Annotated in this window: 61 protein-coding genes, 1 other RNA gene, 1 pseudogene and 1 riboswitch (1 of these 64 only partly in view); of the genes and pseudogenes, 21 read left to right on the top strand and 42 right to left on the bottom strand. The window is 44.3% G+C overall.

Annotation, left to right across the window (positions count from 1 at the left end; all coding sequences use genetic code 11):
* The 15 genes from B2248_RS05060 to rsmI all read right to left on the bottom strand — a co-directional run.
* Positions 1-249, bottom strand: partial view of a D-alanine--D-alanine ligase gene (locus B2248_RS05060; RefSeq protein ID WP_273182682.1) — the 5' portion only. Its footprint begins 690 nt before the window's first position; only the first 249 of its 939 coding nucleotides appear in the window; it begins with the start codon at positions 247-249; its stop codon lies beyond the left edge, outside the window.
* The gene (gene murB / locus B2248_RS05055) at positions 246-1,136 is read right to left on the bottom strand and encodes a UDP-N-acetylmuramate dehydrogenase (RefSeq protein ID WP_273182684.1); all 891 of its coding nucleotides are present in this window, start codon (positions 1,134-1,136) and stop codon (positions 246-248) included. Before murB ends, B2248_RS05060 begins: the two co-directional genes overlap by 4 nt.
* Positions 1,133-2,557, bottom strand: coding sequence for a UDP-N-acetylmuramate--L-alanine ligase (murC, locus tag B2248_RS05050; RefSeq protein ID WP_007146004.1), 1,425 nt, complete (start codon positions 2,555-2,557; stop codon positions 1,133-1,135). The genes murB and murC overlap by 4 nt, the downstream gene beginning before the upstream one ends.
* Positions 2,550-3,626, bottom strand: coding sequence for an undecaprenyldiphospho-muramoylpentapeptide beta-N-acetylglucosaminyltransferase (murG, locus tag B2248_RS05045; RefSeq protein ID WP_273182685.1), 1,077 nt, complete (start codon positions 3,624-3,626; stop codon positions 2,550-2,552). Before murG ends, murC begins: the two co-directional genes overlap by 8 nt.
* The gene (gene ftsW / locus B2248_RS05040) at positions 3,623-4,762 is read right to left on the bottom strand and encodes a putative lipid II flippase FtsW (protein WP_273182686.1); all 1,140 of its coding nucleotides are present in this window, start codon (positions 4,760-4,762) and stop codon (positions 3,623-3,625) included. Before ftsW ends, murG begins: the two co-directional genes overlap by 4 nt.
* Positions 4,759-6,102 carry a UDP-N-acetylmuramoyl-L-alanine--D-glutamate ligase gene (gene murD, locus B2248_RS05035; protein ID WP_273182688.1) on the bottom strand — a complete coding sequence of 448 codons (1,344 nt, stop codon included), beginning with the start codon at positions 6,100-6,102 and terminating at the stop codon, positions 4,759-4,761. Before murD ends, ftsW begins: the two co-directional genes overlap by 4 nt.
* Before the next feature lie 8 nt (positions 6,103-6,110).
* On the bottom strand, positions 6,111-7,193 hold the full coding sequence (gene mraY / locus B2248_RS05030; protein ID WP_273182690.1) for a phospho-N-acetylmuramoyl-pentapeptide-transferase: 1,083 nt from the start codon (positions 7,191-7,193) through the stop codon (positions 6,111-6,113).
* The gene (locus B2248_RS05025) at positions 7,193-8,545 is read right to left on the bottom strand and encodes a UDP-N-acetylmuramoyl-tripeptide--D-alanyl-D-alanine ligase (RefSeq protein ID WP_273182692.1); all 1,353 of its coding nucleotides are present in this window, start codon (positions 8,543-8,545) and stop codon (positions 7,193-7,195) included. Before B2248_RS05025 ends, mraY begins: the two co-directional genes overlap by 1 nt.
* On the bottom strand, positions 8,545-10,089 hold the full coding sequence (locus tag B2248_RS05020) for a UDP-N-acetylmuramoyl-L-alanyl-D-glutamate--2,6-diaminopimelate ligase (RefSeq protein ID WP_273182694.1): 1,545 nt from the start codon (positions 10,087-10,089) through the stop codon (positions 8,545-8,547). The genes B2248_RS05025 and B2248_RS05020 overlap by 1 nt, the downstream gene beginning before the upstream one ends.
* On the bottom strand, positions 10,086-11,789 hold the full coding sequence (locus B2248_RS05015; protein WP_273182695.1) for a peptidoglycan D,D-transpeptidase FtsI family protein: 1,704 nt from the start codon (positions 11,787-11,789) through the stop codon (positions 10,086-10,088). The genes B2248_RS05020 and B2248_RS05015 overlap by 4 nt, the downstream gene beginning before the upstream one ends.
* On the bottom strand, positions 11,786-12,079 hold the full coding sequence (gene ftsL / locus B2248_RS05010; RefSeq protein ID WP_273182696.1) for a cell division protein FtsL: 294 nt from the start codon (positions 12,077-12,079) through the stop codon (positions 11,786-11,788). Before ftsL ends, B2248_RS05015 begins: the two co-directional genes overlap by 4 nt.
* Positions 12,076-13,014, bottom strand: a complete 939-nt coding sequence (gene rsmH, locus B2248_RS05005) for a 16S rRNA (cytosine(1402)-N(4))-methyltransferase RsmH (protein WP_007146013.1) — start codon at positions 13,012-13,014, stop codon at positions 12,076-12,078. Before rsmH ends, ftsL begins: the two co-directional genes overlap by 4 nt.
* A gap of 10 nt (positions 13,015-13,024) precedes the next feature.
* Positions 13,025-13,477, bottom strand: a complete 453-nt coding sequence (mraZ, locus tag B2248_RS05000) for a division/cell wall cluster transcriptional repressor MraZ (RefSeq protein ID WP_040576282.1) — start codon at positions 13,475-13,477, stop codon at positions 13,025-13,027.
* A gap of 310 nt (positions 13,478-13,787) precedes the next feature.
* Positions 13,788-14,141, bottom strand: an RNA gene (rnpB, locus tag B2248_RS04995) — RNase P RNA component class A.
* Between the two features lie 21 nt (positions 14,142-14,162).
* A complete protein-coding gene (gene rsmI, locus B2248_RS04990) occupies positions 14,163-15,014 on the bottom strand; it encodes a 16S rRNA (cytidine(1402)-2'-O)-methyltransferase (RefSeq protein ID WP_273182698.1) in 852 nt (283 codons plus the stop codon).
* A gap of 91 nt (positions 15,015-15,105) precedes the next feature.
* On the opposite strand from rsmI, the gene B2248_RS04985 reads away from it, so the two are divergent.
* From B2248_RS04985 to B2248_RS04975, 3 genes are read left to right on the top strand one after another with little or no spacing between them, the layout of a single operon-like run.
* On the top strand, positions 15,106-16,959 hold the full coding sequence (locus tag B2248_RS04985; RefSeq protein ID WP_273182699.1) for a penicillin-binding protein activator: 1,854 nt from the start codon (positions 15,106-15,108) through the stop codon (positions 16,957-16,959).
* A gap of 2 nt (positions 16,960-16,961) precedes the next feature.
* Positions 16,962-17,321: a YraN family protein gene (locus B2248_RS04980; protein WP_273182701.1), complete on the top strand. Its 360-nt coding sequence runs from the start codon at positions 16,962-16,964 to the stop codon at positions 17,319-17,321.
* Between the two features lie 44 nt (positions 17,322-17,365).
* Positions 17,366-17,953 (top strand): BON domain-containing protein, encoded by a 588-nt coding sequence (locus B2248_RS04975; RefSeq protein ID WP_007146018.1) that lies wholly within the window; start codon positions 17,366-17,368, stop codon positions 17,951-17,953.
* A gap of 55 nt (positions 17,954-18,008) precedes the next feature.
* Here B2248_RS04975 and hemJ read toward each other — a convergent pair whose 3' ends face one another.
* Positions 18,009-18,434, bottom strand: a complete 426-nt coding sequence (gene hemJ / locus B2248_RS04970) for a protoporphyrinogen oxidase HemJ (RefSeq protein WP_273182702.1) — start codon at positions 18,432-18,434, stop codon at positions 18,009-18,011.
* A 57-nt stretch (positions 18,435-18,491) separates the two neighbouring features.
* Between hemJ and B2248_RS04965 the strand changes: the two genes are divergently transcribed.
* Entirely contained in the window at positions 18,492-18,875 is a 384-nt protein-coding gene (locus B2248_RS04965) for a PilZ domain-containing protein (protein ID WP_007146020.1), read from the top strand.
* Here the strand turns inward: B2248_RS04965 and radA are convergent.
* The 9 genes and pseudogenes from radA to B2248_RS04920 all read right to left on the bottom strand — a co-directional run bounded on the left by radA (position 18,872) and on the right by B2248_RS04920 (position 26,572).
* A complete protein-coding gene (gene radA / locus B2248_RS04960) occupies positions 18,872-20,266 on the bottom strand; it encodes a DNA repair protein RadA (protein WP_273182703.1) in 1,395 nt (464 codons plus the stop codon). The two genes, B2248_RS04965 and radA, sit on opposite strands and share 4 nt — an antisense overlap.
* Positions 20,259-21,344: an alanine racemase gene (gene alr, locus B2248_RS04955; protein WP_273182705.1), complete on the bottom strand. Its 1,086-nt coding sequence runs from the start codon at positions 21,342-21,344 to the stop codon at positions 20,259-20,261. The genes radA and alr overlap by 8 nt, the downstream gene beginning before the upstream one ends.
* 2 nt (positions 21,345-21,346) lie before the next feature.
* Positions 21,347-22,768: a replicative DNA helicase gene (gene dnaB / locus B2248_RS04950; protein WP_007146023.1), complete on the bottom strand. Its 1,422-nt coding sequence runs from the start codon at positions 22,766-22,768 to the stop codon at positions 21,347-21,349.
* 213 nt (positions 22,769-22,981) lie between these two features.
* A pseudogene (rplI, locus tag B2248_RS04945) lies at positions 22,982-23,419 on the bottom strand (50S ribosomal protein L9); the annotation flags it as partial.
* Positions 23,420-23,456: 37 nt separating this feature from the next.
* The gene (locus B2248_RS04940; RefSeq protein ID WP_273182707.1) at positions 23,457-24,383 is read right to left on the bottom strand and encodes a DUF2232 domain-containing protein; all 927 of its coding nucleotides are present in this window, start codon (positions 24,381-24,383) and stop codon (positions 23,457-23,459) included.
* Between the two features lie 34 nt (positions 24,384-24,417).
* Positions 24,418-24,645: a 30S ribosomal protein S18 gene (rpsR, locus tag B2248_RS04935; RefSeq protein ID WP_007146026.1), complete on the bottom strand. Its 228-nt coding sequence runs from the start codon at positions 24,643-24,645 to the stop codon at positions 24,418-24,420.
* Positions 24,646-24,675: 30 nt separating this feature from the next.
* Positions 24,676-25,014 carry a 30S ribosomal protein S6 gene (gene rpsF / locus B2248_RS04930; protein WP_007146027.1) on the bottom strand — a complete coding sequence of 113 codons (339 nt, stop codon included), beginning with the start codon at positions 25,012-25,014 and terminating at the stop codon, positions 24,676-24,678.
* A gap of 117 nt (positions 25,015-25,131) precedes the next feature.
* Positions 25,132-25,935 carry a 23S rRNA (guanosine(2251)-2'-O)-methyltransferase RlmB gene (gene rlmB / locus B2248_RS04925; RefSeq protein ID WP_284722055.1) on the bottom strand — a complete coding sequence of 268 codons (804 nt, stop codon included), beginning with the start codon at positions 25,933-25,935 and terminating at the stop codon, positions 25,132-25,134.
* The gene (locus B2248_RS04920; RefSeq protein ID WP_273182710.1) at positions 25,898-26,572 is read right to left on the bottom strand and encodes an OmpA family protein; all 675 of its coding nucleotides are present in this window, start codon (positions 26,570-26,572) and stop codon (positions 25,898-25,900) included. The genes rlmB and B2248_RS04920 overlap by 38 nt, the downstream gene beginning before the upstream one ends.
* A gap of 93 nt (positions 26,573-26,665) precedes the next feature.
* Between B2248_RS04920 and moaB the strand changes: the two genes are divergently transcribed.
* From moaB to B2248_RS04895, 5 genes are read left to right on the top strand one after another with little or no spacing between them, the layout of a single operon-like run.
* Positions 26,666-27,181, top strand: a complete 516-nt coding sequence (moaB, locus tag B2248_RS04915; RefSeq protein ID WP_007146030.1) for a molybdenum cofactor biosynthesis protein B — start codon at positions 26,666-26,668, stop codon at positions 27,179-27,181.
* Complete coding sequence (locus B2248_RS04910; RefSeq protein WP_273182712.1) at positions 27,181-27,432, top strand: glutaredoxin family protein; 252 nt, start codon at positions 27,181-27,183, stop codon at positions 27,430-27,432. The genes moaB and B2248_RS04910 overlap by 1 nt, the downstream gene beginning before the upstream one ends.
* A 51-nt stretch (positions 27,433-27,483) precedes the next feature.
* Entirely contained in the window at positions 27,484-28,374 is an 891-nt protein-coding gene (locus B2248_RS04905) for an alpha/beta fold hydrolase (protein ID WP_273182714.1), read from the top strand.
* Between the two features lie 43 nt (positions 28,375-28,417).
* Positions 28,418-29,563, top strand: coding sequence for a ribonuclease D (gene rnd / locus B2248_RS04900; protein ID WP_007146033.1), 1,146 nt, complete (start codon positions 28,418-28,420; stop codon positions 29,561-29,563).
* A 3-nt stretch (positions 29,564-29,566) separates the two neighbouring features.
* On the top strand, positions 29,567-30,466 hold the full coding sequence (locus tag B2248_RS04895; RefSeq protein WP_273182716.1) for a carbohydrate kinase family protein: 900 nt from the start codon (positions 29,567-29,569) through the stop codon (positions 30,464-30,466).
* A gap of 28 nt (positions 30,467-30,494) precedes the next feature.
* On the opposite strand, the gene B2248_RS04890 is transcribed toward B2248_RS04895, so the two are convergent.
* The 7 genes from B2248_RS04890 to B2248_RS04860 all read right to left on the bottom strand — a co-directional run bounded on the left by B2248_RS04890 (position 30,495) and on the right by B2248_RS04860 (position 35,673).
* Positions 30,495-30,980 carry a phosphatidylglycerophosphatase A family protein gene (locus B2248_RS04890; protein ID WP_273182717.1) on the bottom strand — a complete coding sequence of 162 codons (486 nt, stop codon included), beginning with the start codon at positions 30,978-30,980 and terminating at the stop codon, positions 30,495-30,497.
* Positions 30,964-31,932: a thiamine-phosphate kinase gene (gene thiL / locus B2248_RS04885; protein WP_273182718.1), complete on the bottom strand. Its 969-nt coding sequence runs from the start codon at positions 31,930-31,932 to the stop codon at positions 30,964-30,966. The genes B2248_RS04890 and thiL overlap by 17 nt, the downstream gene beginning before the upstream one ends.
* A gap of 58 nt (positions 31,933-31,990) precedes the next feature.
* Positions 31,991-32,443: a transcription antitermination factor NusB gene (gene nusB / locus B2248_RS04880; RefSeq protein ID WP_007146037.1), complete on the bottom strand. Its 453-nt coding sequence runs from the start codon at positions 32,441-32,443 to the stop codon at positions 31,991-31,993.
* Positions 32,444-32,590 (bottom strand): hypothetical protein, encoded by a 147-nt coding sequence (locus B2248_RS04875; RefSeq protein ID WP_007146038.1) that lies wholly within the window; start codon positions 32,588-32,590, stop codon positions 32,444-32,446.
* A gap of 73 nt (positions 32,591-32,663) precedes the next feature.
* Positions 32,664-33,536, bottom strand: a complete 873-nt coding sequence (locus tag B2248_RS04870) for a symmetrical bis(5'-nucleosyl)-tetraphosphatase (RefSeq protein ID WP_007146039.1) — start codon at positions 33,534-33,536, stop codon at positions 32,664-32,666.
* An 18-nt stretch (positions 33,537-33,554) separates the two neighbouring features.
* On the bottom strand, positions 33,555-34,034 hold the full coding sequence (locus B2248_RS04865; protein WP_007146040.1) for a DUF934 domain-containing protein: 480 nt from the start codon (positions 34,032-34,034) through the stop codon (positions 33,555-33,557).
* A complete protein-coding gene (locus B2248_RS04860; RefSeq protein ID WP_040576285.1) occupies positions 34,021-35,673 on the bottom strand; it encodes a nitrite/sulfite reductase in 1,653 nt (550 codons plus the stop codon). The genes B2248_RS04865 and B2248_RS04860 overlap by 14 nt, the downstream gene beginning before the upstream one ends.
* Positions 35,674-35,982: 309 nt before the next feature.
* Between B2248_RS04860 and B2248_RS04855 the strand changes: the two genes are divergently transcribed.
* Positions 35,983-36,426, top strand: a complete 444-nt coding sequence (locus B2248_RS04855; protein WP_273182721.1) for a DUF3465 domain-containing protein — start codon at positions 35,983-35,985, stop codon at positions 36,424-36,426.
* Positions 36,426-36,962: a DNA-deoxyinosine glycosylase gene (locus B2248_RS04850; protein WP_007146044.1), complete on the top strand. Its 537-nt coding sequence runs from the start codon at positions 36,426-36,428 to the stop codon at positions 36,960-36,962. Before B2248_RS04855 ends, B2248_RS04850 begins: the two co-directional genes overlap by 1 nt.
* Positions 36,963-37,002: 40 nt before the next feature.
* Here the strand turns inward: B2248_RS04850 and B2248_RS04845 are convergent, their stop codons facing one another.
* The 6 genes from B2248_RS04845 to B2248_RS04820 form a co-directional block, all read right to left on the bottom strand.
* Entirely contained in the window at positions 37,003-38,451 is a 1,449-nt protein-coding gene (locus B2248_RS04845) for a catalase (RefSeq protein ID WP_273182724.1), read from the bottom strand.
* A gap of 194 nt (positions 38,452-38,645) precedes the next feature.
* Positions 38,646-40,091: a sulfate adenylyltransferase subunit CysN gene (gene cysN, locus B2248_RS04840; RefSeq protein WP_273182725.1), complete on the bottom strand. Its 1,446-nt coding sequence runs from the start codon at positions 40,089-40,091 to the stop codon at positions 38,646-38,648.
* The gene (gene cysD / locus B2248_RS04835; RefSeq protein WP_007146048.1) at positions 40,092-40,994 is read right to left on the bottom strand and encodes a sulfate adenylyltransferase subunit CysD; all 903 of its coding nucleotides are present in this window, start codon (positions 40,992-40,994) and stop codon (positions 40,092-40,094) included. It abuts the gene before it with no gap.
* Between the two features lie 11 nt (positions 40,995-41,005).
* On the bottom strand, positions 41,006-41,704 hold the full coding sequence (locus tag B2248_RS04830; RefSeq protein ID WP_273182727.1) for a phosphoadenylyl-sulfate reductase: 699 nt from the start codon (positions 41,702-41,704) through the stop codon (positions 41,006-41,008).
* Entirely contained in the window at positions 41,701-41,931 is a 231-nt protein-coding gene (locus tag B2248_RS04825; protein WP_273182728.1) for a sulfurtransferase TusA family protein, read from the bottom strand. The genes B2248_RS04830 and B2248_RS04825 overlap by 4 nt, the downstream gene beginning before the upstream one ends.
* Positions 41,919-42,719, bottom strand: a complete 801-nt coding sequence (locus B2248_RS04820; RefSeq protein WP_273182729.1) for a sulfite exporter TauE/SafE family protein — start codon at positions 42,717-42,719, stop codon at positions 41,919-41,921. The genes B2248_RS04825 and B2248_RS04820 overlap by 13 nt, the downstream gene beginning before the upstream one ends.
* 104 nt (positions 42,720-42,823) lie before the next feature.
* On the opposite strand from B2248_RS04820, the gene cysB reads away from it, so the two are divergent.
* The 6 genes from cysB (at position 42,824) to B2248_RS04790 (ending at position 48,136) form a co-directional block, all read left to right on the top strand.
* Positions 42,824-43,744, top strand: coding sequence for an HTH-type transcriptional regulator CysB (gene cysB / locus B2248_RS04815; RefSeq protein WP_273182731.1), 921 nt, complete (start codon positions 42,824-42,826; stop codon positions 43,742-43,744).
* A 45-nt stretch (positions 43,745-43,789) separates the two neighbouring features.
* Positions 43,790-44,119, top strand: a complete 330-nt coding sequence (locus B2248_RS04810; protein ID WP_273182733.1) for a hypothetical protein — start codon at positions 43,790-43,792, stop codon at positions 44,117-44,119.
* A gap of 88 nt (positions 44,120-44,207) precedes the next feature.
* A riboswitch (TPP riboswitch) is annotated at positions 44,208-44,312 on the top strand.
* 66 nt (positions 44,313-44,378) lie between these two features.
* Positions 44,379-46,538, top strand: a complete 2,160-nt coding sequence (locus B2248_RS04805) for a TonB-dependent receptor (RefSeq protein ID WP_273182736.1) — start codon at positions 44,379-44,381, stop codon at positions 46,536-46,538.
* Between the two features lie 53 nt (positions 46,539-46,591).
* On the top strand, positions 46,592-46,849 hold the full coding sequence (locus tag B2248_RS04800) for a YkoF family thiamine/hydroxymethylpyrimidine-binding protein (RefSeq protein WP_091713279.1): 258 nt from the start codon (positions 46,592-46,594) through the stop codon (positions 46,847-46,849).
* Positions 46,850-46,861: 12 nt separating this feature from the next.
* A complete protein-coding gene (pnuC, locus tag B2248_RS04795; RefSeq protein ID WP_273182738.1) occupies positions 46,862-47,473 on the top strand; it encodes a nicotinamide riboside transporter PnuC in 612 nt (203 codons plus the stop codon).
* Complete coding sequence (locus tag B2248_RS04790; protein ID WP_273182739.1) at positions 47,474-48,136, top strand: HAD family hydrolase; 663 nt, start codon at positions 47,474-47,476, stop codon at positions 48,134-48,136.
* Here the strand turns inward: B2248_RS04790 and B2248_RS04785 are convergent.
* The 3 genes from B2248_RS04785 to mtnA are packed head-to-tail and all read right to left on the bottom strand — an operon-like array spanning position 48,125 to position 50,756.
* On the bottom strand, positions 48,125-49,012 hold the full coding sequence (locus tag B2248_RS04785) for a hypothetical protein (RefSeq protein ID WP_273182741.1): 888 nt from the start codon (positions 49,010-49,012) through the stop codon (positions 48,125-48,127). The two genes, B2248_RS04790 and B2248_RS04785, sit on opposite strands and share 12 nt — an antisense overlap.
* A gap of 14 nt (positions 49,013-49,026) precedes the next feature.
* Positions 49,027-49,701, bottom strand: coding sequence for an SDR family oxidoreductase (locus B2248_RS04780; protein ID WP_273182743.1), 675 nt, complete (start codon positions 49,699-49,701; stop codon positions 49,027-49,029).
* A complete protein-coding gene (mtnA, locus tag B2248_RS04775) occupies positions 49,698-50,756 on the bottom strand; it encodes an S-methyl-5-thioribose-1-phosphate isomerase (protein ID WP_273182745.1) in 1,059 nt (352 codons plus the stop codon). Before mtnA ends, B2248_RS04780 begins: the two co-directional genes overlap by 4 nt.
* 102 nt (positions 50,757-50,858) lie before the next feature.
* Between mtnA and B2248_RS04770 the strand changes: the two genes are divergently transcribed.
* The 4 genes from B2248_RS04770 to hpnC are packed head-to-tail and all read left to right on the top strand — an operon-like array spanning position 50,859 to position 54,429.
* A complete protein-coding gene (locus B2248_RS04770) occupies positions 50,859-52,181 on the top strand; it encodes a TRZ/ATZ family hydrolase (protein WP_273182747.1) in 1,323 nt (440 codons plus the stop codon).
* A complete protein-coding gene (gene ubiG, locus B2248_RS04765; protein ID WP_273182749.1) occupies positions 52,178-52,885 on the top strand; it encodes a bifunctional 2-polyprenyl-6-hydroxyphenol methylase/3-demethylubiquinol 3-O-methyltransferase UbiG in 708 nt (235 codons plus the stop codon). The genes B2248_RS04770 and ubiG overlap by 4 nt, the downstream gene beginning before the upstream one ends.
* Position 52,886: 1 nt before the next feature.
* The gene (locus tag B2248_RS04760; protein WP_007146064.1) at positions 52,887-53,540 is read left to right on the top strand and encodes an HAD family hydrolase; all 654 of its coding nucleotides are present in this window, start codon (positions 52,887-52,889) and stop codon (positions 53,538-53,540) included.
* A 10-nt stretch (positions 53,541-53,550) separates the two neighbouring features.
* Positions 53,551-54,429, top strand: a complete 879-nt coding sequence (gene hpnC / locus B2248_RS04755) for a squalene synthase HpnC (RefSeq protein ID WP_273182752.1) — start codon at positions 53,551-53,553, stop codon at positions 54,427-54,429.
* 8 nt (positions 54,430-54,437) lie between these two features.
* Here the strand turns inward: hpnC and B2248_RS04750 are convergent, their stop codons facing one another.
* A complete protein-coding gene (locus tag B2248_RS04750) occupies positions 54,438-56,780 on the bottom strand; it encodes a fatty acid cis/trans isomerase (protein ID WP_273182754.1) in 2,343 nt (780 codons plus the stop codon).
* Positions 56,781-57,378: the final 598 nt, after the last annotated feature.

The following is a 57,378-nucleotide window of genomic DNA, read 5'->3' as shown; positions in this document are numbered from 1 at the left end:
GCCTTGAATCTCGCCATCTTCACCGCCTCTTCCATGCAATACGATAAAGGCCCGATCAAACTCGCCGCTGGCTATCTTCTGACAAATATCAAAACTGACATCAATACCATAAGCATCAATACCCTTACGCTGTAAGCCGGCTAATACGGCATTACCGCTTATCAGTGAAATCTCACGTTCAGCTGAACGTCCGCCCATCAGCACAGCAACTCGACCAAAATCAGCAGCAGAACTTATGCGTTTTGTCATAGTTGCTCTCCGATAATATGTACTTCTGGAATTAACTTGACGCCGTGCTCGAGTTCCACTCGTTGTTGCACATCAGCAATCAGTGTTTCAATGTCTGCCGCAGTCGCCTCACCGTTGTTGACGATAAAGTTGGCATGTTTATCTGAAACACTGGCGCCACCAACTGTCAGCCCTTTCAGACCGCTAGCTTCAATTAAACGTCCAGAAAAATCACCTGGCGGGTTACGGAATACCGAACCAGCACAAGGCTGATTTGTTGGTTGGCTGGTATTTCGTTTTTTCAATAACTCACGAATCAGTTCAAGTTCAGCATCACTGTCACCATGTTCGAACTGCATTTTTGCCGCCACAAACCATTGGTTCTCAGGCAAACTAACATGACGATAACGCACATCAAACGCTTCTGCCGGGTACTGATGCAGCTCACCCTGTTTATCTATGGTGGTCACTTCGACTACCGAGTCCCATGTTTCCGTACCATGAGCACCTGCATTCATTGCTAAAGCACCACCCAGCGTACCAGGAATGCCTGCCCAGAAAGCCGCGCCTTTCAAGCCCGCCTTAGCCGCTTGTTTAGCCAGCTTGCTGCAATAGAGTCCCACTTCAGCCGTAATTTCATTATCACGGATATCAATTGTTTGTAACGTCCCTGCGGTCACAATAACGGTACCGGCAAAACCACCGTCACGAATCAGTAAGTTACTGCCTAGCCCCACCCATAAAACAGGCTCGTTTTCCGGCAGTTGTTGTAAAAACAGGACAAGATCATGTCTATCTGTAGGGCGATATAGTTGTTTTGCCGGCCCACCTACTCGCCATGAGTTATAACGAGACAAGGGTTCGTTTATTTTCAATTCACCTTTCAGTGTTTGTGGCAGCGCCATCATTCAGCACCCCCATCATTTAATATCTCGGGCAAGGCCTGCGCCATACGACCAATATCACCGGCACCTAAGGTCAACAACACATCACCGTCTTCCAATAAGCCTGGTAATAAGCTGTATAAAGCCTCTTTATCTTCTGCAAAGACCGGCTCAACCTGACCACGTAAACGAATCGCACGGCATAAACTACGAGAGTCCGCACCAGCAATTTTTGCTTCACCAGCGGGATACACTTCTAATACCACCAGGACATCCACACTGGATAATACGTGGGCAAAATCTTCAAACAGATCGCGTGTACGTGTGTAACGGTGGGGTTGGAATACCAACACCAAACGATTATTTGGCCAACCACCACGAGTAGCTGCCAACGTAGCGGCAATCTCCGTTGGATGATGCCCATAATCATCAATAAGCATGGCCTGACCTTGTCCGGCTTTGACCTGACCTAATAAATTGAAGCGACGGCCAACACCATCAAATTTCAATAAGGCTCTTTGGCAATCGTTGACGCTGACATCGAGGTTACGCGCCACAGCCATAGCTGCCGTTGCGTTCAGCGCATTATGTAAACCAGGCATATTCAGCGTGACAGGGAAACTCTGTCCTGAGCGTTTCTCAACAACGGTGAAAAAGCTTTGGCCCTGATGCTGAGTGAGTTCAACTAACTGATAATCAGCCTCTTCATTCTGGCCGTAGGTAATGAACGGTCTGGTGACATCGGCTAATAAAGATTGAATGACGGGATCATCCAGACACAAAACAGCCAAACCGTAGAATGGTAAGTGATGCAGAAACTCAATAAAGGTGGCTTTTAACTTGCCAAAGTCGCCGTCATATGTCGCCATATGATCTTCATCAATATTAGTAACAACAGCAATCATTGGCTGCAGATAAAGGAATGACGCATCACTTTCATCTGCCTCAGCCACCAGATAACGCCCAGTGCCTAATCGGGCATTACTGCCTGCACTGTTTAAACGTCCGCCAATAACAAATGTGGGATCCAGTTCGCCTTCACTTAACAAAGCAGCGATCAAACTGGTTGTTGTCGTTTTACCATGCGTGCCGGCCACCGCGATGCCATAACTGAACCGCATCAGCTCAGCCAGCATTTCAGCTCTTGGCACGACAGGAATTAACTGCTCTCTCGCCGCAATCAGCTCAACATTGTCTGAATTGACGGCGGTAGTCACCACCACCACATCAGCGCCTTCAAGATAGGATGCATCATGACCAATCATAATGGTCGCGCCCAGACTACGAAGGTGTTTGATCAGGCTGTTTTCAGCTAAATCACTACCACTCACCTGATAGCCAAGGTTTAACAAGACTTCGGCAATACCACCCATGCCTACCCCACCGATACCGATGAAGTGGATATGCTTCACGCGACTTTGCATAGCTGAGGTCAGTCTATCCATTTGCGGCCTCCATACATAAATCTGCGATATAAGCCGCTGTACCCATTTTTGCGACTTGTCTTGCCGCGTTTGCCATGTTCAACAATCCTTCTCTATCGCCATCCAGTCGGCGGATGGTGTTGGCAATCACATCAGCATCTAAGCTGTGATCAGCCATTAAAATGGCCGCATTAGCATCAACCAGAACAGCGGCATTGTGCGTTTGGTGATCATCTACGGCGTGCGGATAAGGCACTAAAATTGATGCAATACCTGCTGCAGCGACTTCAGCAACAGTCAGTGCGCCAGCACGACATATCACTAAATCAGCCCAGGCATAGGCTTCGGCCATATCTTCAATAAATTCTTTAACGTCCGCCTCGACACCCGCATCTTTATATGACTGACGGCAATCATCGCTGTGTTTGCTACCACATTGATGAATCACTTCTGGACGATGTTCAGCCGATATTTTGGCTAAGGCTTCCGGCACATAAGTATTCAATGAGCGTGCGCCCAGGCTTCCGCCTAATACTAAGAGTTTTAAGCGGCCTGTTTTTTCTGTCTGACGAAGATGAGGCATTGGCAAATCTTCAATCGTTTTTCTCACCGGATTGCCTACCCATTCAGCATCGATTTTTTTATCAAAACTATCAGGGAAACCCGTCAGAACTTTGTCTGCCAGTTTTGCTAATAAACGATTTGTCAGGCCCGGGATCGCATTTTGTTCATGGATAATTAACGGTTTACCCATCAGCCATGCAGCCAAACCACCTGGACCAGAGGCAAAACCACCCAAGCCCATTACCACATCCGGTTTTAACTGACGGATAAGCGAACGGGCTTCCAGAACAGCTTTGACAACTTTAAATGGTGCCATCAACCAACCCAACGCACCGTTTCCACGTAAGCCTTTGACTTTAATTTCAGATAATAAATAACCGGCAGCGGGCACTAATTTCGCCTCAATACCATGAGCAGTGCCAATCCATGACACTTCAACATCTCTTTGACGCAATTCATCTGCCACCGCGAGCGCCGGGAAAACATGCCCACCTGTACCGCCTGCCATGATCATGACTCTTTTCATCGTCTGATCCTCGCTGAGGCTTTTTCAGGTACTCGTGTTTCCATATCTACACGGAATAACAATGCAATCGCTGCACAGACAATCACTAAACTACTACCGCCATAACTCATCAAAGGCAGTGTTAGTCCTTTTGTCGGTAAAGCTCCCATATTGACGCCAATATTGACGCAAGCCTGTAAACCTAACCAAATACCGATTCCATAAGCGATCTGTGCACCAAAAACTTGTCCAGCCTGCTCTGCTGCACGACCAATCGCTAAAGCTCGCCAGATAAAGACAAAAAACAGCACGATCACTGTTAATGCCCCTACTAAGCCCAATTCTTCAGCAATGATCGAATAGAGAAAGTCGGTATGCGCTTCTGGTAAATAAAATAATTTCTGCATACTGCTGCCAAGACCAACGCCGAACCAATCGCCACGGCCGAATGCGATCAACGCCTGTGTTAACTGAAAACCGCTGCCGAAGGGATCAGCCCATGGGTCCATAAAACTCTGTAAACGTTCAAGACGATAAGGTGCAATCCACACCAGCATCGCAAACAGCATGCCCATCACACCAATCAAGGTGGCGAATACATCCAGTCGTGCACCACCCAAAAACAACATAGCCAAAACGGTAGACATAATGACCACCATTGAGCCCATATCTGGCTGTAATAAAAGTAACAATGCAGCAACGCCCAAAAGTGTAAGTGGCGCTAAGACTTTTAAGAATGACACATGCAACTGACCATGGTGACGCTGTAAATAGTCAGCGATATAGATAATCGCAAACAATTTAATCAATTCTGCTACCTGTAAATTCACAGGTCCCAACGGTAACCAACGAGAGCTACCATTCACTTCACGACCAATGCCAGGGATTAATACCATGATCAGCATCGCTACCCCGGCCATCAACAGTTGTGGTGCAATACGCTGCCACACGGCTAAACGCACAGAAATAAACGCCCAGGCCACAGCCAGTCCCACCATCGCAAATGCAAACTGACGAATAAAAAAGTAAAGCGGTTGTTCGAGGCGACTATCAGCAACTGTGATAGAGGCTGAACACACCATCACCAGACCGATAAACAGCAAAGCGCCTGTGGTAAACAGTAAGCTTTTATCGAATTGCAGTGATGAATCACTCATGCTGCAATCTCCCTGACGGCTTGTTCAAATGAATTACCACGGTCGGCATAACTGCTGAACATATCAAAGCTGGCACAAGCCGGTGAAAGCAGAACATTGTCACCTTCTCTGGCCATCGATTGTGCGATTTTTACTGCATCAGCCATGTCGCTTGCCTGAATTTGCTCAACACCAGGCGGAATCACTTTTGCAATCTTATCAGCATCAACACCCATCAAAACAACTGCCTTAACCGACTGTTTTAACGCTGACGTTAACTCTGAAAAGTCTTGATCTTTACCTACGCCACCAGCAATCAAAATAATATTGCCTGATCCGGCAAGACCATTAATGGCTGCCACGCAGGCACCTACATTGGTTGCTTTAGAATCATTAAACCAACGAACGCCATTGAGCTGCCTGACTAATCGGCAACGGTGAGGCAGGCCTTTATATTCACGTAAAGCCGATAACATGGACGACATGGGTAAGGCCATGGCTGAGCCAAGCGCTAAGGCCGCCAACGCATTAGCGATATTATGTGAGCCGACAATTTTCATTTGCTCAACCGGAAGTAACGGATATTCACCTTCCGCCAGCCAGGTTTGTCCATCGGCTTCCATCAGACCAAAATCCACCCCATGGGATTGTTTCAAACTGAATCCGATAGTATTTCGGCCAGATTGACGCATGTCATTAACAATGGGGTCATCCTGATTAATGACCATGACGCCATCACCATTAAAGATGGTTTGTTTCGCCCGCTGATATGCTTCCAGCGAATCATAACGATCCATATGATCAGGACTGACATTAAGTACCACAGCCGCAAACGCATTTAAGGAACGTACCGTTTCTAATTGGAAACTTGATAGCTCCAGAATATAAAAATCAGGTGCAGACTCTTCCAGCAGATCTAATGCTGGCGTACCTAAATTACCACCGGCACGTACTATTTTTCCCGACACCTGAGCCATCAAAGCAAGTAATGTGGTGACGGTGCTTTTACCATTGGAACCCGTTATGGCTACAACAGGCGCATCAGCATAACGGGCAAACAGCTCTATATCACCGACAATCTCAATCCCCGCCTGACGTGCTATTTCAATTTCAGGTAAACGTGGGTCAATCCCTGGACTCAGAACAATAAGATCCGCTTTTAATAACCAGTCCTGATCCAACCCACCCGTTTTAATTAATACTTGTGGATACTCATTTTTCACCTCCTGCACAGAGGGTGGATTCTCACGCGTATCCATGATGGCAATACCCAAAGCTCTGTTGGCTAAAAATCGCGCGCACGAAAGTCCTGTCTGACCCAGACCGATAATCAGGCAGTTTTTATGTGAAAGACTATTCATGCCGTATGTCATCGTATTTTCAACGTCGCTAAACCAATCAACACCAGGAACACAGTGACAATCCAAAACCGCACAATAATGCGAGGTTCCGGCCAGCCTTTCAGTTCATAGTGATGATGAATCGGTGCCATAAGAAACACGCGTTTACCACGTAATTTGTATGAGCCCACTTGAATCATTACTGACAGTGTTTCAATAACAAACACACCGCCCATGATGAGTAAAACCAACTCCTGTCTGACCAATACAGCAACCGTGCCTAATGCCGCGCCAAGTGCTAAAGCACCGACATCGCCCATAAAAACTTGTGCTGGATAAGTGTTAAACCAGAGGAAACCAAGCCCGGCGCCCACCATTGCCGCACAAAAGACAACCAGTTCGCCCGCACTTGGGATAAAAGGAATTTGCAGGTAGGTGGCAAACTCAAAATGGCCCCCGACATAACTAAACAGGCCCAGTGCAGCTGCTACCATCACTGTCGGCATAATCGCCAGACCATCTAAACCATCCGTTAAATTGACCGCATTACTACTGCCAACGATCACTAAATACGTCAGCAGCATGTACCAGCCACCCAGAGGAATAACAATCTCTTTCACAAACGGTACGATGAGTTGCGTTTCAGCCGGCACGGTGGTCGTCATATATAAAAATACGGCAGCACCGCCACCAAACACAGACTGCCAGAAGTATTTGTAGCGACTGATTAAACCACGTGGGTCCTGACGGACTAATTTGATGTAATCGTCAACAAAACCAATCAAACCAAAAGCCAGAGTGATAATCAGTACGACCCAGATGTAGCGATTGGATAAATCAGCCCACAGTAATGTACTCACGGCAATAGCCACCAGAATCAGTGCACCACCCATCGTAGGTGTGCCCTTCTTGCTGAAGTGTGATTCAGGACCATCTTGTCTAACCACCTGACCAATCTGTCTGAAACTCAAATGGCGAATCATGGTTGGGCCAATAATCAAGGCAATCCCAAGTGCTGTCATCACCCCGAGAATGGCTCTTAAGGTCAGGTATTGGAAAACACTAAACCCACTGTAGAACTGGCTTAGGTAATCACTTAATAACAACAGCATTACTGTGCCTCCGCTACCAGCGCATCGGCCAGTTTGTCGAGTTGCATAAAGCGTGATCCTTTAATTAAACAAGTCACATCTGCAGTTAGTGTGTTTTGCAAAAGCTGTTGCAATGTTTGTACATCCTCAAAATGAATAGCGTTATCACCAAACGCGGCTGCCGCCAGTTGGCTTTTTTCTCCGACCGTAAATAATGTCGTCACACCAGCAGATTTCGCTTGTAATCCCATGGTTTGATGGATGGCATCAGCCTCTTCACCCAACTCACCAAAGTCACCGAGTACCAGCCAACGCGGTTCTTGAAATCCAGCTAAGGTTTCTAAGGCCCGAAGATATGAGCCGGGATTAGCATTGTAGGTATCATCAATTAAACGGCTGTCTGACAGGCCTTTACGCATCTGTAGTCGATGGGGCACTGCTTGTATTTTGTTCAGTCCACGCACCACGGCATCAACCGGAATATCTAGGGCAACGCTCACAGCGATGGCTGCCAATGCATTGCTGACGTTATGCAATCCCGGCAGAGGTAAAGTCATGTGATGGTTAACACCGTCGATATGCACCAAAAAATGACTAGAAGCGGGTTCTGGCTGAATATATTCAGCATAAATATCAGCATTATTTTGCAAAGCAAACCGAATAGTTTTTCTATCAGCAATTAGAGGTTGCCAGATGGAGTCATAAGGCATATCGGCATTCACTACTGCTACACCGTTTTGCTTCAAGCCTTCATAGATACTGCCTTTTTCTCTGGCAATACCTTCTTCACTGCCTAATCCTTCCAAATGTGCTGCAGCAATATTATTGATAACTGACACATCAGGTGACACGATGCTCATCAGATAAGCTATTTCACCAGGATGATTGGTGCCCATCTCGATCACAGCATAATCATCATTTTTGTCGATTCGACAAACGGTTAACGGTACACCCAGATCATTATTCAAATTGCCCTGCGTTGCCGATACAGTGCCCACTTCTGCCAAGATAGCTTTAACCATTTCTTTCAAACTGGTTTTGCCATTACTGCCTGTGATAGCAACCACTTTTGCTTTGCATTCAGCTAGCCAGGCTCGAGCTATCTGCCCAAATGCGACACGCACATCATCGACCTTGATCTGTGGTAATTCATCATCCTGATATTCACTGACTAATGCAGCAACAGCGCCGCTTTCTCTGGCTTTAGCAACATATTCGTGACCATCAACATGTTCACCTTTAAAGGCAATAAACAAATCACCCGGCGTTACCTTGCGAGAATCAATCACCGCACCGGTGACGGTAACATCAACGATAGGCATATCGGCTGAGACGATTTCAGCAATCTGTTTAAGTGGCAGTTGCAGTCCCATTAATGTCCTCCCACCACGTTTTTAATGCCATTTGCCTGAGCGTCAAATACAGCTGTCACTACCGCCGTATCACTGAATGGATAACGCACATGATTGATTTCCTGATAGGACTCATGGCCTTTACCCGCCACTAAGACAATATCTTTTGCCTCGGCATGACTAATCGCATAGGTAATCGCTAACTTACGATCAAGTTCGACACGAATTTTTTGAGGCTCATCACAGCCAGCCAGAATGTCTTCGATAATGAGCAAATGATCTTCTGTACGGGGATTATCATCTGTGACGATGACCTGATCAGCCTCACGTTCAGCGACTTTACCCATAAGTGGGCGCTTACCTCTATCGCGGTCACCACCACAGCCAAACACACACCAAAGCTGACCCGCATCAGGTAAATGTACCTGCAATGTTCTTAATGCCTGATGTAAAGCATCAGGCGTGTGGGCATAGTCAATGACAACGGTGGGCTGACCTGCCTGAGTATAGGTTTGCATACGACCACTTACCGCCCGACACTGATTAATCGCATCACGACATTGTTCTGTATTCAGTCCCAGTGCAGTTAATACCCCGATTGCCGCCAGAATATTATCGACATTAAACTCACCTAAAACGGGTAAGTCGACTGCTACAGACTTGTCATTGACCCGGGCATCAAACGCCACACCGTCACGTTTGTATGAAATGTGTTCAGCACGAATATTGACCTGGCTTTCAGCATCACCGTAAGTTAACAACGTGACGTTTTTTCTGAGTTTTGAGATGACATCGGTACCAAAAGCATCATCCGCATTAATAACGGCATACTGCACACTATCCATGTCGAATAAGCGTTTTTTTGCCGCGGCATAATTAGCCATAGTCTTATGGTAATCAAGATGATCACGACTGAGGTTGGTCAGTACAGCAATATCAATTTCGACACTGTTTAAACGGCCTTGTGCAAGCGCATGTGATGAGGCTTCCAATGCTACATAGTCACAACCTTCACGTTGGAATCTTGCCAGCAGTTTTTGCATGGTGACCGGATCAGGCGTAGTCATACCAGTCATTTCCAGATCACATAGACGCCCCGCTCCCATAGTGCCAATAACACCGCAAGGTTTATTCATCGATTCAAGCGCCTGAGCAATAAACTGGCTTACTGATGTTTTACCATTGGTGCCGGTTACGGCAATCACTGTCATATCTGCCGACGGATGACCATAAAAACGGGCTGCAATGAACCCAGCTTTTTCAGCTAGATTGTCTACAGAGTAAGCAATCACCACGGCTGCATTGAGCATCTCCAGCTCAGTCTCAGTGAGAGGTTGCTGCTCATCAATCAATACCGCAAAAATATCTTTTTCCAGAGCCTGTCGAAGATGCTTTTCTCTGTCGACCGTATTTTTCGCCAAGGCTAAAAATAAACCACCCGCAGCAACTCTTCGGCTGTCCATACTAATGTCCGTCAAAGAACATTCTTGTAGGGCCGATTTGTCGACGACAACATCACTGAGTAATGCCATCAATGATTGAGGTTTTATGATTGAAGTCATCATTTGTGAGCCACCTGCATCTGGGTCATCGGTAAATCATCAGGGGGAATATTTAGCAAACGCATTGCCCCAGTCATCACTTCTGCAAACACAGGCGCAGCAACTGCGCCACCGTAATATTCGCCTTGCGGCTCATCAATCATCACCACCATCGCCAGTCGAGGCGCCGAGGCAGGAATAATGCCCGCAAAGACGGACTGATAACGTTTATCGGCGTAACCACCGCTAATCGCTTTTTTCGCTGTACCGGTTTTACCAGCCACATGATAATTGGCTACCGCTGCCCGCGTCGCTGTGCCACCTGGCTCAATGACTTTCACCATCATCTGCACCACTTCATGCATGATATCTGCTGAAAATTCTCGACGACCTTGTGGCACTTTATCTGTTTTGATAAACGTCACAGGCTTGAGAATGCCGCCATCAGCTAACACGGTATAGGCTCTAGCGAGCTGCATAGCGCTGGTTGATAGGCCGTAGCCATACCCCATAGTGGCGATATCCAGCGTGCGCCATGATTGTGGATCAGGCATGGTACCCATTGCTTCACCTGGGAAGTAAGCACCCGTCGCTTCACCTAAACCAAAACTGGCAAAGTCATGCCATAACTTATCCGGATCGAGTGCCAGGGCTATTTTACTGGCGCCAACATTGCTCGACTTCTGGATAAGCGTCGCTAAATCAATTTCGCCATAATCACGAAAATCCCTGATGGGATGACCACTGACTCGGTAATAACCGGGATGTGTATTAATAATCGTTGTGGTATCAAACTGGCCGGACTTGATACCACTTGTAACCGTGAAGGGTTTGACAGTCGACCCAGGTTCGAATAAATCGGTGACGGCACGATTCCTTAAATCACTCGGTTTCAATCCCGCTCGATTATTGGGGTTATAAGATGGCTGATTAGCCATTGCCAATACTTCACCGGTATGCGTATCCAAAATAACTGCCGTACCCGATTTGGCATGGTGTTCGGTAACGGCTTTTTTCAGTGCCTGATAGGTTAAATACTGTAATCTCAGATCAATGCTTAACTGAACGTTCTCACCGGATTTTGCAGGGCGAATCAGCTCCCCACCTTCAACATAGTTACCTCGGCTGTCACGCACCATACGTTTCAGACCTGGACGGCCAGTTAAAACCGCATCATAAGTCAGCTCAAGACCTTCCTGACCGATATCATCAACATTGGTAAATCCGACAATATGAGAAGCAACTTCACCAGCTGGATAATAACGTTTGTATTCACGTTGAAGTGCTACGCCCTGAATACCTATCTCTTTGACCTTGGCTGACAGCTCAGGTGTGATACGACGTTTCAAATAAACGAATTCACGCGATTGATTCTGTTCAATCTTTTCTCTGATAGTTTGTGTCGATAAACCAAGTAACTGCGCCAGTTTGGGTAAACGAGGATCTGTAGCAAGCACATCCTGAGGATTCAACCAAACAGAATGCACAGGTGTACTAATTGCTAAAGGCTCGCCATGCCGATCCAAAATCATTCCGCGGTGAGCAACAACTGGCACTTGACGAAGATGACGTGCATCACCCTGGTGACGTAGAAACTCTGGATTAACGACCTGAATATCTGCCAAACGCCAGCATAAACCAGCGACCATCAACACAAACATGATGCGAACAAGATTAAGGCGCCACGCACCCACTGGATGAACTTTTTGACCACGATACTTCATGGTTTAATCACCACAGTCATATCTGATTTAGGTACCACCATACCTAAACGGCTTTTCGCTTCCTGTTCAATCCGGCTTGGACTCGCCCAGGTACTCTCTTCCAGTAGCAGGCGTCCCCACTCTTCATTCAGCGCATCACGTTCTTTTTCTAACCGTTGAAGTTGCACAAATTCGTTCCGGCTCAAATGCTTGGTATAAATCACCGCTACCGCCAACACCAAAACGACAAAAACCATCACAAACAATGGCGTATCAATTTTAATGGTTTCGAGCAGTGCTTTTATATTCATGCCAACTTCTCCGCAATACGAAGTACAGCACTACGCGCACGAGGATTTAAGCGAGTCTCATCTTCTGAGGCTTTAATCGCTTTACCAATCACTTTCAAACGTGGATTTAATTGATCCACGGTAATGGGAAAGTGAGACGGCAAATCATCCCCCCGGGCTTCATCACGGAAGAAACGCTTCACAATTCGATCTTCAAGAGAATGGAAGCTGATGACAGCTAAACGACCGCCCACCGCGAGCACATCCAAAGCTTGCTCTAATGCGGTTGTGAGTTCTTCCAGCTCATTATTGATAAAGATACGAATGGCCTGAAATGTTCTGGTCGCCGGATGCTTGAATTTATCGCGGGAAGGACTCGCTTTGTCGACTAAATCTGCTAACTGTTTAGTCGTGGTAATAGGGTTTTCGTCCCGGGTTTCCACAATCGCTCTGGCGATACGCTTGCCATAACGTTCTTCACCCAAGGTTTTGATGACATCCGCAATCTCATCCATCTCAGCGGTTGCCAGCCACTCAGCTGCACTGATGCCTGCGTCTGGATTCATTCGCATATCCAGTGGACCATCTTTCATAAAGCTGAAACCACGCTCCGCATCATCCAACTGGGGTGAAGAAACGCCGATATCCATCAGAATACCGTCAACACTTCCCTGCCAGAGACGAGAATGCACGGCCGTGCTGAGTTCTGAAAAATTAGCTTGCTCGATAGAGAAACGAGGATCTTCGGCTGCCAGAGCCAAACCGGTTTTAATTGCTTGAGGATCACGATCCAGTCCAAGTAGACGACCGTTATCAGACAGCAATGCCAGAATGGCACGGCTATGACCACCACGACCAAACGTCGCGTCAAGATATTTACCATCTGCCTTTACTGACAAGCCCTGTATGGTCTCGCTTAACAAGACTGGCAGATGTTCCGAGTAGTTCTCAGTCATAATTCCGCCTTTATATCGACAGGCTTTCTAATTCAGCCGGTAAAATCTCGCCAAAATCTTCTTCTAGACATTCATCCATGAGCTCATTCCAAGTTTGCTCATTCCATAATTCAAACTTGTTACCTTGACCAATCATCACCATGCTTTTATCAAGGCCTGCAAACTCACGTAATTTAGCGGGTAATAAAATACGGCCATTGCCATCCATTTCACATTCAGTGGCATAACCGAGAAGCATTCTTTTTAAACGACGTACTTGAGGATTCAAACTGGGTAATGCGGAAAGTTTTTCTTCAACAATTTCCCATTCTGGCAATGGGTACAACTGTAAACAATGATCAGAATGATCGATGGTGATGACTAATCGGCCTTCACAACAGACGTCAAGATGCTTGCGGAACTTGGCTGGAACAGCCATCCGCCCTTTTGCATCCAGATTGAAAGTTGCCACGCCTCGAAACACTACTCATCCCCAAAAAATACGATCCACTAAGATCCACTTTCCCCCACTTGTCGACACTATAGGAGGGCAAATAGCCGAAGTCAAGCCTGTAAATAAACAAAATCCTCTTTTTATGACAATGACTTAGGGCATTTTCACAAAAGTGGGAGAAAAAGCTTGGAGGTGTTTCTGAAGGAGGTCTTTCTTATCAAAAAACTGGCATGTGAAGTTAAAGTAAATTCTAGAATACTCGTCTAAAAGACAAAAAAATAACTGCCAAGACAGGAAAAATGATGCTGTCTATAGCAGTTATTTTGCTTGTTACATATATAGGTTGAGACGACCGATAAGCCGGGTTCTGTCGTGGACAATCATTCATCTGGGACTGATGTCACCATCAGCCTCAAGCAACCTACCCAGGAACAGTACGGGTCGCACATGTCTGCAAGCAGACGTTCCTCTATTTGGTCTTGCTCCAGGTGGGGTTTACCATGCCACTTCTGTTACCAGAAGCGCGGTGCGCTCTTACCGCACCCTTTCACCCTTACCGAATCGCTTCGGCGGTATACTCTCTGTTGCACTGGCCGTGGGCTCGCGCCCCCCAGGTGTTACCTGGCACCTTACCCTATGGAGCCCGGACTTTCCTCACCAATATGACTATCAGTGCGATTGCCAAGTCGTCTCAGTGCGCTATTCTACCTAAAGGCTAGTTTTTCTGCTGTAATTTCAACGCTAACTGATAGGCTTCGTTTTTACTGCCACCCGTAATGTTAGCCACCATCGCCGCGGCCTTTTTCACAGGAAGCTCAGTAAGCAGAATTTTTAATAGCCGACTGACCTCTTGCTCATCCGCCGTTGCTTCATTTTGACTACCTTCTATCAACAGTACACACTCACCCCGCTGTTGATTATCATCTGCTTTAACCCAATCAATTAAGTCGATCAATGGTCGCGTTTCGATGGTTTCATGGAGTTTGGTTAATTCACGTGCCAGACAGGCTTGTCGTTGCTCACCGAAGATCAAAACCGCATCTTCCAATGCCGCCAGTAAACGTCGTGGACTTTCATAGAAAATCAAGGTTCTTGCATCTGACTTCAGCGATTCCATGAGTTGTTTGCGAGCTGATGACTTAGCCGGTAAAAACCCTTCAAAACTAAATCTATCAGAAGCCAGGCCCGAAGCAGATAATGCCGTAATTAATGCACAACACCCTGGAATGGGGATCACACGAATGCCTGCATCTCTAACGGTAGTAACCAATCGATAGCCTGGATCACTAATCAGTGGCGTACCGGCATCACTAATTAATGCTACTGACTCTCCCGCAAGCAAACGTTGGCAAAGGGCATCGCTACGCTGTTGTTCATTATGTTCATGCAGAGAAATCGTCGAGGTCTGGATAGCATAATGCTGTAATAAATACTTACTATGGCGAGTATCTTCAGCAGCAATCACATCAACGCTTTTTAATACCTCAATCGCTCTAGCTGAAAAATCAGCTAAATTACCAATAGGCGTAGCGACAATGAATAATTGACCTGCCTGACTTTCGTTCACAGTCTTTCCTTAAAATCTTGAATACAGTGTGGTCGTAATATACGCGAACAGGTAAGATGATGCCTCCTATGACTAATAATAGAATGACCTTATGTTCCTGAAACGCAGCTTCTGGTTATCCGCCATTATCCTCCTGAGCTTGACGGCTTGTCAGCCTGTGCAATCACCGGTCAGCATGACAAAGCCTGCTCAAATTGAAACGGTCGCCTCAGAGTTATCCGGACAATACCAACAGGCAGCAGATGAATATGCCCAACTGGCAACGACAAATGACGGTGCTGAACAAGCGGCATATCAACTGAAAGCAGCTCAAATGTATTGGCAGTCAGGCCAAGTTGAATTAAGCCAAAGTCAACTAGATCAAATCAAACTCAGCTTACTGGATAAAAGCCGACGCTATGATGCCGCGATCCTGGGCGCCAATATCGCATTGTTTAACAGTGAAGGTGAGCGTGCATTAGAAGCTCTCAGTGCTGTGCAGGAAAAAGACTTGTCCGCTCAGAATCTAAAGAATGTTCTAAAGCTTAAGACAGATGCTTATACATTGACTGGAAATTGGCTGGAAAAAGCCAACACCCATTTGAAGCTTGAAAAAATTCTGACAGATCCTGAATCATTGAAAAACAACCGTGAAGCGCTTTGGCAGGCATTAATGCAAATGACGCCACAAGCATTGGATCTGTTTAACCCAGGCTATCCACCCGCCGAAGATAGTGGTTGGTTTGCCCTTGCCTACAACATTAAAGCGTATCAGGATAACCCGGAAGTACTGGCTGTCGCACTTGAAGACTGGAAACGAAGCTACCCCAATCATCCTGCTGATCCAGCGCTGTATCAAAAAACCTTGGCAGCCGGAACGCATATCCCAAAAGATATTGAAAATATTGCCGTCTTACTGCCTAACTCAGGGCCATTTGTAGAAGCGGCTAAAGCGATTAAAGACGCCATTATTGCCGCACAATATGTAAATGGTTCAACGGCCCAACTGCACTTTTACGATATACAAACCGATGCGATCAGCGGGCAAAGTAATGTGTTATCTCAATACGATGCTGCCGTTGCTGATGGCGCCGGCGTGGTTATCGGTCCATTGCAAAAATCATCAGTGGAAACATTAGCAACACACCCAAACTTGAGTGTACCGGTACTGGCTTTGAACCGCACTGATGGGCCTGAGGCTTATAAAAACCTCTATCAGTTTGGACTTGCGCCAGAAGACGAAGCTGCCGCTGTTGCCAATTATGCTAAGCAATTGGGCTACAAACGCAGCATTGTGCTCGCGCCCTATAATGACTGGGGACAACGCATCGCTTCAGCCTTTACCAATCAATGGCGGAAGGATGGTGGCACCACGTTATTAGTCTCAAATTATAATGAAGCTGAAAATGACTTTCGGGATACACTCATTCCATTAATGGGATTAAATGAAAGTGAGCAACGTTATAAGTCCTTGCAAGGCACATTAGGTCGCTCACTCGACTTCGAACCACGTCGTCGTGAAGGCGTTGATTTTTTATTTTTAGTCGCTCGCCCACTCAAAGCACGTCAGCTCGTACCACAGCTGAAATATCATCGTTCAGGTCAGTTACCGTTACTGGCAACCTCACATGTTTATAGCGGGCAGTCCGATCCGCAACAAAATATTGATCTGAATGACTTGATTATTTGTGATATTCCATGGGTATTTGAAGAATTAGCCGCAGAAGATCCGGTGTATCAGGCACTGAAAAATCAGTCTCCGGAGAACTTTGCCAGTGCAATCCGACTCTATGCTCTAGGTGTAGATGCTTATAAGTTGATTCCACAACTTAATAAACTAAGTCGAGATCCCACCAGCTCAATGGCAGGCGCTACTGGTACGTTATCTATCAACTCGCAGGGACATGTCATTCGCAAAATGTTGTGGGCAAAATTTGAACAAGGAGAGCTAAAGCTCATTAAATAATTATGTTTGCCAAGGAAAAAGGCCAGCAAATAGAAAAACAGGTTTCCAGCTATCTACAAAAGCATGGTATGCGTCTGATACAACAGAACTATCATTGCCGTGGAGGTGAAATCGATTTAATCATGAAAGAAAAAGATACCTTGGTCTTTGTCGAGGTACGGTTTCGGAAGAATGCACGATTTGGTTCAGCACTGGAAAGCGTAAATAGTCAAAAACAGACTAAAATTATTCATACAGCGCAGCACTACATTCAAACAACATCATCACCATATCAGCACTATCGATTTGATGTTGTGGCGGTAACACCTGCTGACTCATCCATACAGATTGAATGGATAAAAAACGCTTTCCAGCTTAGTTAGCTAAAAAAATGTCAGTACATAGCGTTATTACAAGGAAAATCATTATGCTCAACATCAAAAAAGCAGCTTGGTTAGGCTTAGTTATTCCTGCCGCCACATTGTTTCTTCAAGCATGTGTGCCTGTTGTGGCAACAGGTGCAGCGACAGGCGCATCAGTTGCCTATGATCGTCGTACTACCGGTAGTGTGATTGATGATCAAGGGATCGAATTTAAAGCGTCATACGCCATCTATAACAACAAAGAAATCTATAACCAGAGTCATATTAACGTCACCAGTTATAACGGCGTTGTATTACTGACAGGTGAAACTCCGAGCGAGTCACTAAAACAAAAAGTAACGGCAGAAGTAAAAGCGATTCCTAAAGTCAGACGTATTCATAATGAGTTAGCGATTGCAGCCCCGAGCGCTTTGCCTTCTCGTAGTAGTGATGCCTGGATTACATCCAAAATCAAAGCGAAAATGACCACAGATGAAAATACGGATCCATTCCATGTAAAAGTGGTAACAGAACGTGGTGTAGTTTACTTGATGGGCATGGTGAGTCATGCTGAAGCGGATCAAGCCGTCAATATAGTTAGGAATTCTGCCGGTGTTCAGCGTGTAGTGAAAATTTTTGAATACACTGATTAAGTTAAGCCGTTTCAACAATCTTCAAAAAAAGGGCTCTTTATGAGCCCTTTTTTTATTAAAACGGTTTTACAACAACCAGAATAACAATCGCGATCAAGGCCAGTACTGGCAGCTCATTAAACCAACGGTAAAACGTATGGCTACGCTCATTTTTATCTGCAGCAAATTTCCTTACCATAGATCCGCACATACCATGATAAGCAAAGAGCAGTAATACCAACGTCAGTTTTGCATGCAACCAACCCATTGATGCTATTTGTTCTAGCGGATAATAACTCACTAACCAGACACCAAATATGAGAGTCAAAAGTGCACTTGGCGTCATAATGCCACGGTAGAGTTTGCGCTCCATAATTCTAAAGCGCTCTTTACCCGCTTGATCCTCAGTCATCGCATGGTAAACAAACAAACGCGGCAAATAGAACATGGCTGAAAACCATGTCACTACAAAAATGATATGAAATGCCTTCACCCAAAGCATGGTGTATTCCTCATACAAAAACAATGATAGTATCAGTTTATATTCAAGGGGGTATTTATGACCGATTCAACTGCTCAGGATAGACGCCGTTTCAGCCGCATACCTTTTGATGCTGTTGCCCACATCAACACTGAAAATGGTGATTTATTTCTCAATTGCCAAATCATTGATATTTCATTAAAAGGTCTATTAGTTCATAAACCAGGACAGTGGCAATCTGAGATTGGCGATAAATGTCGTCTCGACTTATTACTGGATAATGCCCAAGTCATTATCGAGATGGAAACCGTAATAGCCCATATCGATGATGAACAGATCGGTTTTGACTGCGAACATATCGGTTTAGATAGCATCACACACTTAAAACGCCTGATTGAGCTGAATCTGGGTGATGAAGCCATTCTCCACAGGGAATTATCAGCTCTGATTGATCAGCATTAAGCAGTGATATCCCGAAGTATATTAATCACTTCTGACAAGTGTTTTACCGCATGCACCTTCATACCCTTCAAGTCTTTTCGTGGCGCATTTGCTGCTGGCACAATCGCATGAGTAAAACCATGTTTATTTGCATCTTTAATGCGTTCTTCGCCGGCCTGCACAGGTCGAATTTCCCCGGTCAGTCCGACCTCACCAAATAATACCCAGTCTCTGGGTAGTGGTTTATTACGCAGGCTGGAAATAATCGCAGCTAATACCGCCAAGTCAGCCCCAGTCTCACTCAGTTTTACACCACCGACAACGTTAATAAATACATCCTGATCATGACAGGTAATTCCACCATGTCGATGCAAAATAGCCAGCAACATGGCTAAGCGATTTTGCTCAAGCCCCACCGTCACCCTTCTTGGGTTTCCGAGAGGACTACTATCAACCAAGGCTTGCACCTCAACTAACATCGGTCGGCTGCCTTCTCGTATCACTGTGACAATGCTGCCTGGCACAGACTCATCTCCCCGAGACAGGAAAATGGCAGATGGATTACTGACTTCTTTAAGTCCTAATTCCGTCATGCCAAACACACCAAGCTCATTCACAGCACCAAAACGGTTTTTAACAGCACGCAAAATTCTGAATCGTGTAGAAGTATCACCTTCAAAATAAAGCACGGTATCAACCATATGTTCAAGCACACGAGGTCCGGCTAATGCTCCTTGCTTAGTGACATGACCTACCAGAATCATTGTCGTGCCACTGGATTTAGCAAAACGAACCAGCTGTGCAGCACTTTCACGTACCTGTGCCACTGTTCCTGGTGCAGATTGTAATAACTCAGTGAATACCGTTTGTATTGAGTCAATCACCATCACTTGTGGTTTACGATTTTTTGCGACCTGAATCATCTGCTCAGCATGGGTTTCGGCTAATAGATCAACCGGTGCCTGTTCCAATTGAAGCCGTTCTGCACGCAAGCGAATTTGCTGTAAGGACTCTTCACCACTGATATAAAGTGGACTAATCCCACTACTGTCAGCCATTGTTGCCATAGCTTGTAGTAATAAGGTGGACTTGCCAATCCCAGGATCGCCACCTATCAAGACAACCGAGCCCGTGACTAAACCACCACCGAGTACTCTGTCGAGTTCTGGCAAGCCCGTAGTCCAACGTACGGCTTGCTCAGAAGTGACTTCTCCCAGTGCCTGAACTTCACTTTTTTGTTCTCCAGCATAACCAGAGTGCTTACTGATTGTGGCTTGTGCCGTGGACGAAGCGCTGGAATAGATCTCTTCTTCAAGACTATTCCATGCCCCACAATCGGAACAACGTCCCGCCCATTGTGGTGTTTGAGCCCCACACTCTTTACAGACATAAACCTTTTTGACTTTAGCCATCTATAACGTCCCTGTTAACACGTTTACTCAACACAGTGACAAGCTCATAAGGGATGGTGCCCGCATATTCAGCCACCTCTTCTACCATTAATTCTGAACGGCCCCATAACAGCACCTCATCGCCGACACTCGCCTTTGAGCAATCGGTCAGATTGATACAAATCGTGTCCATAGAAATACGACCAATCACCGGGCAACGTTGGCCCCGAATCACCACTTCAGAACGGTTAGATAAATGCCGACTATACCCATCACCATAACCGATACTGGCGACACCAATAAGTGAAGCTTGTTTAGCTGACCAGTCACCACCATAACCAACCTGTTCACCAATATTGATGTCATAGACCGAAATCAATTGTGTCGTTAATTGCATGGCTGGCTGTAACTCATGCTCGGCAGCATTCGGATCTGCAAATGGTGAAATACCATACAGCATCAAACCGGGACGCACCCAATCCAAATGCGATTCGGGATACGCCAGCACAGCAGCGGAATTAGACAAACAGACTGGCAAACCGGTTTTGTGTTTGAGGCTTTGCATATGCTCAAGTTGATGTTGATTACGGATATCACCTACGAGATCAGAGTTTGCAAAATGACTCATCAAGCCGAACTCATCGTTCATATTGCCTGATGCTTTTAAACGACTAAGGGCTGTTTCAATATCCTCTGGTCGAATACCAAGCCGGTGCATGCCACTATCAACCATGATCCAATTAAAACGCAAAGGCTGAATCAAGGTGATTGAACTCAATAAGTCGACTTGAGAACTGAGATGTATCACTGGCGATAAATTGAACTCTGCTGCAAGCTGAAAATCATCAGCCGTATTAACGCCTTCAAGAATAACGATCGGGAGTGTCACACCATGATGTCGAAGCGATAGCGCCTCTGACAATCGTGCCACAGCAAAAGCATCACTTTGCTTTAAGGCTTCTGCTACGGCTATCACACCATGGCCATAGGCATCGGCTTTAATAACCGACATAACCTTGCTCTTGGCTGCATAGTGTTTTACCCGTGCAAAGTTATGCTGTAGGGCACTAATAGAAATAGTCGCAGTGGGGAAAGTCAATGTTACTCCTCGCCGTAGCTCGGATAATTATCCTGATCTTCGTAATAACTTGGGGCAAAATTCTCAAATCGTGTGTACTTGCCCTGGAATGTTAACGCCACGGTACCAATAGGACCATTACGCTGTTTACCAATGATAATTTCGGCTTTACCTTTATCAGGTGAATCTGAATTATAGACTTCATCCCGATAGATAAAGACGATGAGATCCGCATCCTGCTCAATCGCACCCGATTCACGCAAATCAGACATTACCGGACGTTTATTTGGACGTTGTTCCAGACTTCGGTTTAACTGGGATAAGGCAATCACTGGTACTTCCAGTTCTTTACCCAGTGCTTTCAATGAACGCGATATTTCAGAAATCTCAGTAGCTCGGTTTTCATTGGCTTTACCGGCGTTTCCCTGCATTAATTGCAGATAGTCAATCACGATTAAACTTAGACCATGCTCACGTTTAAGACGTCTGGCACGCGCACGTAATTCTGTTGGACTTAATGCAGGAGTGTCATCGATAAATAACGGCGCTTCATTAAGTAAAGCTATCGCTGACGTTAACCGAGGCCAATCATCATCATTTAATTTACCCGTACGTAAGCGATGCTGATCGATTCGGCCTAATGAAGACAGCATACGCATGGCCAACGCATCTGCAGGCATCTCCATACTGAACACCGCTACAGGTTGTTTACTGTGTATGGCACCATTTTCGGCAATATTCATTGCGAAGGTGGTTTTACCCATTGATGGGCGACCAGCAACAATCACCAAATCGGCCGGTTGCAACCCTGAGGTTTGCTCATCAAAGTCAATGAATCCGGTCGGTAAGCCAGTAATAGCACTGTCTTGCTCAAACAGGCTGTCAATTCTGTCGACCACTTTACTCAGTACATCTTTTACCTGAATAAAGCCACCACCACGTTTTGCGCCTTTTTCAGCAATCTCAAAGACATGGCGCTCAGCAATATCGAGCATATCTTCTTTGCTCATGCCTTCAGGCTTAAACGCCATATTGGCAATGCTATTGCCGACTTTGATTAATTGACGAAGAATAGCCCGTTCGCGCACGATTTCAGCATACGCGGTAATATTCGCAGCACTTGGTGTATTGCGTGCCAACATCCCCAGATAAGCCAGTTCGCCAACTTGGTCTAACTCACCACGCTTATCATGCCATTCAGCCAGTGTAATCACGTCAACAGGCTGTGAATGCTCCATTAACTGAGCAATCGCACGATAAATTAATTGATGGTCATGACGATAGAAATCTTGCTCAACCAGGAGATCGGCCACTTGTTCCCAGGCAGAGTTGTCGAGCATTAATCCGCCAAGCACTGACTGCTCAGCTTCGATGGAATGAGGCGGCACCTTCAGTGCTTCAGTGGCAGAATCCTTAAATGAATCGAAATAATTTAAGTCTTCCACAGTGTTTATAGCCTCTATATATCTAAGACACAATTCTCATAAATTGAGATGATGAGAATAAAAAATGGAGGCCAGACCTAGAGTCCAGCCTCCATACTTTCATTAAGCTTCTTCTTGTGCTTTTGCAATCGCTTCAGCTTCTTCTAAAGCTGCTTCTCTTGCTTTTTTCGCTTCTTCAGCTTCCGCTTTTGCTTGCAGTTCAGCTTCTGAGCTTACATTGACTTTAACGACTTCAATAACATCAGCATGTAATTGAATATCAATGTTGTATTCGCCTGTATGACGTAATGGACCTGTCGGTAAGCGAACTTCATTGCGGTCAATATCAGCGCCGGCTGCATTTAATGCATCAGCGATATCTGCAGCAGTGATTGAGCCGAATAGTTTACCCTCAACACCAGCATTAGCCATAATGTTAAGAGAACCAGCTGCAACCAGTTTCGCTTTACGCGCTTCAGCTTCAGCTAATAACTTAGCTGCTGCCGCTTCCAGATCCGCACGACGTGCTTCAAACTTTTCTCTGTTTTGCTTAGTTGCAGGTAACGCTTTACCTTTAGGTACTAAGAAGTTACGTCCAAAACCAGACTTAACATTGACTTCATCGCCCAGATTACCAAGCTTTTGAACTTTTTCTAGCAATATAACTTGCATCGTTCTACCCTCATTCGCAATCAAATCGATTGCTTATTCAAATACCCGTACCACTCTTTTTAGAGCGATCACGTAAATTAAACCACTGATCTAATACACCCAGGCTGGCTAGTATCATTACCATTTGTGGCAGCATAATGACGAGTAAAACATAGACAGTCACTAACCATGCTTTACTTTTTTGCTTTATCGCCACCATCGCATGCACGATAGCCAAACCTTGAACACCAAACACTACCAGCATCACTGGTAAACAATCCATCAACCATGGCACATAACTACCAATAGAGGTAAGTGCCAAAATGATAAGTAGCCCGGTAAAAACGGCAGGCGCTTTACCCAAGCGTAACTGTTTAAACTCTGCACCAAATGCTCCTGGATTATAGAGTTCAGACTGCCAGGCACGTCCGATAATGATGCCTAAAATCGCATTAAGACACACACCAGCAGCAACCAGACCGGTCATTAAACCAGATAATCTCATCGCCACCTGTTCGGTCTGTGTTGCATTTAATTGCCAACTAGGCTGTTCACTCAGATTGTCGATGAATGGTTTTAACATCTGTTGCCACCAAGATGCTGTATCTGGAATAAACAGATGCAGCATCAGTACAACCAGAATGCCTAAACCACTCGCCGTTAATAAAGACAATGCAAATGAACGAGTATAACCAAGCGCCAGAGTTACCAGGTAAACCGGCAACCAACTGGTTAGCAAAACCAAACCCGCAATCCACAACTGCCCCACTAAGAAACCAGCAAGCAAAGCAAACACAACTAACGTTGCCAGAATAACGCTCACGCCTTCACGTGGGCCCATTCTCAAAGTCGTTAACGAAATCACACCACTAGACAAATAGTTTAGTGGCGGAAAGATTATCGCCAGAGCTGACAACACCGCTGTTGTTGCTGCCGCTTTCCAGCGACCTTGCATAGCGTAAGAGGCAATAACTTTAAACAGCATAACTGATACGTTTAAGTGCTTAGATCAAGACAAATTATTTATGCATGTCGCAGTATGGCAACAATGCCAGGAAACGCGCACGCTTCACACAAGTTGAAAGCTGACGCTGGTAGCGCGCTTTAGTACCTGTGATACGGCTTGGTACGATTTTTCCTGTTTCAGTGATGTAGTTTTTTAACAAATTTACATCTTTATAATCGATTTGTTTAATGCCTTCGGCAGTAAAGCGACAAAATTTTCTACGTCTAAAAAAACGTGCCATTATGAATTCTCCTAAAAGTCTGCAGCAGTATTAAGCTGATTTTTTCTCGTCTTCTTTTTGCATCATAGGTGAAGCTTCAGTAACCGCTTCTTCCATGTTAACAACCAGATGACGAATAACAGCATCGTTGAAACGGAATGCAGTAGTTACTTCATTCAACTGTTCAACACCACATTCAACGTTCATAAGAACATAATGTGCTTTGTGTACTTTATTGATTGGGTATGCAAGTTGACGGCGACCCCAATCTTCCAAACGATGGACTTGACCACCTTCGCTTGTCAGTGTTTGGGTATAACGCTCGATCATGCCAGGCACTTGTTCACTCTGATCAGGGTGGACCAGAAACACGATTTCGTAATGTCTCATTTGAGCTCCTCACGGTTTAAACAGCTTTATGGTCTTAGCCATAAAGCAAGGAGTTTTGCTTAACTGACGAATCAGAATTTAAAGCAATCTGACATTTTACTTGAATTCAGGTACTTATCACAAGCTGCGTTGACGAAATGCTTCAAACAGGCACACGCCTGCGGCTACTGAAACATTCAAGCTTTCGGCTTCGCCTTGCATAGGTATAAACACCACTTCATCACAATTTTCACGAGTCAAGTGGCGGATACCTTTACCTTCAGCACCAAGCACGATTGCCATCGGCCCAGTCAGTTTGGTTTGATACAGACTGGTTTCGCTATCACCCGAGGTACCAATTAACCAAACACCTCTTTGCTGCAACTCTCGCATCAAACGCGCAATATTCGTCACTTGGGCAAAAGGTAAGCGCTCTGCTGAGCCACTGGATATCTTAATCGCCGTTGCAGTTAAGCCAGAAGCACGATCCTTGGGAGCAATAACAGCATGAGCTCCTGAAGCTTCAGCTGTACGTAAACATGCGCCTAGATTGTGAGGGTCTTGAACACCGTCCAGAATCAACAATAAAGGCGGCTCATTCAGATTGTCTAAAAGATCGAATAACCCTTTCTCATCCAGACTTTCCAGAGGCCGACATTTAGCGACACAGCCTTGGTGCTGAACATCAGGAGCAATCTTATCGAGGGTTTCACGTTCAGAAAAGTGAATAACCACACCTTGCTCATTTGCCGCAGCAAGGACATTCTCAACACGGTTATCCTGTCTTTCCGCTGCCAGCCATATTTCTTTTACACGGCTGACAGGTACTTCCAGAGCGGCCTGCACGGCATGCAGGCCGAAAATGACATCGGGATCAATCGGTGCGTGATGGGCCGTTTTCGTTTTACGGCGTTTGATAGGCTTCAGACTCTTGTCCTTCAATAACAGGTTTAACAAACAATTCGACACGACGATTTAATTGTCGGCCAGCTTCAGTATCGTTAGTTGCACGCGGATCACTTTCACCTTTGCCAATAGCGTATAAACGACTGGAAGACACGCCTCTGGAGGATAAATAATCAACAACAGATTGCGCTCTTCGCTCTGATAGTTTCATATTGTAGCTTTCTGAACCTACGCTGTCTGTATAACCAACTACATGAATAATGGTATTAGGATAACGCTGTAAGATACCAGCGACTTTATTCAGTGTCGGTGTAAAAGCCGATTTTAATGAAGCACTGTCAAAATCAAATGACACTTCACTGGCAATATCAATTTTGAGTGTTTCATTTTCTAATTGCTGAATTTTTAATTCATTGCGTGCACGCTCATCAGCTAAAGCCGCTTCCATTTCTTGCTGCTGTTTATCCATGTAGTGTCCGACACCACCACCAGCCAGCGCACCCACAGCCGCGCCAGCGAGAACACCACCAGCTCCGTCATCGACTGCATAACCCAGTAGAGCGCCAGCCGCAGCGCCTATCGCCGCACCTGTTTTCGTTTTCTGGTTAGGATCGTCAGCAGCACAGCCACTCAAGGCCGCTGCAATCAGTGAAACCAAGACAATTTTCTTCATCTAATTTTCTCCTAGGGTTTTAATCGATTCTAGACCGTAGACTGGTTGCTCATTATACTGGTTCCGCAAATATCATTTTAAAGCAGGTACCAGATGGGCTCAGAATTTATTCCTGTCAACATTGCTATTTTGACAATATCCGATACACGCACTAAAGACAACGATGCCTCAGGCGACGTGCTGCAAGATAAAGCTACAGCGGATGGTCATAGCGTGAGTCATCGTGACATTGTGGCTGATGATACCTACCGGATAAGGGCGGTTATTTCACAATGGTTAATCAATGACGACATTGATGTCATCATTACTACAGGTGGAACAGGCCTGACCGGTCGGGATGGTACTCCAGAAGCCGTCAAAGTATTATTCGATAAAGAAATTGAAGGCTTCGGCGAGTTATTTCGTGCTCGTTCTTATGATGTTATCAAAACATCGACAGTTCAAAGTCGAGCTATCGCAGGCCTAGCCAATGGTAAATTTATTTTTTGCCTGCCCGGTTCTAAAGGTGCCTGTATTACTGGCTGGGATGAAATACTCCATGACCAGTTAAATGCCACGCACAAGCCCTGCAACTTTATTGACCTGATTCCACGTTTATTAGAAAAATAATGGTCATTCATCTTTATACCACGGCTGGTTGTCACTTATGTGAGCAAGCTCAAGAGCTCTTACACGCGTCGTCACAGGCATATGCAATCGATATCAAGCCTATCGAAATCGGTGATGATGATAAGCTTGTTGAAGAATTCGGAGTACATATTCCGGTTGTCGAATTTCCAGACAAACAACAACTTTTCTGGCCATTTGATTTGACACAACTCAATCAAAAAATCCAAGAGCAAACAGTTTCTTACACGTAAACTTCACATCGCTAAAACTATGCTCCGGTAAGATTCATCTTGGAGCATGTGATGTCTGTAAATTCCATATCCACTGTTATTTTTTTGTGCCTATTTCTTAGTTCTGCCTATGCCAGGGAATATCCTAAGGCACCTGGCGTCCGTTATGATGTAGGTGGGTACAAACTTCATATGCTATGCAAAGGTCATGGACAGCCCGTCGTTATTATCGATACTGGTCTTGGTGATGACTCCACAGCCTGGTTTGATATTCAAAATAACATTGCCAAACACACACGTACCTGTGTGTATGACAGAGCGGGTTATGGCTGGAGTGATGCAGGACCTCAACCTCGTACCAGTGTCCGTATTGCAAATGAATTAGAAACCCTGATCCATAAAGCAAAGCTAGATGGTCCATTCATTTTGGTTGGACATTCGTTTGGTGGCTATAACATGCGAGTATTCGCGGCTAGTCACCCTGAAGAAGTGACTGGTATTGTGTTAGTAGACGCTTCGCATGAAAATCAGTATGAAAAGTTAAATATTAAGCTACCGCAAAATTACGATCGTAAACGAAATATCATCATTCTTCCCAAACCTTCGGGTACGCCACTGAACGCCGAACAATCTATGCTCAAAGAACGGGCAATTAACGCTGCTCGAACTGAAATATCCTCACTTTATCAAAGTGCTTTACAAGTTAAACATCTCAGACATCTGCCAAATGTGCCATTAATTGTTATCAGCCGTGGCCAGAGTGAATGGCAAGGCCAAAAAGATGCTGAAAATCGTGAAAAAATCTGGGTTCATCTCCAACAAGACTTATGGAAACTCACCTCCCATAGCCAGCATTTGTTTGCTTTTCACAGTGGTCATGATATCCATCTTCATCAACCTGACATTATTGTAAATGCTGTTTTAGATATGGTGTCAACACATCAGGGTCAGGTTATGCATTGAACAAGAAACTGGCTATACTGTGTTCCTTTTTTAAAGACACAGCATGACTATTCAGTTTGTAAATACAGAAGCCGGTCTCAATACACTCTGCCAACAGCTAGCAGACAGTGAATGGCTGGCAGTGGATACCGAATTCCATCGCGAAAAGACCTATTTCCCGCAGTTATGTTTAATTCAGGTTGCCAGCAATGATGTCATCGCTTGTGTTGATCCATTGGCTATTAGTGACTTATCCCCCTTGATGGCGTTGTTCTACTCTGAAAACATCACCATTGTGTTTCATGCTGCCAGACAAGATTTAGAATTATTTTTCTTAATGAAAAATGCACTCCCGCCCAAAGTCTTTGATACACAATTGGCCGCAACAGTCCTAGGCTACGGCGATCAAATAGGTTATGGCAATTTGGTTAAACAATGTCTCGGTGTTGAGCTTGATAAAGGTCAGGCAAGAACAGACTGGCGCCAACGACCTCTATCAGAAGCACAGGTCGACTATGCCGCTGATGATGTCAGATATCTTCGACAACTCTATCTTCAACTTGTAGATGAACTTAACCGAACAGGTCGGGTGGAGTGGCTGAGTGATGACTTTGCGGCATTAACTGCAAAAGAAACTTATCAAGAAGATCCACAACAAAGTTGGCTGAGAGTGAAAGGCGCAGGACGCTTAAAAAGTCAGCAATTAGTGATCTTGCAAGAACTCGGTGCCTGGCGTGAGAAACGAGCCATTGAGGTTGATTTGCCACGTCGCTGGATATTGAAAGACGATGTTATGCTGGATTTAGCACGCTTTTCTCCAACAACTGTTGATGCTATGAAAAAAATTCGTGGTTTAGAACCACGTGATATTGATCGTTACGGCAAGATATTAATTAACGTCATTACAGCGGCAAAAGAAATACCGAAAGAACAATGGCCTGTATTGAAACGGCCTACCGCTTTAAGTAACCAACAAGAGGCCTTGATTGATGCCCTGATGGCATTATTGAGAAAAAGTTGTGACGAACAGTCCATTACACCTTCTGCAGTTGCTACACGTAAAGATATTGAATCATTGGTTAGAGGCCAGGACTGTGCTTTATTACACGGCTGGCGCTACAAAATTATTGGGCAGACTTTGCAAGCATTTATGCAAGGAAAAATCAGTATCCAGGCCCAACCTACTCATTTAGAAATAAAGGAAAGTTAAGCTATGTCAGTGCTCATATGTGGCTCCTTCGCTTTTGATAATATTATGGTTTTCCCTGATAAATTTAAAAACCATATCCTGCCGGATAAGGTGCATATGCTAAATGTTGCCTTTCTGGTGCCAGAGTTACGTCGCGAATTTGGTGGCTGCGCTGGCAATATCGCCTACAACCTGAAGCTTCTTGGTGATAATCCTGTACCGATGGGAACAGTCGGCACCGACTTCACACCCTATGCCGAATGGATGGATGCTAAAAATATAAATCGTGAGCATGTGCATGTCAAACAAGGGCATTACACGGCTCAGGCCTTTATCACCACCGATAAGGATGATAATCAGATTACGGCTTTCCACCCCGGAGCCATGAACCTGGCACATGAAACACTTATCAGTGAAGCCAAAGATATTAAACTGGCTATCATTGCTCCAGATGGTCGTGATGGCATGATTCAACATGCTGAACAATTAAAATCAGCCGGTATTCCTTTTATTTTCGACCCAGGTCAGGGCTTACCGATGTTTAATGGTGATGAATTGATGGCCTTTGCTGAACAAGCCAGTTATATCGCCTTAAATGATTATGAAGCACAATTATTCATGGACCGTACCGGACTCCCTGAAGAAGAAATCGCTCGTCATGTTGAGGCATTGATTATTACTCGTGGCGCCGAAGGCTCTTACATCTATACTGAAGGTAAGCGCATTGATATTGCGTGTCAGAAAGCGGCTCAGGTTGTTGACCCAACAGGTTGTGGTGATGCTTATCGTGCTGGCTTGTTACACGGTATTTTGCATGGTAAAGATTGGCAAGAAACCGGCAGAATTGCTTCTACCCTTGGGGCTTTAAAAATTGCCCATCACGGTACACAAAATCACTCGATTGATGCCGCTTCTATCCTGTAGAGAAAGATAAATATTGGTTATCGTCGGATTAGACAAAATACGCAATAAGCTGAAGTATCAGCAAAGCGTATAATCCGGCGATAACATCATCTAACATCACACCAAAACCGCCATGCAGTCTTTTATCAGCCAGACTGACTGGCCAGGGTTTCAAAATATCGAATACCCGGAATAGAACGAATCCCAACAAAATCCATAACCAGCCACTCGGGGCTGCAATCATAGTGATGAGAAACCCAACAATTTCATCCCAGACAATAGCGGAAGGATCATCCTGTTGTAACCAGTCGACTGTTTTCTGACAAAACCAGATGCCTAGGAAAAAAAATACAACCGTCAGCAAGAGATAACTCGCCATAGGTAAGGACTGCATCAAATAGAAAACAGGGATAGCCGCCAAAGTGCCAAATGTCCCGGGCGCCTTAGGTGCAAGACCTGAACCAAACCCATAAGCTAAAAATGCCGTTGGTCTTTCTAATAATTGTTTAAAGGTCACTTTAGGCAAAATGGTCATATCCTTTGCTAGTGATATCTAATATGGAGGGTTTTCCATCTTCATCGAGCAGAACAATGGTCTGTTCATCGATAATTTCGCCAATTTGTTGAATATCCAGATTTAATGCTTCAACGGCAGCCACCTGATCTGCCGCCACAGTAAAGCAGAGTTCATAATCATCACCTGAACTCAGTGCTAATTTTAGCGCTTGTTGTCTATCGATTTTTTGTAGGCTGGAAGATAAGGGAATAGCATCGAGATTAATTCTGGCTCCCTTACCACTCGTCTCCAGAATATGACCAAGATCAGCTAATAAACCGTCAGAAATATCAATTGCTGCGTGAGTAAAAGGTAAGATTTTTTGTGAAATCGCCAGTCTTGGGCTTGGTTGCTCAAGCCGTTTATTGAGGAATAGCCAATCTTGTTCTGTCAGTTCTGAGGGTTGCCATGATGATAGACGTTTTTGTAAAGCTGCCCCGGCATCACCCAGTGTTCCGCTGACATAAATCTTATCGGATAACTTTGCTTGACTGCGTCGTAGCTGCGTGCCTTTTTTCACCAGCCCATGAACCTGAATACTGATGGTCAGAGGCCCTTTCGTGGTATCACCGCCCACAAGTTGAATATTATGCTGGCTAGCTAATGCAGCCATGCCTTCAGCAAAAGCCGATAACCAGTTTTCATCCAGTTCAGGTAATGTTAACGCGAGTGTAAACCAGGCTGGTGTTGCTCCCATCGCTGCCAAATCACTTAAGCCCACAGCAAGTGATTTATGACCCAGTGTAAACGGATCTACATCGGCAAAAAAATGAACGCCTGAAACTAAGGTATCAATGGAAATAGCAATATCACTGTCTTCAGGACAGGACAAGACAGCACAATCATCTCCAATATCAACAATGACATCCTGGCGTTTTTGCGTTGCATCAGCAAAATACTGTTTTATCAGAGAGAACTCGTTTAAAGCCACACAGAAACCTTATAGTAATCAAGGCCTGAATCCTGCAGGATTCAGGCCTTGAGCTTAATTATTTCTTTTGACGTGCAGCTTTTGCTGCCTGATGTTCATGCGTGCGCAGACGCGCGCCCATTTTATCTAATACACCGTTGACGTATTTATGGCCTTGTTCACCACCAAATGATTTGGCTAATTCAACAGCTTCATTGAGCACAACGCGGTAAGGTATTTCCGGCAAATGCATAAATTCAAACACGGCTAAACGTAAAACCGACACTTCAACAGGGTCAATTTTGTCCAGGTCACGATCAATCACTTTGGTGAGCTCAGCGTCAATTTCGCCCTGATACTTGAGCGTACCATCGATTAACGTCACAAAATATTTCTTATCAATCTTGTCAGCATATTCGGCGGTAACAAACTCAAGTGTATCTTTTTGTGGTGCTTCACCATTGACTTGAGCCTGATAGAGCGCTTGTACAGCCGCTCGGCGTGCTTTTGTTCTGGGTAATCCCGTGGCCATTTATTTGCCAGCCTCAATTTGTTTTAAACCATTAACCATTTCAATCACTCCAGTGGCTGCCTTAGCAACGCTGAAAAGGTGAGTGTCAGTCCCCATCTCCTCGCCTTTCGCAAATACGTCAGCGGAATAGCTCGTGACATCACTCATTATTTTTAATCCCGAAATTAATCAATATGAAATATATTGTACTCATTTTCACAGAGCAGTGGCGAACCAATACCTACAGCCAACGTCTCCGCTTTTTATCCGACTTTTTTTTAGGGAAAGGTAAACTAGCCGCATCAGCTTCAACCGTTATCCACTCATATGGCTCTTGGTCAATCCGGACTGCTGTTAGTGTTTCTCCCCACACAGCGCCACTGTCTAATGAAAACACATTGCCATAACGACCCACCCCCAGGGTAGACCAATGCCCAAAAACAATACGGTCATTGGCTGTTAGCCGATTGGGCATTTCAAACCAGGGACGTTGATGCAACGGTTTATCTTCCGGTGCCCCTTTAAACTTTAAGGCGATTCGGCCATCTTCATGGCAATAACGCAGCCGGGTAAAACAATTGGTAATGAAGCGTAATCTGTCCCAACCTCTGAGCTCCGGTGTCCAGCGTTTAGGTTTATTACCATACATATGCTGAAAAAAATCGCGCCAGTTATCACTCTTTAAAACGGTTTCAACTTCTGCCGCTCGCGCCAGTGATTCCTTTACTGACCATTCGGCCGGAATACCCGCATGTACCATACTAAAATCAATAGCGGGATCGTGATAAAACAAGGGCTGTTGTCTTAACCAACCGATAAGCTCATCTCTGTCAGGTGCTGAGAGGATTTGCTCAATCGTGTCCAGATGGTGTTGATACTCAACCACACCAGCCGCATTAGCCAGTAAATGCAGGTCGTGATTTCCTAAAACGGCAACACAACTATTGCCCAGCTGTTTTGCCAATCTCAATACTTCAGCGGATTTAGGCCCTCGGTTGACAAGATCACCAGCCAACCATATCTGATCATCTGCTGGATCGAACTGAATTCGATCCAGCATTTTGATTAACTCATCGTAACAGCCCTGAACATCACCAATCGCATATACAGCCATATAGACGAGAACTGAAACCTAACGACGACGATAGAGCGGTTCAGGACGCAACACTGTGGCTTGATAACTTTCACTAAAGTCATCAAAAGCAGTCAACGCCTTGTCGATGCGATTTGGATTCGCCAGTTCAAAACTATTAATTCCGCACTGTGACATATAAAACAGCTGATCATGTAATACATCACCTTGTGCACGGATTTCAGCTTTAAAGCCATAGCGCTCACGTAGTAAGCGAGCGAAGGAATAACAGCGTCCGTCCGTAAACGCAGGGAAAACCAACACAATTAACGAAAAATGAATCAAATCCGGAACGACTTCTTCCAAAGGATCATCACCACTTAAACGTAAACCCAGTTCACCTTCATGCTTGACCAGTGTTTCATGTTGTTCCTGCCAACGAGCTAAGGAGACGGTAATATTGCCAGCAACCAGATCTGCATCATCATCCAGATGTGTCCAATTATCTTCGACGATTTCACGATCTTTAATTATCTGCATATACACGCTCCTTGAATGGATCAATACCTAAACGACGGACAGTGGCCAGGAATGACTCATCCTCATGACGTAAGTCGACATAAGCATCCAGTAAATGACCCACAGTATCAACGACTTCTTCTTTAGGAATAGCCTTACCTAAACGTTCACCTAATGATGCATCAGCTTCTGAGCTGCCACCAAGCGTGAATTGATACCACTCTTCACCTTTCTTATCGACACCCAGGATACCGATATGACCAACACTTTGATGAGCACATCCATTCATGCAGCCTGAGAACTTGATCTTGATGTCACCTAAATCGTATAGATAATCCAGATCTCCAAACCGTTCCGCGATCTGTTTCGATAGAGGAATTGATTTAGCATTCGCCAGACCGCAATAATCCAGGCCTGGGCAACAAATAATGTCAGTGAGCGTATTAATATTTGGTGTTGCCAGATTATCTGCTTCGAGTCTTAACCATAACGCATACAAATCTGCTTGTTTTACATCAGCAAAAACCAGATTTTGGGTATGAGTTGAGCGAACTTCACCCAAACTGAACTCATCAGCCAGATCGGCAATCACTTCAAGCTGGTCAGATGTGACATCACCAGGCGCAATACCGGGCGCTTTCAGTGAGACATAAACGGCACGATAACCGGGTTGTTTGTGAGCAAACGTATTTTGTTTAGCCCAGCGTGCAAACGCCTTATCTTCAGCCAGTGCTTTTTCATAGCTTTCATCTGCTGCTGCGTCAGCTTCATATTCAGGTTCAGTGAAATAAGACTTAACACGGTCAATTTCTTTCTGATTCAACTCAAGCTGGTCACGAATTTGCACCCACTCAGCTTCAACCAATTCACGAATATGATTAATACCATGTTCACGAACAGTAATCTTGATACGGGCTTTGTATTTATTATCACGACGGCCCAGTCGGTTATAAACACGCAAGATAGCTTCCAGATAAGACAGCAGATCCTTTTTCTCAAGGAACGGTCTGATTTGCTGACCAATGATTGGAGTACGTCCCAAACCACCGCCAACTAACACTTCAAAACCAATTTCACCTTCATGATTTTTGACTAAATGTAAGCCGATATCATGTAGTTTTGTCGCAGCACGATCTTCTTCAGAACCGATGACCGCAATTTTGAATTTACGCGGTAAATAGGCAAACTCTGGATGAAAGGTTGACCATTGACGAATAATTTCTGCCCATGGACGTGGATCTTCAATCTCATTGGCATTGATACCCGCAAACTGATCAGACGTTGTATTACGAATACAGTTACCACTACTTTGAATAGCATGCATCTGTACAGTAGCCAGTTCAGCAAGGATATCTGGCACATCTTCTAACTTCGGCCAGTTCATTTGGAAATTCTGACGCGTAGTGAAGTGAACAAACCCTTTATCGTAACGGCGTGAGACTTCCGCGATTTTACGAACTTGTTTGGATGACATCAGTCCATAAGGAATAGCAACACGCAACATAGGTGCATGTATCTGAATATATAAACCATTCATCAGTCGTAAAGGACGGAACTGCTCTTCGGTCAGCTCACCCGCCAAGAAACGACGTGTTTGATCACGGAACTGTGCGACCCGCTGCTCAACCATCGTTTGATCATACTTATCGTATTGATACATTTAAGCTCTCTAAACTCTTAATACCGGACTCGCTATTATAACGCTGGCGATATATAACAGGAAATTATAAATACCAATATCTATATTAGTTAATTGACTAATACCCCGTCATCTCTAAGGTTTAATCCGACCATAAAATATCGTTTTATCGCTAGTGATTGCTGTCAGTTTTAATTGTGCGCGTCACTTAACGGGCGAATCTCAGTTTTAATCACTCCTGAGTCAATCTGTTTTGCTGTTCTCACTGCTTTCTCTAATTCACTGTAAAACTGGTTATACTGAACACATTTTTTGATCAGGAAATCTTGCATGTCTAAAGCAAGTCGACAAAAACAACGTTTATGGCTAGTGATCGCTTTTGGCTTTCTGATTTGGGGAGCCAGTCATTATCAGCCACACAATAAAAATGTTAACAGTCCTGAAGCCACATCGATTTCGTCACTTTACCAACAGCAAAAAAGTGATGTTCTGGTTGAAGTCAGTGGCGTCGTTAGTCGTATTCTCCCAGACGATACTAAAGGCAGTCGTCATCAGCGTTTTATTATCACCCTGCCGGATAAGCTGACGGTCCTGATTGCTCATAATATTGATCTGGCACCACGTATTGACGCTCTGAAAGTCGGCGATGAAGTACATGTTTTTGGTGAATATGAGTGGAATGACAAAGGCGGTGTCATTCATTGGACTCATCATGATCCTGACAATAAACATCCTCATGGCTGGATACGCTACAAGGGTCAGTTATATCAATAATGTCAGCTAATGAATCTCGCTGTTACAGCTTTCCACCGATCGCCAAGCCTTCAGCAGAAATTCTCATTCTAGGTTCTATGCCAGGATTAGAATCACTTCGGCAACAGCAATATTATGCTCATCCACGCAATGCTTTCTGGTCAATTATGCAAAGTCTGTTTGCTATTGAAAAAAGCCGGCCATATCAGCAACGTTGTGAACTGCTGACGCAACAACGCGTAGCAGTGTGGGATGTGTTAAAGGCCTGCGACAGATCAGGCAGTCTGGATAGCAATATTGCGCCTGACTCTATTGAAGCCAACGACTTTAATGCCTTTTTTCAGGCTCATCCCAATATTCAGGCTGTGTTTTTTAATGGTGCTAAAGCAGAACAAATTTATATGAAATACGTTCAGGCGAGCTTAGAAAAACCATGGCAGAACATCACGACATCTCGGCTGCCATCCACCAGTCCTGCTAATGCGGCTCTGTCTTTAGAGAAAAAACAAATCATCTGGCGTGAACAACTAAGCAGCATCAAGCAACTTATCCAATAAATAAAGGGGCGTATTTAACGCCCCTTTATTTTGAGACTCTTTAAGCCTTTAGTGCAGCCGCTACTCTGGCAGCATAGTCCGCATCAGCCTTTTCAAACTGAGCTAACATACGTTGTTGAACAGAGGCATCACACTGCCCAAGTCCACCAGCAATATTATTTGCTAATTGCTGTTTTTGATCGTCACTCATAATACGGAACAAATTGCCCGCTTGTGTGTAATGATCCTCTTCATCAGTATCAAAGCGATCCAACCAGGCTCCCGCTTCAACAGGCATCGGAGGTTCTGCCACAGCTTGATCCGGTGCCGGACCATCATCACGATCATTCGGATAAAAGTTTGCACCACTTGTCTGATGATGATGTCCACCCGCCGGGCACAAGCCCGCCATAGCCCCATCACGCTGATAATGATTGACCGGACATTTTGCCGCATTAACAGGTAACTGATTGTAGTTCACCCCCACTCGATAACGATGAGCATCCTGATACGCTAACAGCCTTCCTTGCAACATTTTGTCAGGTGATGAACCAATACCCGGCACAAAGTTACTTGGTGCAAAAGCCGCTTGCTCGGTTTCAGCAAAATAATTATCTACGTTACGGTTTAACTCTAACTGACCTACCTCAATCAGTGGAAATTCATCATGCGGCCATACTTTGGTTAAATCAAACGGATTAACCTCCGCATCACGCGCTTGCTGTTCCGTCATGATCTGCACTTTTGCGGTCCAGCTTGGGAAATCACCACGGTCAATGGCTTCCACCAAATCCTGTTGCGCCCCATGAGGGTCCGCTACTGTCGCTTCTTCTGCTCGCAGCGTTTTAATACCCTGATTAGTTTTAAAGTGCCACTTAAACCAAAACCGTTCGCCCTTTTCATTCCAGAAGCTATAAGTATGAGAGCTATAGCCATTCATATTTCTGTATGAAGCTGGAATCCCCCGATCGGACATCAAAATAGTCACCTGATGTAAGGCCTGAGGATAATTAGCCCAGAACTCATAAGCCATGCGAGGATCTGGCAAGTTGGTACGCGGATTCTTTTTCTGTGAGTGAATAAAGTCCGGAAACTTACTTGGATCACGCAAGAAAAACACTGGAGTATTATTCCCCACCATATCGTAGTTACCTTGCTTGGTATAAAACTTTATGGCAAAGCCACGTGGGTCACGGGCGAAATCATGTGAATCCTGACCACCACCTACTGTCGAGAAACGAATAAACACATCCGTTCTTTTACCTTCATTTTGCAAGAAATCAGCAATGGAGAATTCTTTTAAACTTTTGGTGAGGGTAAAGGTTCCGTAAGCCCCGGTACCACGTGCATGGACCACGCGTTCAGGAATTCTCTCACGGTTGAAGTGAGCCAATTTTTCGAAGGTGTAGTGGTTGTCATAAGTCAAAGGTCCTCTTGGTCCGACACTGATACTGTTATTATCATCAGAGACAGGGGCTCCTGCTGATGTCGTCAAAACTTTTTTAGTCATCATTTATTCCTTGCTGCTGCTAATTATGTTGAGCAAATTCATTGCACACAACAAAGTCTATCCAGCTTAAAACGATTTGTATAATTGTTTATTATGTTTTAATTAATCGATAAAAACGATTTACATATTTTAACGGACATAAAAAAAGCCAGTCAGCGAAACACTGACTGGCTTTTCTGTAATGACATCGTTTTTTATTTGAGAAGTTGACTCAAATCTTTGGCATCCCAGTGAGGGAAATGTTTACGAATCAGTGCATTCAACTCTAATTCAAAAGCAGAAAACTCACCTGCAGCCAAGACTTCATGACTACCTGAAACGGCATCCGTAATCATACCGGCACCAATGGTCACATTCGTCAGACGATCAATAATGATGAAGGCACCAGTAGTACGATTGCGTTTATATGAATCAAACACAACCGGTTTATTCAGTGAAAATTCACACAAACCAATTTCATTGAGTTTGAGTTCGCTGACTTTATTATGCTCCAGCGTATTCACATCAATTTGATAGTCAATCCCAGTTAAGGAACCACCCGCATCACTGACACCGACTTTAATGCTGTACTGCTTGTTTGACACTAACGGTTGCTCGGTCATCCACACAACCATCGCTTTAAACTGGCTTGATACATGCGGTTGATGATGATTGCTATGAACAAGCATATCGCCGCGGCTGACATCAATTTCATTTTCTAATGTGACAGTAATGGCTTCACCCGGCACAGCATGATCCAAGTCACCATCGTAAGTGACAAGCGCTTTTACTTTACTTTCTTTACCTGACGGCAACACTGTCACTTCATCACCCGGCTTCAAAATACCCGATGCCAGAGTGCCACAATAACCACGGAAGTTCAGGTTTGGACGATTCACAAACTGCACAGGGAAACGCATATCATCGAAGTTGGGATCTTTATCAACATTGACGGTTTCCAGAATTTCCATCAAGGTTTGTCCTTGATACCAGTCCATCTTTTCACTGCGGTTAACGACATTATCACCCACCAGCGCAGACATCGGCACAAAGTGAATATCTTCCAGTTCTAACTCACGTGAGAACTCAGTGTAGTCGTGACGGATGTTATCAAACACTTCCTGACTATAATCCATCAAATCCATTTTATTGATGGCCACAACCACGTGTTTAATGCCTAGCAATGAGGCAATAAAACTATGTCTGCGCGTCTGTGTTTGAACCCCATAACGTGCATCAATCAGGATAACCGCCAACTGACAGCTGGATGCCCCTGTTGCCATATTACGCGTGTACTGCTCATGCCCCGGTGTGTCGGCGATGATAAATTTACGTTTGGTGGTAGAAAAATAACGGTAAGCAACGTCAATGGTAATGCCTTGCTCACGCTCGGCCTGTAAACCATCTACCAATAAAGCTAAATCCACCTGTTCACCCGTAGTGCCTGACTTGGCACTATCACGTGTGACGGCTTCCAGTTGATCTTCATAGATCATTTTCGAGTCATGTAAAAGACGGCCAATCAGCGTACTTTTACCATCATCCACATTACCGCATGTTAAGAAACGTAACATTTCTTTGTTTTCATGCTGCTTAAGATACGCTTCAATATCTGTGGCAATCAGGCTATCTGATTGATATGAACTTGATTCAGTAGTCATCTAGAAATAACCCTCTTGTTTTTTCTTCTCCATAGAACCCGCTTGGTCATGGTCAATCGCACGACCCTGACGCTCAGATGTCGTGGTCAGCAACATTTCCTGAATAATTTCAGGCAAGGTGTCTGCTGATGATTTCACTGCGCCCGTTAACGGATAACAACCTAAAGTACGGAAACGTACTTTCTCCATGCGTGGCTCCTGCCCTTCAGGAATACGCATACGATCATCATCGACCATGATGGTCAGACCGTTGTAGTCAACAACCGGACGTTCAGCAGCATAATAAAGCGGCACAATGGGAATTTGTTCCAGATAAATGTATTGCCAGATATCCAGCTCAGTCCAGTTTGACAGAGGGAAAACACGAATGCTTTCACCTTTATTGACTTTACTGTTATAGATATTCCAGAGTTCCGGTCGTTGCGCTTTTGGGTCCCAACGATGGTTCTTATCACGGAATGAATAAACACGCTCTTTAGCACGTGACTTTTCTTCATCACGACGCGCCCCACCGAATGCAGCATCAAAACCGTATTTATCCAGCGCTTGTTTTAAGGCATCAGTTTTCATAATGTCGGTATAACGAGGATGATCGAATGGATTAATACCCGCTGCACGCCCTTCTTCATTGGTGTGAACCAACAGTTCCAAACCCAGTTCTTTTGCCCGGTCATCACGGAACTTGATCATTTCCTTAAATTTCCATGTGGTATCAATATGCATCAATGGAAATGGGGGTTTACCCGGCGCGAAAGCTTTCATCGCTAAGTGCAACATGACGGCTGAGTCTTTACCAATTGAATACAGCATTACTGGATTCTCAAACTCAGCAGCCACCTCACGCATAATATGGATGCTTTCTGCTTCCAACTGCTTTAAGTGTGTTAATTGTTTTTCAGTCATTATCTTTCTCGTTAGTTAGATTTGACATGCAAGCCGCATTCTTTATTTTCTGGATCTTCCCACCACCAGCGTCCGGCACGAATATCTTCGCCCATGGTGATAGCTCGCGTACAAGGCGCACAGCCAATACTGGCGTAACCTTCATCGTGTAATTTGTTATAAGGCACATCATTAGCTCTTAAATAAGCCCAAACATTGCCATTTGACCAGTCTGTTAAAGGACTGAATTTCTGTAAGCCATGATCGTCATCCCACTCAGACACAGGTAACTCAGCACGAGTGACCGACTGCGAACGGCGCATGCCGGTAATCCAGGCTTTTTTGCCAGATAAAGCGCGATTCAACGGCACCACTTTTCTGATACCACAACATTGTTTTCTTAACTCAACACTATCGTAAAACGCATTTGGTCCATTATTGGTGACAAATAATTCAACATCGGCGGTGTTTGGGAAAAACACGTCGACTTTTTTATCGTAGTGTTTATTCAACGTTTGCATCAGCTCATACGTCTCTTTTGGCAAACGCCCAGTATCAAGAGTGAAAATGTCGATGCCCGGTGCATGTTTGCAGATTAAATCCATCAGCACCATATCTTCCGCACCGAAGCTAGTTGCCAGCGTGGCAGGGAGATAATTCTGTTCAATATCTTTTAACACTGCGATCACAGCATCTATTTTGGCGGCTAGAGCCGGTTTTATTTCACTCATTGTTTTCTTCTCACACGAATTGTTGTGGTTAATCCCTCTGTTGAGGTGATCTCACACTGCTGCCCATCCTGGGTTAAGCTGTTGAATACTTCATCCACGGCATCACCAGTATTCACCAGTAGATCAATTGATTGTTCTAATGCCAGTTTCTGCACGGCTTCCCTGGCTTTGATATAGTGCATCGGGCAGCCAAACAGGGTTAAATCGACTTGCTTTATATCAGACATTTTATCCCCACCAATACAAGTATGACGGCCAGTAACGGACGCATGATTTTATCCGAAATACGGACTCCCAGATGCGTACCAATAAAGATGCCTGGTAATGATCCAGCTAATAAATACATTAATAATGACCAGTCTACCGTACCCACGGCTGAATGCCCGAGACCAGCCACAAATGTCAGTGGCACTGCATGAGCAATATCCGTCGCCACAATTTCCACCCCTTTCAGACGTGGATACAAAAACAGCAAAATCACCGCACCAAGCGCCCCGGCCCCCACCGATGATAACGTGACCATTACACCAAGCAATGCCCCGGTTACCACCGTAATCATGGCCTTATTTAATTCATTTTCACGAATATCATAAAGCGCACTCACTACAGGATGGCTTTCCTGTGAACGCAATAATTTGCCTAAAGGTGCTTTTAGTAATAACGCGCTAGAGGTCAAAATCAACGCTACCCCGAGCGCTTTAGTAATCACTTCATTGTGGTTGCCATCATGCATTCCTGTTGCATTCATAAACCATAAAGTCGCCAGTGTTGCGGGGATACTGCCCGCAGCCAGACGCCATACGATATGCCACTTGACGACACCATGACGCCAGTAAGACCAGATACCACCTGCTTTGGTGATCGCTGCAAATAATAAATCCGTACCAACAGCAATAGCTGGTTGCACATGAAAAATAAAAATGAGTATGGGTGTCATTAAAGACCCGCCTCCCACACCGGTCATGCCGACCATGATGCCGACAAATAGTCCAGCAAGAAGAAAGCCCCATTCCATTTGTTTTACGCCTTGTATATTACGAAAATGCTGACAAGTTTACCAAAGAGTAATATTCTATCAATGAATATTATTGACTATCTTTATAACTAAATCATATATAGATGAAGCTTCAACAACTAAAATACGTCCGAGAAATTGCCAGAAGGGATCTGAGTATTTCTGCTGCAGCAAATGCATTACACGCCTCACAACCCGGTGTCAGTAACCAGGTACAGTTATTGGAAGATGAGCTTGGATTACAGATATTCGAACGTCATGGCAAACGACTAACAGGCATTACTCCAATTGGTCAGTCGGTCATCGAGATGGCTGAAAGAGTCTTGCAGGATGTCGACAATATTCGTCAGTTGGTGGCGGATAGTAAAACCGAGCACTCTGGTACTTTATCGATTGGCACAACACATACCCAAGCTCGTTATGCCTTACCTAGTGCCATTAAAAAATTCTCAGAACACTACCCGAATATTCATTTAAATATGGTGCAAGGCACGCCGACCGAAGTCGGCGAAATGGCAGCGACAGGCAAAATCGATTTGGCCATTGCAACAGAGGGGCTTGCTCAATTCGAATCATTGGCTATTCTGCCTTGTTATGAATGGAATCGTTGTGTTGTTGTTCCGCCTGAACACCCGTTATTGTCTGTGAAAAAGTTACGTCTGGAAGATATCGCGCAATATGAAATTCTGACTTATGTGATGGGCTTTACTGGCCGTGCCAAACAAGATCAGGCCTTTATTGAAAAAGGCTTACATCCTAACGTTATTTTTACGGCGACAGATGCCGACGTCATCAAAACCTACGTTGAGTTAGAAATGGGGATTGGGATTATCGCCAGCATGGCATTTGATCCTGACAAAGATGCACCTCTGCAGGCACTGGATGCCAGACATTTGTTTCCACCAAGTGTTACCCACATGGGCATTCGTAAAGGCAGTTATCTTCGAAGTTATATGTATGCCTTTATCGAATTTTTTGCGGCTCATCTTGATAAAAAGACTGTTGAAAAAGCCATCAGTCTTTAAATCTGGCAAGATAATCTGTTTAGTTCACTTTCACTGGGATCATCAATGAACACAACACCTTCCCATACCAAAATACGACAGCTAATAAAGCAGCTTGAAAACATTATTCCCGCGGAGCATCACTATTTACTGACTGAACTGAAGTCTGAAATTGAGCAATTAGTGACTGTTTTACCCGATACATTATTATCGGGTGAATATCTCGCTAAACCTGAATTTGATGCACCTTCTGGTTGTTATCGTCGTGGTCAGGAGTCGGTATTCTATTGCCCTCGTTGTTATGAAACACAACAAGATTTAATCGCCACGCAACGTATCAACAGCCGTCTACGTGTATGCCCTCAGTGCAGAGCCAGTATCAAACCTGCCAAATAAATACCGTGATAAGTTTCTTGCTAGAAAAAAGAGTGTAATTACAATAGAATAATGACTATTCACAGGATGTGACTGCAGAAATATAAGGAATGATGCCTCGGGGTGGCGAAAGCCTGAGATGCTCGTTTAAAGAGCGGACCCGATGAACCTGATCCAGTTAATACTGGCGTAGGGACAGGCTGAAATAGATCTTCATCTACACCGCATTGGTGTCTCTCGATTTATTCCCCTGTCCTTTTTGATTCAAAAAAGGATAACCATGAAAGTAAAAACACTTGCCATAGCGGTTTCAACGGCTATGTCATCGCCAGTGGCCTTAGCGGAAGTCACCCCTGCTGACTTACCATCAATGATCGTCAGTGCTGATTTTCGTCCTAACGATGCACATGACACACCGATAAGTTTAACCACGATTGATGAAGACACTATTGAATCTCGTGGTGCTCAGCATATTGAGGACGTGATTAATCTTGCTCCTAACGTCAACTTCTCCAGCGGTGCATCAAGAGGTCAATTTTTCCAGATTCGTGGCATTGGTGAACGGAGTGAGTTCCAAGCCCCACTCAACCCTTCGGTAGGTTTGTATGTCGATGGCATCGACTTTAGCCGAAGTGGTGGTGCAGCAACTCTATTTGATATTGAGTCAGTCGAGATTTTGCGTGGTCCTCAAGGCACACGTTATGGTGCAAATGGAATGGCCGGCACCATCAACTTGAAAAGTACTGAACCGACAAATGATCTTGCTATGAAGTTTGAATCAACTTTAGCCACTTATAATACTCATGCTGAAGGCATCGCTGTTGGAGGCCCGTTAATTGATAATACTTTACTTGGTCGTTTTTCTGTTCATAGCTATAAGTCTGATGGCTACATGGATAACGACTTTTTAGGTAGAGATAATACCCAAAACCGTGATGAAATCACTGCCAGAGGCCACCTAAAATGGCTTGCCACTGATGACCTGACTATTGATCTTAATGTATTACATCTAAATATAGACAATGGTTACGATGCATTCACGCTTGATAACAGCCGTAATAGCCTGTCTGACCAACCCGGTAAAGATGCTCAAAATACTAATGCATTTGCTTTAAAGACCGACTACCGAGCGAATGACAGAGTCCAATTACAATCTAGTCTTAGCTATTCAAAGTCAAATCTTGAATACAGTTACGATGATGACTGGTCGTATAAATCTCAATTTCCAGTTGATGCCACTTGTATAGATTCCGATGATTCTAACGATGCGTTCACATGTCCTTATAGTGGTTTTGATCAATACAAACGTAAACGTGAAAACACCGCTTTAGAATTCCGTGCATTATCAAATGAGAATGGACGTATTTTTGCTGATACTACGGATTGGACAGTTGGACTATATATTTCAGAACAACGTCAGAACTTGGATCGTACTTATTATTCAAATGCTATTAATAGTGATGCTGTAACAGGATTTGTCACAAAAAATGCCTATAAAACGCTAAACACCTCTGTATATGGTCAATTGGATACTGCTCTGACAGAAGATCTCAAACTAATTAGCGGGTTACGCGCTGAGTATTGGGATGCAGACTATAAAGATTCTGCAGGACTTAAAGATGATCCAAACGACTGGATGTTTGGTGGAAAGTTAGGTCTTGAATATCATCTTAATGAGGATCACATGGCCTTCACGACTTTATCTCGAGGTTACAAAGCTGGAGGTATAAACGTCGAACCTAGAATCAGCGATGATCTACGTTCTTTTGATACTGAATCATTATGGAACCTTGAAGCTGGTTTAAAATCTTTTTGGCTTGATGGAGACCTTATCACTTCTATTACAGCCTTCTATACACGTAGAAGCGATGCCCAAATAAAAAGCTCGATTCGAGTACCGAAGACATCTGGCAGTGGTACCGACTTTGTTGATTATTTTGTGAATGCTGACAGAGTTAGAAACATCGGTCTTGAGGCAGAGTTAGACTGGTCCATTAACGAAAAATATCGTGTGATTGCTTCTCTAGGGCTTTTGGATGCAAAACTTGAAGATTATGAAAATCCCAGGTTATTAGAAGAAGGCACTAAACTAAGCGGTCGCAGAATTGCCCACGCACCTGCCTACCAATTTAATCTGGGAGGGGAGTATTACTTTGCTCCAGGCTGGACTTTTAAAGCGAATATGGAAGGTAAAGATGAGTTTTACTACTCAAACAGCCACAATGCAAAATCACACTCTTATGTTCTATACAATGCCAGTGTCGAATACAAAAAGGATCAATGGAAAGTCACCTTATGGGGACGTAACTTATTCGATAAAGACTACTACACTCGTGGCTTTTACTTTGGTATTGACCCATCAAAATCTTATGCTGAAGAAACCTACACCCAATACGGTGATCCAAGAGTTGTTGGTCTAACGCTTAGCTACGACTACTAATCAGACTAGAGGGCTTATCTAAGCCCTCTTTTTATTTTTTTAAGGAATCATATATGCGTGTTTCTGTTGATATCAGTCTCTACCCACTCACCGAGCAATTTGTCGAGCCTATTCTGGCATTTATTAAAAAGCTGGAAGACAATCCAAAGCTGAATATTTCACGGAATAATCTGAGCACACAAATCTTTGGTGAATACCGTGATGTCATGGATGCCATGGATGCCGAGATTGAAGCTGTTTTTGAACAGTTACCACACAGTGTATTTGTATTGAAAATGATCGGAAACGATCGTTACCACGTTGAAGATTAGGCGAAAAGACTCATGATAGATGCCATGATTAATGGCCTGCTGGCGTTATCGGGCTGGGAAGTATTTGCTGCCTTGCTGGGTATGGCTTATGTCATTCTGGCGGCTCGGGAATCCCAATGGTGTTGGCCCATGGCGTTTATCAGTACGCTGATCTATACCGTGTTATTTTGGGAAGGTCAGCTCCCTATGCAAGCTTTGCTCAATTTTTATTATATGGGCATGGCAGTATATGGCTTCGTTTTGTGGCGGCGACATCAGCAAAATAATGATGAGCTGGTAATTCACAACTGGTCATTTAATGCCAACTTACTATTTGTTGTATCAGGCACCATCATCAGCTTTCTGCTGGCTTATTATCTGGACAAGAATGAAGCCTCACAACGTCCCTACCTTGATGCCAGCATTACCGTCTTTTCTGTAATGAATACCTGGTTGATGGCCAGAAAAGTGCTGCAAAACTGGTTTTATTGGATCATTATTGATGCGGCATCCGTCGTGTTGTATTTCCAAACGGGTTACTATGCCACCGTGGTGTTATTCTCAATCTACACCGTGCTGGCAATGATAGGTTTTGCCAACTGGATCAAGCTCTACCATAAACAGCCGATACCTCGGACTCACTAAATGCAAGCTGTTATTTTTGATATGGATGGGCTGCTGATTGACTCAGAGCCTTTCTGGAAACAAGCTGAAAAACGTGTATTTTCTGCACTTGGTATTGAAATCACCGATGCGCTATCGGCTAAAACTATGGGCATGACTACCCGCGAAGCAACCGAATTCTGGCTGCATCATGCAGGCCTGTCACTCAGTCAGGACGCCATGGAAAAAGTCGAAAATGATGTCATCGATGAAGTTGCCTTATTAACCGCCACGCAAGGCCAGCCACTGCCGGGTGTTCATGATCTGTTGGAACAACTCAAACAACATAAGCTGAAAATTGGTCTAGCGACTAATGCTCCGGCTCGTCTTGTTCCTGTGGTACTGGAAAGACTAGATATCACAGCATTATTTGATAGTTATGTCGCCGATGATCACGTGGAACAAGGCAAACCCCATCCTGCTATCTATCAACTGGCTCTGGAACGCATTAACGCTCAAGCAAACCATACCATCGCTTTTGAGGATTCCGTCACCGGTATGACGGCCGCTATTGGTGCCGGTATCCGCACTGTTGTTGTTCCGTCAAAAGCCAATTATCACTTACCACACTATGATGTTGCCGCCTTAAAACTGGAGAGTCTAAACGGGCTTGCCATTCAAGAGCTGCGTGATTTATTTAAATAAGATGGGCTGCTCAAGCCAGTCTCGCAAATCGGTTTCACCAAGAATATTCATCAAAAACAAAAGTAAACGGTAACTTAAGCGACAGTTCGTAAGATCAGGGATGGGCTGATATTGTGAATAGGCTTCGACAAAATGTTTCGCTTGCTGAGGGCTCAGCAGATATTCCAGTATTACCCACTCAACTTCACGGGGTGCTCTGACAAAGGCATCCAAATCCACCACGGCTAATTGATGATTTTCACACTGGCGCAGTTGGTCCCAGCGAAAATCCGGCATGATCGGCACAAACTGTTGAGCTGATAGTCTTCGACATTGTTCATGGCTAAGTTTTAACGTATCTGCAGGGATCGGGATATCACTGCGGCCAGATAAAAACTGAATCGTCTGCTCCAGTCGCACAGGCCAATCATTCGCATTGAATACGGGGTTATCGAGACAACCCCATTGAGATGATATTTGTTGATGCAGTTTGCCCCAGTGATGAGCAAGCTGCGTCAACATGGTATTGTCGATCTTTTCTGCTGTCAGATCCGTCCCATCAAGGTAACGCACCAATACATACTGCCGTGCCTGTTCAGCCACGACATCGGGTATGCTAAAACCACCCTCTCGTTGTAGAAATTGACTGATGATTTGGGTACGAGCTAAAGACTGTGGAAAGTCGAGTTGAAACAGATTATTCATCCCCAGCCAAAACGTTGAGTCTTGCACTCGCGATTGGTGACAGACTTTTAAGATCATCATGCCATCAGCGGTATCACACTGCCAAAGCTGGTGCGTGCTATCAGGAAATTGTGCATCCAAGGCTAATGCAGGTGCACGTAACACCGGCAATGTCGCCTGCTGCTCAACAGTTAATTCAGGATACGAATACATCTAACGTTGCTGTATTACCAAGGTAATTTTTCACCATTGGTATGCCAGAAAGTGCCACTGGTTTCGAGTGTTAACTCTTCCATACGTTGGATGAGACCTGCTGCTGATTCATCTGGATCAATCAATCCACCATGTCCGGTCATATCCGTTCTTACCCAACCTGGATGCAGGATGGCGACAGCAATGCCTTTGGGTTTGAGATCAATTGATAATGATTTCCCGGCGGCATTCACCGCTGATTTCGACATTCGATACGCATAACTACCACCCGAGTCATTATCATCAATCGAGCCCATGCGGCTGGTAATAATACCAACTTTACTGCCCTGTCCCAGATGATTTAATAAAGCCTGAGTGGTCAGTAATGGTCCAAGGCTATTAACGCGATACATTCTGACAAAATCATCGATCGCATTATCATCAATTTGACCAAGACCAATGCCACCGGCAATACCCGCATTATTGATTAGCCAGTCAATTTTTCTGTTCCCTAATGAATCAGCCAGTTTTGCTAAGCTTTTAGGTTCACTGACTTCCACATCTTCAATAATTTCGACATTCAGGGACGTTAATTCAGATGAGGCTTTACGGCAGGTTGCAATAACATGCATGCCTTTTGCGGCAAGCTGACGGCAGAGTTCTAAACCAATTCCCCGGTTACTTCCAGTCACTAATGCTGTTTGTGTCATTTTTCCTCCTCACTTTTGAGTTGCTTCATATTTTCTTTTGAAGGCGACCTTACCACGCCTGACTCTGTCACAATGGCATCGATTAATTCTGCCGGTGTGACATCAAACGCCGGATTCGATACATGAACCTCTGAAGGTGCAATCGGACGTCCATCTATTTCTGAGACTTCTGAACCCGTACGTTGTTCAATCGGAATCTGACTCCCATTATCAATTGACCAATCAATCGTTGTGGTGGGAGCCACCACCATCAGTTTCACCCCATGATATTTCGCTAATACGGCTAATGAGTAGGTACCAATTTTATTGGCTGTATCACCATTTGAGGCAATTCTGTCAGCGCCAACAATGACCCAGTCTAATTGACCACTCGCCATCAACGCGCCTGCAGCTACATCGGCGTGTAAGGTCATAGGAATGCCTTCCTGCATAAGCTCCCATGCTGTCAGTCTGCTACCTTGCAACCATGGACGGGTTTCATCCACGTAAACATGCTCAATTTTTCCATCGATAAAACCTTGCCGAATAACGCCCAAGGCCGTGCCAAAACCAGCAGTGGCAAGCGCACCAGCATTACAATGTGTCAGCACAATACTGTCATTATCCAGCAAGTCAGCTCCATATTGCCCCATGGTTCTATTGGCTTTAACATCTTCTTGATGTATCTGCTGAGCAAATGTTAACAAGGCGGGTTCTGGTGACTCATATTTAGACAGTGATGCAGAGGCCGTCTTCATACGATCAATCGCCCACGACAGATTCACTGCGGTAGGACGTGATGCAGCTAATCTTTTGAGTGGTGGATTGATTGCCTCCTGCCAGTTTTCTCCAGCACTAAACCAAGCTTCTCTTGCTGCCAACACCACACCATAAGCAGCAGTCACACCAATAGCTGGGGCACCACGAACCACCATCGTTTTAATGGCTTCAGCGACGGCATCGGAATCATGAAATTCCAACCAATTTTCTTTATGTGGTAAAACACGTTGGTCCAATAAATGAAGTCGTTCATCACGCCATAAAATTGGCTCAATAGTCTGCAATAGTTTGGTCAAAACAAGCTCCTGTGATGCTTGATGAATTTTAGTTGTGATTGGTTTGTCATGATAATTGATTAGAATAGGTTTTCATTCAGCTCAACGGTATAATCAAACCCTATGGAAAATGTCGATCTGATAATTAACGCACGCTGGTTAGTCCCCGTCACTGAAGACCAGACCGTGTTAGAAAACCACGCCATCATTATCAAGGATGCACGTATTTTAGCGCTTCTGCCACAGCAACAGGCAAAACAGCTTTACTCAGCCAATGCGACTCATGATCTGAATGAGCATTGTTTAATACCTGGTTTAATCAATAACCATGCCCATACCCCCATGTCGCTGTTTAGGGGACTGGCTGATGACTTACCTTTAATGACTTGGCTGAACGATCATATCTGGCCCGCAGAAAAAGCCTTTGTTAGCGATCTGTTTGTGGAAGCGGGCAGTGCACTGGCCATTGCAGAGATGATTCGGGGTGGCACTACCTATTTCAACGATATGTATTTTTTTCCGGAAGCCACGGCCAGAGTTGTTGATACATCAGGTATTCGAGCCAGTCTAGGTATTGTTGTTATTGAGTTTCCGACAAACTGGGCCAGCTCAGTAGAAGAATATTTACATAAAGGCCATCAATTACACGATCACTATCGTCATCACCCACGGATTAATACGATTTATTCACCGCATGCCCCATACACTGTCGCAGACAAAACACTGGAGCAAATCATTACCAATGCTGAAGAAATGGATATGCCGATCAGTATGCATATTCACGAAACAGCAGATGAAATATCACAGAGCGTTGCAGAGTTTGGGGTTAGGCCGCTTGAGCGTTTGAAACAAATCGGCCTGCTCTCGCCCCGACTACTCGCTGTGCATATGACACAACTTAATGACCAAGAAATCATATGGTGCGCCGAAGCGGGTGTTCACATCGCTCATTGTCCCGAATCTAATTTAAAACTGGCCAGTGGCTTTTGCCCCGTTGCTGAACTGCAAAAAAATAATATTAATGTCACGATTGGCACCGATGGCGCTGCCTCAAATAATGATCTGGATATGTTTGCAGAAATGCGTCAAACAGCTTTACTTGCAAAAGCAGTAGCCAAAGATGCTGCCGCGGTGCCTGCTCATAATGCGCTAGAAATGGCGACTATCAATGCGGCAAGATCATTAGGACTAGACCAGGAAATAGGATCACTCGAAGTGGGAAAACAAGCTGATATCGTTGCGGTGAAGTTATCGGATATCGAAACACAGCCTGTTTTTGATGTCGTATCTCAGTTGGTCTATGCCGCCAGTCGAGATAAAGTCACCGATGTTTGGGTCGCCGGCAAACAGCTACTCAATTCTCGTCAACTAACAACATTAAACGAATCAAAAATTATCCAAGATGCTCAGCAATGGGCAATAAAAATAGGATCACTCGGTCAATGAGCCAAAAACAAGCAAACGTCGACTTAAATGAAGTAGCAAAATTTGATGCCTTAGCATCCAGTTGGTGGGATCTGGAAGGTCAATCGAAACCGTTACATGATCTTAATCCAATTCGTTTGGCTTATATCGCAGAGCGAACATCATTAAAAAATGCCAACGTGATTGATGTTGGTTGTGGTGGTGGCATTCTTTCAGAAGCGCTGGCAAAAAGTGGGGCCCATGTCACTGGTATTGATATGGGCGAGATGCCACTTAATATTGCCAAGCTTCATGCGTTGGAAGAAGGTTTGACAATCCATTATCAACAGATCACTGCAGAAGAGATGGCAGCGCAAAATAAAGAACAATATGATGCCGTTACCTGCCTCGAAATGTTAGAACATGTGCCGGATCCAGCCTCTATCATCAGTGCCTGTGCAGCATTAGTTAAACCGGGTGGTGATGTGTTCTTTTCCACATTAAACCGTCATCCCAAAGCCTATCTTCTGGCTGTGCTTGGCGCTGAATATATTATGAAAATGCTGCCGAAAGGCACCCATGACTATAAACGCTTTATTCGTCCAGCTGAGTTATCTGCCTGGTGCCGCCAAGCTGGACTGAAAGTCAAAGATGTGACAGGAATGAATTACAATCCTTTGACGCGTCAATTTAGTCTTGGAAACGACGTCAAGGTAAACTACCTCATCCACTGCAAAAAAATCTGATATGGCAAAATACGATGCTGTTTTTTTTGATCTGGATGGCACCCTTGTTGATACCGCACCAGACTTAGCTTACGCACTTAATCAGGTTTTGCTTGAATACAATAAATCGCCACTGCCTCTCGAAACAATTCGCCCTGTGGCCAGCGATGGTAGTCCGGGATTAATCAAACTCGCTTTTGGGATATCAGCTGAAAATCCTGAATATACGTCGATACAAACACGATTTATTGAACTTTATCGTCACCATATCAACCGGGAATCCAGGCTCTTTGACGGTATGGAAAATGTTCTACAAACCATAGAAAAAGCAGGATTGAAATGGGGAGTGATTACTAACAAACCTGCATTTCTGACCGATCCTTTAATGCAGGCATTAAAGCTGAGTCAGCGAGCGAGTTGTATCGTGAGTGGAGATACCACGGCCAATAGCAAACCTCATCCAGATCCGATGTTATTTGCATGTAACGCCTCTGCCGTAAAGCCAGAAAACTGCTTATATATCGGCGATGCCCAACGCGATATCGAGGCCGGGAATATTGTGAATATGGATACGCTCATCGCTCATTACGGTTATTTAAAAAGTACTGACCAACCTGAAACGTGGCAGGCGAAAGCCACGATTTATAAGCCTGAAGAAATCCTCAACTGGATTTAACTATTGCGTTATGACAACGAATAAAAATCTGGCTGCTGCTTATGATTTCTGCTTAAAACTTGCAAAGTCGCACTACGAAAACTTTCCTGTCGCCTCAGTTTTACTTCATAAAAGGTTAAGAAAACCGATTGCTGTTATCTATGCCTTTGCTCGCACTGCCGATGATTATGCTGATGAAGGTCAGCTCACCGAAGCAGAACGAATAACCAAGCTACAAAACTATCGTTCGCATCTCACTGAGATAAGTGATGGTTCATACACAGGTGATGATCCGATCTTTATTGCTCTTGATGATGTGATCACACACTTTCAGTTACCCATCTATTTATTTGATGATTTGTTATCGGCTTTTATGCAGGACGTTGTCAAAAACCGCTATCAGACAATGGAAGAAGTTCTGCATTACTGTCAACGTTCTGCTAATCCTGTAGGTCGTTTATTACTACACTTAAATGGTCAGCCAACACAACAACAGTTAGTAGAGTCTGACGCCATCTGCACATCGTTACAATTGATTAACTTTTATCAGGATATCCTGCAAGACAAACAGGAAAACAACCGCATTTATATCCCCCAGCAGATGCTTACAGAGGCTGGGCTGAATGAGGATGACATTACCCTGGCAAATAGCCGGAAATTAGCACCTCTGCTTCGTCATTTATTTCAACAAACGATGGCTCTCATGAATGAAGGCCTGGAACTCGGTAATGGTATTAAGGGACGCCTAGGCTGGGAGATCAGAGCAATGACATTGGGTGGACTGGAAACATTAAACAAATTATCGGCACAAGATGACGAGAACATATTGAGCCGACCAAGATTAACACGCAGAACACAGTTAAAAATTTTATTGTTCAGTCTCTCAAAAACGCACTTAAAACGCCGCTAAAATCAGGTTTAAAGATTCTCATAGCGGTTTGCATCGAATACCCCCGCATCAATCGGATTGTGTTCACGTTGCCACTGAGTGAAATCATGAAAAATTTGCCAGAACTGCGGATGTGTTCTGCGGACACCCCACTTCAGTACTAGGGCATCAAATGCTTCTTCAGATGTCGCTTTCATCAAGGCTTTCTCGAACGGTTCCAGTTCCTCAGCATTAATATCAAAGATAAAGTTAGGATAACTTCCGGCAATTCCCGGATAAACCGTTAAACTGTCTTTTTCAGGTTTATAGCGAAGTGACTCACCAAAGAGAAAGGCCACATTACTGTGATAACGATTGCGTATTAGAGAGTAAACTGTTCTTTTATCACCATGTTTGACTCGTATAAATGTTAACTCAGGCAAGAACTGTAGCCCTGACTTTTCCTTAAATGTAGCTTCCGTTATACGACTTAACCGTGAATCAGCTTTTTGTATCCAGTCAGTCTGTGACTTCCTGAAACATTGCTGATTCTGACAACGATTAATCGCATCGTTTGCAGCAGCGTTAACCTGAGTAAATTGCTTTAATAATCGATTGGCCAGCTCATTTTTGGTATCCTCAGACGAGAATTTTTCAGCAGTTCTACTATCAACATCAAGCGGTGCATAGGTGAAGTAAGTTTTGACTACGCCCATACCTTGATACCAATCCTCCAACACTGACTTTCGCTTGTCTTTAGGCAATAATCGAAGAAAATTATGCTCGGCACCATTACGGATTAAATCAAAATATAACCGCGTTTGAAGTTGATGAGCTACATTGCCAAATAAATCAAAATTAACGACTAACTCATAATATGTTCGCTCAAATAATGGAAAATCCATCCACCAAATCGTTTGAGGAACCTGTCCCACCATACCTTTAACAACACTGGCATTATCGAAGTGCCTGAACACGGTCAGAAACGCATTAGTATTACTGCCATCGCCGTCCCAGATAGCATTAGTCGAAGTCCAGTTTATCGGTGCATCTCGATAATGTTGATCTCTTAAAGATAAATAAGCATTGCGTTTATCTTTATATTTATCCCAATTCTCTTTTGCCTCTGTCAGGTTGTCGTCCTGTCCAGGCAAACCTAGAACTGGCTCTACTTTTTTCCTATAGCTAGGATCAGTGATGAAAAGATCATTGGCTGGATCCTGATACATCACCCAAAACTGATCACGGATCACATCTGTTGCGATTTGACCACGACAAACAGGGCCTCTGATAAACGTTCGTGTGAAATATTCGGCATGTTCCAGCAAGAACCGATATCTGGCTTCAGCCGGTATCGCAGAATACGTTAAAAAGGGATTAGCTCTATCTTCATAATCATAACCAGGCATAGTATTTATTTGCCATGGCTCTGAGAAGAAGAGTTGCTCTATATGTTTTTTTAGCTTCTCATCAAACAAAAATGTTATGTGACGTTTATGAACAGTAATCCCTTTTACTAATCTTAATCTGTAATAAATTGGCTGTCCTGGATCAGAATTTGGAAGACGGGTTTTTACAATTGAAATTGGCTTACCTGTCGGTGTATAGGATCTAACAAGTTCAAAGAAATGGGTATTTTGACCTTGGTTCTCAAAGTACAGATGAGCTAGAAAAAGGTGCTCAAAAAGCCACCTGGAAACTAACCTACGCGGATTAGATGTTTGATTAAGGTATGTTTCCCATTTTTTTATTGCTGATAATTCTTTTTGGCTTAGCTTAACCTCATTTATATTGACTTTAGCGCCCTGATATAACCAACCACTGATTGTCGAAAATTCCTCATCTGTAAGTCCGGAGACGGCAAATGGCATCCCTGTTAGAGGATGTTTCTCTTCATATTCAGTAATCGTATCGACGGTTGGACATTGGTTATCTCGGCGAATACTAATATCAAGATCATCCGGTAACTTACTATTGTCTTTAAATTGATGAGTTTTTCCCAGAGCTAACATTCTATATAACAAGCTAGCTTGTGCATCATGCCCGGTAATAATCGAATGAAAACCTGCTTCTTGCCATTCTTCTTGCGAATGAGCATCTATAAATAAGCGTGTCGGTGTAATAGGCTCCTTCCTTGTCCCATCATAAGCATTTAATTTGGTGGCACCACGCAGGAATCCCTCTGTAGATTCCATTTTTAACTGGCATGGCGCATCAAAGCAGCCGTGACAAGCAACACATTTTTCTTCAATAATCGGTTTTATCTCAGAAGCGTAATCAACATCTATTGTACGTGGAAGTGGTAAATTATTATTGAGCTCAAGCTCTTGAGTGTCATCTAAACAGGCCGTCACTAAGCAGGCGATAAAAAGGTAAATAAGTGTTTTGTACATTAATCGCCTTGCGAAATTCTAATATTTTAAAGCTCATATTTTACTTCAAATTAGTGACAGGCTGGTTAACCTAAGTGAAGAATTCAGGCTATCGCCAATACCCAAGTAACAACTATTATCACTAACTTTCTATATACCCCCGTTGATAAACATCCAGCAGAAATTCTCAAGCGAACCAACATTTGTAATGATCAAAGAACTTTGTCTATTGATGAGCGCTTTCTTTGTATTAACTTCATTAACATTTACCAGGATATGCTGTATGCCGTCCATGCAGAGCGATTGGCAGTGACTTCGTTCAAAGTAGGTCATATATCTAGATTACAGACAATAAAAAAGGTCACCATTATTTAGGATGTGCTTTTCTATTATCCAAAAGCCTGTCGGTGATCTACTTTATTGCTTATATCCCTGTAGGCGCCCCTTCGGCGTCGCTTCACTTATTCAAAATGCTTATCGCCAAGGATGGAGTCTATGCAAAGCAATCTCTGACACATTGCTTATCGTTGCTTTTTGTTAGTGACAAGCAAGTGATGTGAGCCAGCCATGCAGGCACGATTACTCGTCACAGGGTGTGTGTTGCCCAGCACAGGCAGGT

This window comes from Methylophaga sp. UBA2012 (assembly GCF_002335235.1).
In the GTDB taxonomy this organism is placed as follows: Bacteria; Pseudomonadota; Gammaproteobacteria; order Nitrosococcales; family Methylophagaceae; genus Methylophaga; species Methylophaga thalassica.
Note: the sequence above shows the minus strand (reverse complement) of the source record. Positions and strands in the feature narration are given on the sequence as shown.

Excerpts from the sequence above, each read along its gene's own strand:
- murB (WP_273182684.1), bottom strand. The coding sequence starts at position 1,136 with ATGATGGCGCTGCCACAAACACTGAAAGGTGAATTGAAAATAAACGAA.
- murC (WP_007146004.1), bottom strand. The coding sequence starts at position 2,557 with ATGGATAGACTGACCTCAGCTATGCAAAGTCGCGTGAAGCATATCCAC.
- murG (WP_273182685.1), bottom strand. The coding sequence starts at position 3,626 with ATGAAAAGAGTCATGATCATGGCAGGCGGTACAGGTGGGCATGTTTTC.
- ftsW (WP_273182686.1), bottom strand. The coding sequence starts at position 4,762 with ATGAGTGATTCATCACTGCAATTCGATAAAAGCTTACTGTTTACCACA.
- murD (WP_273182688.1), bottom strand. The coding sequence starts at position 6,102 with ATGAATAGTCTTTCACATAAAAACTGCCTGATTATCGGTCTGGGTCAG.
- mraY (WP_273182690.1), bottom strand. The coding sequence starts at position 7,193 with ATGCTGTTGTTATTAAGTGATTACCTAAGCCAGTTCTACAGTGGGTTT.
- B2248_RS05025 (WP_273182692.1), bottom strand. The coding sequence starts at position 8,545 with ATGGGACTGCAACTGCCACTTAAACAGATTGCTGAAATCGTCTCAGCC.
- B2248_RS05020 (WP_273182694.1), bottom strand. The coding sequence starts at position 10,089 with ATGATGACTTCAATCATAAAACCTCAATCATTGATGGCATTACTCAGT.
- B2248_RS05015 (WP_273182695.1), bottom strand. The coding sequence starts at position 11,789 with ATGAAGTATCGTGGTCAAAAAGTTCATCCAGTGGGTGCGTGGCGCCTT.
- ftsL (WP_273182696.1), bottom strand. The coding sequence starts at position 12,079 with ATGAATATAAAAGCACTGCTCGAAACCATTAAAATTGATACGCCATTG.
- rsmH (WP_007146013.1), bottom strand. The coding sequence starts at position 13,014 with ATGACTGAGAACTACTCGGAACATCTGCCAGTCTTGTTAAGCGAGACC.
- B2248_RS04985 (WP_273182699.1), top strand. The coding sequence starts at position 15,106 with ATGTTCCTGAAACGCAGCTTCTGGTTATCCGCCATTATCCTCCTGAGC.
- B2248_RS04980 (WP_273182701.1), top strand. The coding sequence starts at position 16,962 with ATGTTTGCCAAGGAAAAAGGCCAGCAAATAGAAAAACAGGTTTCCAGC.
- B2248_RS04975 (WP_007146018.1), top strand. The coding sequence starts at position 17,366 with ATGCTCAACATCAAAAAAGCAGCTTGGTTAGGCTTAGTTATTCCTGCC.
- hemJ (WP_273182702.1), bottom strand. The coding sequence starts at position 18,434 with ATGCTTTGGGTGAAGGCATTTCATATCATTTTTGTAGTGACATGGTTT.
- B2248_RS04965 (WP_007146020.1), top strand. The coding sequence starts at position 18,492 with ATGACCGATTCAACTGCTCAGGATAGACGCCGTTTCAGCCGCATACCT.
- radA (WP_273182703.1), bottom strand. The coding sequence starts at position 20,266 with ATGGCTAAAGTCAAAAAGGTTTATGTCTGTAAAGAGTGTGGGGCTCAA.
- B2248_RS04940 (WP_273182707.1), bottom strand. The coding sequence starts at position 24,383 with ATGCTGTTTAAAGTTATTGCCTCTTACGCTATGCAAGGTCGCTGGAAA.
- rpsR (WP_007146026.1), bottom strand. The coding sequence starts at position 24,645 with ATGGCACGTTTTTTTAGACGTAGAAAATTTTGTCGCTTTACTGCCGAA.
- rpsF (WP_007146027.1), bottom strand. The coding sequence starts at position 25,014 with ATGAGACATTACGAAATCGTGTTTCTGGTCCACCCTGATCAGAGTGAA.
- B2248_RS04920 (WP_273182710.1), bottom strand. The coding sequence starts at position 26,572 with ATGAAGAAAATTGTCTTGGTTTCACTGATTGCAGCGGCCTTGAGTGGC.
- moaB (WP_007146030.1), top strand. The coding sequence starts at position 26,666 with ATGGGCTCAGAATTTATTCCTGTCAACATTGCTATTTTGACAATATCC.
- B2248_RS04910 (WP_273182712.1), top strand. The coding sequence starts at position 27,181 with ATGGTCATTCATCTTTATACCACGGCTGGTTGTCACTTATGTGAGCAA.
- B2248_RS04905 (WP_273182714.1), top strand. The coding sequence starts at position 27,484 with ATGTCTGTAAATTCCATATCCACTGTTATTTTTTTGTGCCTATTTCTT.
- rnd (WP_007146033.1), top strand. The coding sequence starts at position 28,418 with ATGACTATTCAGTTTGTAAATACAGAAGCCGGTCTCAATACACTCTGC.
- B2248_RS04895 (WP_273182716.1), top strand. The coding sequence starts at position 29,567 with ATGTCAGTGCTCATATGTGGCTCCTTCGCTTTTGATAATATTATGGTT.
- B2248_RS04890 (WP_273182717.1), bottom strand. The coding sequence starts at position 30,980 with ATGACCATTTTGCCTAAAGTGACCTTTAAACAATTATTAGAAAGACCA.
- nusB (WP_007146037.1), bottom strand. The coding sequence starts at position 32,443 with ATGGCCACGGGATTACCCAGAACAAAAGCACGCCGAGCGGCTGTACAA.
- B2248_RS04875 (WP_007146038.1), bottom strand. The coding sequence starts at position 32,590 with ATGAGTGATGTCACGAGCTATTCCGCTGACGTATTTGCGAAAGGCGAG.
- B2248_RS04870 (WP_007146039.1), bottom strand. The coding sequence starts at position 33,536 with ATGGCTGTATATGCGATTGGTGATGTTCAGGGCTGTTACGATGAGTTA.
- B2248_RS04865 (WP_007146040.1), bottom strand. The coding sequence starts at position 34,034 with ATGCAGATAATTAAAGATCGTGAAATCGTCGAAGATAATTGGACACAT.
- B2248_RS04860 (WP_040576285.1), bottom strand. The coding sequence starts at position 35,673 with ATGTATCAATACGATAAGTATGATCAAACGATGGTTGAGCAGCGGGTC.
- B2248_RS04855 (WP_273182721.1), top strand. The coding sequence starts at position 35,983 with ATGTCTAAAGCAAGTCGACAAAAACAACGTTTATGGCTAGTGATCGCT.
- B2248_RS04850 (WP_007146044.1), top strand. The coding sequence starts at position 36,426 with ATGTCAGCTAATGAATCTCGCTGTTACAGCTTTCCACCGATCGCCAAG.
- B2248_RS04845 (WP_273182724.1), bottom strand. The coding sequence starts at position 38,451 with ATGACTAAAAAAGTTTTGACGACATCAGCAGGAGCCCCTGTCTCTGAT.
- cysN (WP_273182725.1), bottom strand. The coding sequence starts at position 40,091 with ATGACTACTGAATCAAGTTCATATCAATCAGATAGCCTGATTGCCACA.
- cysD (WP_007146048.1), bottom strand. The coding sequence starts at position 40,994 with ATGACTGAAAAACAATTAACACACTTAAAGCAGTTGGAAGCAGAAAGC.
- B2248_RS04830 (WP_273182727.1), bottom strand. The coding sequence starts at position 41,704 with ATGAGTGAAATAAAACCGGCTCTAGCCGCCAAAATAGATGCTGTGATC.
- B2248_RS04825 (WP_273182728.1), bottom strand. The coding sequence starts at position 41,931 with ATGTCTGATATAAAGCAAGTCGATTTAACCCTGTTTGGCTGCCCGATG.
- B2248_RS04820 (WP_273182729.1), bottom strand. The coding sequence starts at position 42,719 with ATGGAATGGGGCTTTCTTCTTGCTGGACTATTTGTCGGCATCATGGTC.
- cysB (WP_273182731.1), top strand. The coding sequence starts at position 42,824 with ATGAAGCTTCAACAACTAAAATACGTCCGAGAAATTGCCAGAAGGGAT.
- B2248_RS04810 (WP_273182733.1), top strand. The coding sequence starts at position 43,790 with ATGAACACAACACCTTCCCATACCAAAATACGACAGCTAATAAAGCAG.
- B2248_RS04805 (WP_273182736.1), top strand. The coding sequence starts at position 44,379 with ATGAAAGTAAAAACACTTGCCATAGCGGTTTCAACGGCTATGTCATCG.
- B2248_RS04800 (WP_091713279.1), top strand. The coding sequence starts at position 46,592 with ATGCGTGTTTCTGTTGATATCAGTCTCTACCCACTCACCGAGCAATTT.
- pnuC (WP_273182738.1), top strand. The coding sequence starts at position 46,862 with ATGATAGATGCCATGATTAATGGCCTGCTGGCGTTATCGGGCTGGGAA.
- B2248_RS04790 (WP_273182739.1), top strand. The coding sequence starts at position 47,474 with ATGCAAGCTGTTATTTTTGATATGGATGGGCTGCTGATTGACTCAGAG.
- B2248_RS04785 (WP_273182741.1), bottom strand. The coding sequence starts at position 49,012 with ATGTATTCGTATCCTGAATTAACTGTTGAGCAGCAGGCGACATTGCCG.
- B2248_RS04780 (WP_273182743.1), bottom strand. The coding sequence starts at position 49,701 with ATGACACAAACAGCATTAGTGACTGGAAGTAACCGGGGAATTGGTTTA.
- B2248_RS04770 (WP_273182747.1), top strand. The coding sequence starts at position 50,859 with ATGGAAAATGTCGATCTGATAATTAACGCACGCTGGTTAGTCCCCGTC.
- ubiG (WP_273182749.1), top strand. The coding sequence starts at position 52,178 with ATGAGCCAAAAACAAGCAAACGTCGACTTAAATGAAGTAGCAAAATTT.
- B2248_RS04760 (WP_007146064.1), top strand. The coding sequence starts at position 52,887 with ATGGCAAAATACGATGCTGTTTTTTTTGATCTGGATGGCACCCTTGTT.
- hpnC (WP_273182752.1), top strand. The coding sequence starts at position 53,551 with ATGACAACGAATAAAAATCTGGCTGCTGCTTATGATTTCTGCTTAAAA.
- B2248_RS04750 (WP_273182754.1), bottom strand. The coding sequence starts at position 56,780 with ATGTACAAAACACTTATTTACCTTTTTATCGCCTGCTTAGTGACGGCC.